This window comes from Chroococcidiopsis sp. TS-821 (genome assembly GCF_002939305.1).
Lineage (GTDB): Bacteria > Cyanobacteriota > Cyanobacteriia > Cyanobacteriales > Chroococcidiopsidaceae > Chroogloeocystis.
Map to the genome: position 1 here is coordinate 57,672 of NZ_MVDI01000008.1, position 57,671 is coordinate 115,342.

The following is a 57,671-nucleotide window of genomic DNA, read 5'->3' on the forward strand; positions in this document are numbered from 1 at the left end:
AAGAGAACTTCAGTATCAACTTTGAGTAATGGGACTTTTCCTAAAGGAGAAATTTGACGAAACCACTCTAGCTTGTTAGCTAAATCGATATAAGTTTTTTGATGGGGTATATTTTTTTCGAGCAATAGAATAGCTGCACGTTGTACATAAGGACACAGATAATAACTCACTAGTTCTAGATGTGCATAAGACATAATGTTTTACATAAAGTGCTATCTTTTGATTGACTTCACAACGTGTGTTATCGATTACGTAAAGCTCAAAAGTGAAACGTTGTTGATTGCTTTGCCTATTGATGCGCATTTAAATTGCAAGTTATTTATTAAAAAAACTTTCTAAAACAAGGCACTATAGTTTTTTAAAGTTGTAAGTTAACTATTTAATTCAATTTTAATTCTAAAAATATTTATTAATTTATATACAAAAATTAAGTATTGGCTTGTACCTTCAGCAGCTAAAATTGTCCAAGAAAAAATATTAGCTGACTCAAAAAAAATTTAAACGCTACTGTGTCTTGAGATTGTTGAGCAAGCGATCGCAAGTAACGCAGTCTTTTTACTTACTGATGTCGGAAACAACGATGGCAAACATACTAGGCACACAAGGCAACGATACTTTAAGAGGAACTGCGTTCAACGACTCGATCTACGGGTTAAATGGCAACGATCTTTTACTGGGCTTAGCAGGCAACGACACACTAGAAGGTGGGCTGGGAAACGATACCCTTAATAGTGGTTTTGGAAATGACTTCCTCAACGGTGGTGTAGGCAACGATACTTATATTATTGAAAATCCAAACGATACGATTGTTGAAGCTCCCAATGGCGGTATTGATAGTGTAAGGGCAAGTTTTGATTATACGTTAACAGCTAACTTAGAAAATTTAACCCTAACTGGAAATGCTACAAACGGGACAGGGAATTTCCGTAGTAATACAGTTATTGGCAATGCCGCAAATAATATTTTAAGAGGACTTGCGGGAAGCGATCGCCTCAACGGTCAAGCCGGAAATGATTTTTTGTATGGAAGTGCTGTAGGTATCGGTGAAATTGATACCCTAACAGGTGGTGCAGGCAGAGATACGTTTTATCTGGGTTTTGGCAGTACTGTATTTTACGATGACAGAAATCGAACATCAATCGGCACTCGCGACTATGCTTTAATTACAGATTTCAACCGTAACCAAGACTCGATTAAACTGAGTGGTAGTCGTAATAACTATTTGCTTGGAGGAGTTCCTACAGGCTTACCTCAAGGTGTAGCGCTATATCTTAATAAGCCAGCAGGCGAACCTGATGAACTTATTGCCATTATTCAAGGAGATACAGCAAGCTTGAGTCTCCAAGATGGATACTTCAAGTCGATAGAAAATGAGATTGAACTTTCTCGTCTTAATGGCGGTAACGGTTTTGTTCTTGATGGCAGTCGAGTCAATAATAACAGAGCCTTCACCAATGGTGGCTTTGGTTACTCAGTCAGTACCGCAGGAGATGTTAACGGTGATGGATTTGAAGATTTAATCGTCGGCGCACCTTTTGTTAATCCTGGAAATAGATATAACAATGGTGCGAGTTATGTTGTTTTTGGTACTGGGGGCTTTAATGCTAATGACGTTACTAATCTCAATGGTCGTAACGGCTTTGCAATTATCGGCATCGACGGGGGTGATTATGCGGGTACGTATGTAAGTAATGCGGGTGATGTTAATGGTGATGGATTTGCAGACATCATCATTGGTGCAGATGGTGCGACTCCCAACGGTCAATTTCGCGCCGGTTCAAGTTATGTTGTCTTCGGTAAGGCTAGCGGTTTTTCGAGCAAGATTAATGTATCACAACTCAATGGCACGAACGGTTTTGCAATTAATGGTAATGAGCTAGATTATTTAGGGAGATCTGTCAGCAGCGCGGGCGATATCAACGGTGATGGATTTGACGATCTAATTGTGGGTGCGCCAGCAAATAATTTTCTCAATTACAATACTGAGCGCACAGGTAAAAGCTACGTTGTTTTCGGTCGAGGAAATTTTAACCCGAATATCGATGTTGCAGCGCTTGATGGTACGAACGGGTTCGCGATTAATGGCATTAATGGCGGTGACTACGCAGGAAGATCCGTCAGCAGTGCAGGTGATATCAATGGAGATGGCTATGATGACTTATTCATTGGGGCAAGACGTGCCGACCCAAGTGGAAAATACAATGCAGGTGCCAGTTACATAGTTTATGGTAAAGCTACTGGATTTAGCAATTTAAACTTGGCGCAACTCAATGCTAGCCAAGGATTTACGATTAACGGTCTAAATTCTGCTGACTACTTGGGTTCAGTAAGTAACGCCGGAGATATTAACGGAGATGGTATCGATGACATCATCATTGGTGCCTTTGGCGCAGATCCTAATGGTAAAACCAATGCAGGTACAAGTTACATTGTGTTTGGAAAAACACAGGGATTTGGTGCAAACCTCAATTTAAGTCAACTCAGTGGTAGCAACGGTTTTGCAATTAATGGTTTAAACCAAAGTGATTACTTGGGTGCGGTAAGTAACGCTGGAGATGTCAACGGTGATGGCTATGATGACATTATTGTCCATGCCTTTGGTGCCGATCCTGATGCTAGAACAAATGCAGGTACTAGCTACGTAGTATTTGGGAAGGCGAGTTTTACTGCAAGTTTTGATTTAGGACAACTCAACGGCAAAAATGGCTTCGCGCTTAATGGTACAGGGAATTTTGAAGCGATTGATACGACTGACATCTACTTTAATTTTCCAGGTAAGGTCGCAAGCACTGCGGGAGACTTGAATGGCGATGGCTTCGATGACTTGATTATTGGGTCATTTCGGCAGACACAAAGCTATGTTGTATTTGGTCGCGATTTTAGCAATACGGTAAATAATGCGGGTACTCCAGGTAACGATCGCATCATTGGCACAATTTCTGCTGATACTTTAATTGGCGGACTCGGCAATGACACAATTAACGGCATTCAAGGCGGAGATGTTTTAATTGGGGGTGCAGGTGATGATGTTTTGAGTTTTCAACCTGCGGCGCGTCGCATTGATGGCGGTACTGGAATTGATACGCTACAAGTTACCTCGCAATACGATATAGACTTGACGGCAATTCCTCATAACCGGATCTCTGGCATTGAAGTTATCGATATTACAGGAACTGGTAATAACACGCTGAATTTCAATCGCTTGGATGTATTAGCTTTGTCGGATACATCTAATCAGCTAATTGTCAAGGGCAACACTGGCGATCGCGTTACCTCTACAAATCAAGGGTGGCTATTTGATGGTTCTGTAACTCAAGATAACAACTTGTACAATCGTTATATTATTGGCGAAGCGACTTTACTTGTAGATGCAGATATTCTACAAACGATTTCGTAAATTTTTGGCAGATCAACATACTGCTAGTTAATATTTTCTCGATTTCAGTCTCACTTTTAAATAATGAAGGTGAGACTTTTTACTCAATTAGGTGTAACTAATGTTCTAGTAAAGGTAAAACAAGCGTGACAAAGTAATAGACTAATGGGGCAGTAAATACATAACTATCTGCACGGTCTAAAATACCGCCATGACCTGGAATGAGTTGTCCTGAATCTTTCACGCCAGCATCGCGTTTCATCATTGACTCGGTTAAGTCGCCAAGTAAACTAGCAATACCAATGAGTAGCCCTAAACTCAATCCAGTCAATGCCCAAAAAGGCCAATTTAAGTACCACGCACCTGCCATGGCGACAGCAACACTCGCAACAACGCCAAAAATCGCACCTTCAACTGTTTTTTTTGGGCTAATATCTGAAAGGCGAGTTCGACCGAATAATCTGCCAACAGTGTAAGCGCCAATGTCAGCTGCCCAAATACAGAAAAAAGCAAGCAGCGTATAAATTAACCCTGGGGGAAAAGCTTGAAAATCTATCCAATTGTCGGGTAGATAACCAGAAAAAGGTAAGTTACTCACCGCGTCATTACCGATCGCGCGGATTCTTACCCAGTAGCTTGGTAAATAACCTCCATAAAATAAACCTAAAATTGATGTGGAAATATCAGCAATAGTCGCGAGTTTTGGTTGAAATAATAGATAAAAACAAATAAATGTTCCGGCTACAGGCATAACAGCATCTGCTAGTGTCGATGAAACTGTAGCAATAACGAGTAAAGCCTGACTAACGGCTAAAGTTGTTTTTGCAGCCGGTGCAATTCCCTTCGCGCGGACAAGTTGAAAGTATTCCAACTGACCTAGATAGACAATAACAGCAAACATCATCGTAAAATACCACCCTCCCAAAATACTGCCGGTGAGGGCGATCGCGATCGCAATGATTCCACTAAAAATCCGAGACCAGGGCATAGATTAGAAGGAGAGGTGAAGGGTGAGGAATTTTCTCACGTTTTATGCAATAACCTTGAAAGAATTGGCTTTAGTCTAACTTTTCACCACTCAGAATAAAAATAGGATCGACAGCGGCAAAAGTTTGGGAAAAACCCCGCGTCTCCAAACGGTTAACAGCGGACTGTACGACTTCGACATTGCGAGCGTGCAATTCGGCAAAGCTCTGAGATACAGCATACAGAGTTTCTAGATTACTTGCCGTGGCAACGACTCTACCTTGAGGTAGCAAGTAGCGCCAGACTTCTTGCAAAATTGTTTTAATCGGACGACCGCCTTCAATGCATACGCGATGAGGAGGTTTGGGCAAACTTGATAAACATTCTGGGGCACTACCTTCTACAACTTGGACATTCTTTACCTCAAAGCGATCGCAGTTACGACGAATTAAGTTGGCAACTTCTTCATCACGTTCCACAGCTACAATTTGTCCGTGAGGACACAACAACCCGACTTCGACAGGAATTGTGCCGGTTCCTGCACCAATATCCCACAAAACGGTATCAGGTTGAATCCGTAGCTGCGCTATAAGTAATAACCGAATATCGCGTTGGCTCAGGGGAATTCCTGGTAAGCGTTCAAATAACTCATCAGGAATTCCAGGAGTAAGATAAGGCCATAATTGAGAAGGCATAGGAAAAAGATACCATTGCAGTTGCCGATAGTCCAAAGCTATAAAAGCTGGTAGAAGCTCAAAACAGCATTCATGAATCAGATATTAGGAAATCGCTACGAAGTACACCAACAACTGGCAAAAAAATCTGGGCGCCGGACGTTATTGGCACGTGATTTGACAACTCAAGAGTTTGTTGTTGTAAAGTTACTGTCATTTAGTAGTGATTTTGAATGGGATGATTTGAAGCTGTTTCAGCGCGAAGCAGAAATTTTAAAGACTGTTACGCATCCGGCAATTCCTCGCTACTTAGATTATTTTGAGCTTGATGCATCGCATTTTAAAGGATTTGCGCTCGTACAAACGTATCTTCCGGCAAAATCTTTAGAAGAACACCTCAAAGCAGGGGCGGTATTTAGCGAATCTGATGTCAAGCAAATTGCCACAGAACTTTTAGAGATTCTGATTTACCTGCACGGACATCAACCACCCGTTATTCACCGCGATATTAAGCCAAGTAACATCTTGTTGACACGTTCAGAAAATCGTATCGATGTTTATCTCGTTGATTTTGGCTCTGTACAAACGCTTGCTGCTCGCGAAAGTGGCACGATGACAGTTGTTGGTACGTACGGTTATATGCCACCAGAGCAATTTGGCGATCGCGCGGTTCCAGCATCGGATCTCTACAGTCTAGGTGCTACTTTGATCGCATTAGCCACAGGGACACATCCAGCTGACTTACCGCAGCGCGACGGACGAATTCAATTTGAGCAAGCTACAACGCTGAGCGCTGGCTTGAAACGGTGGTTGAGACGCATGACTGAACCTAGCCTCGATCGTCGCTTTACGTCTGCCCAACAAGCTTTACAAGCACTTCGTCAACCAACGCTCGAGGATACAGCTTTAACTTTTAGGAAACCATTCAACAGTAAAGTATTGCTGCACAAGAATGCAGACGTTTTAGAAATTATCTTGCCTCCGAGAGGATTTAGCCCAGAAATAGTTAGCTTGACACTATTTGCCGTTGCATGGAATTCCTTTATCGTCATGTGGACGGGTTTCGCTGTTTTTGGCGCACCTTTCCCTATTAACATATTTTTTGCTTTGTTTTCCCTACCCTTTTGGGGTGCAGGCGCAGGAATGGCGTGGCAAATTGTCTCCAACTTATTTCGACGCGTTCGGTTGAGAATCGATCGAAAACACATTTCGCTGCGTGACGAAATCTTTGGCTGGCAGTATCGTCCTCCGCGTGTTGCTGCTGCAAAGCATATTACAAAGTTAGAACGTACCTCGAAGTTTGCCAGTATCTTTAAAAAAAGTGAGAGCGATCGCGTTGAGATTAAGCCACAAATCAATATCTGGGTAGGAACGCAAAAATACGAACTCGGCGCGCATGGTTTACTTACTGAACCTGAAATTGATTGGCTGGCACGCGAACTCAGCGAATGGTTAGAGTTACCAGTGACCAAAGAGTAGGTGTAAGATACAAACAAATGCGCGCTTCCTATCTATAGTTAGTTAGGAAGGTCTCCAGGAGGTAGGTATGTTCGGTTTAGGATGGGCAGAGGTAGGTGTGATTGCGCTAGCTGCGATCTTAATCTTTGGTCCAAAGAAGATTCCAGAGATGGGAAGTGCCTTGGGTAAAACCTTACGCGGTTTTAAAGATGAGTTGAAAGGCGTACGTGATGAGGATTTAGAGCAAGATCGGCAAGATTCTTGATGTAGTAGGAGTCAGAGGTCAGGGTTAAAAGCTAGAAGAGGTGATGATTCTGAACTTTTATCACGTCCTAATACCAGTTCACTGAATGAGAACTACAAATTATTTCTCCTGAAACCCCTCTGCTTTCCTGCTCTTGAAGCTGCCTATTGGCAGCCACTTCAAAGTCAAACGATACAAGTATCCCTTCAACTGCTATGTAGCTAATCGAAGGGAAAGTTAGGACAGTCTAAAAGCTCAGCAACCTCTTCCTGGTTAGCTTTTAGCTCTGACCCCTGCTATACCATTTTGAAACTGTAAGCGTTCCACAATCTACGGCAGTTTGACGCTACCCTCTGGTGCAGGATTTAGGGGTCTTTTTTCACAACTGATTAGCAACGGAAGACTGAACGCTAATTTGCGCGTCACTAGTTGCTGTAGATTCATTAACCTGCTGAACTTCATCGCCGATGGGACGACGCGCTTCAATTAAACTAATCGCACGGTTGACACTTTCAGGTAAAATCACAACTAAACTACCTTCAGAAGCGCTATCTAATCCTTTACTGATTGCCGTAGTCTCGTCCAAAATTAACTCATAAGGGCAATCAGACTTGACTTGTAGGATTCCTTTGAGGATGAGTTCAGCCGCCGAACCCCGCGCTCGCCCGCGATTATCATCGTCTTCTTTGATAATGATGCGATCGAAGATGCTTGCGGAAAGTTTACCAAGCATAATAAAGTCTTCGTCACGGCGATCGCCAGGTCCGCCAACAACCCCAATTCGCTCGCCAGGCCAATTACGGATAAAACCACCAAGCGCTTCATAGCTGTGCGGATTGTGCGCGTAGTCGATTAGCGCGTGATAGCGACCCAAATTAAATAAATTCATTCGCCCTGGCGTTTGATTGACCGAGGCTTTAAATGTATTCAACCCGGCGCGAATTTGCTCGATCGAGACTCCTTGCACAAATGCAGCTAGACTTGCGGCTAACGCATTCGCAATCATAAACGGTGCTTTACCTGCCATTGTCAGAGGAACATTCACCGCTTGTTCGATGCGTAGTGTCCAATCGCCTTTGAGGATTGACAAGTAGCCATTTTCATAAACTGCTGCCAAACCGCCTTTTTGCGTATGCTGCTTGACGATTTCGTTCTCAGGGTTCATTGTAAAGAATGCTACTTGAGATTTGACGCGATCGCGCATGGCAGCAACGCGCGGATCGTCCGCATTGAGTACTGCGTAACCATTCGGTAATACTGCTTCGGCGACGACACTTTTGAGGTGTGCCATTTGGTCGATTGTATCAATATCGCCTATACCTAGGTGATCCGCCGCTACATTCAACACGACACCGACATTACTCGCATCAAACGCTAACCCAGAGCGTAAAATTCCGCCGCGCGCCGACTCTAACACCGCAACTTCTACAGTCGGGTCTTGTAGTATCAGTTGAGCGCTTTGGGGACCTGTATTATCGCCAGGCTCGACTAGATAGTCGCCAATGTAGGTACCGTCAGTTGTTGTATAACCAATTGTTTGACCAGTCTGTTTAAAAATGTGCGCGAGTAATCGCGTGGTTGTTGTTTTGCCGTTCGTTCCTGTCACTGCTAAAATTGGAATGCGGCTGGGTTTTTCCGGGGGAAAGAGCATATCCAGCACTGCACCTGCAACATTACGCGGAATACCCCGACTGGGACTAACGTGCATTCTAAATCCAGGAGCCGCGTTTACTTCAACAACCACGCCATCGACTTCGCGTAAAGGACGCGTGATATCTGGAGTAACAATATCAATTCCAGCAATATCTAAACCAATAATTTGGGCAACACGCTGCGCTAGCCAAACGTTTTCGGGATGAATGTCATCTGTACGGTCTACGGCAATTCCACCTGTACTTAAGTTTGCTGTCGCGCGCAGATAGCAAATTTCATTTTGAGGTAGGACAGTATCGAGCGTATAGCCTTGTCTTTCTAGCAGCTGGTAACTCGTGCGATCGAGTTCGATGCGAGTCAAAACGTTATCGTGTCCTTCGCCGCGATTCGGGTCGCGATTTGTTTGGTCAATTAGTTCTTCTATCGTACTTACACCATCGCCAACAACATGTGCCGGGACGCGTTCGGCTACTGCGACAACTTTGCCATCCACAACTAACACGCGATGGTCGCGACCAGCGTAATACCGCTCAACAATCACCGAACGCGAAACGTCTCTAGCTGCATCGTAAGCGACTTCGGCTTCTTCCCAATTGCGAATATCAATCGTAATACCGCGCCCGTGATTGCCGTCGAGAGGTTTGATGACGATCGGATACCCGCCGACATCTTCAATAGCTGCTTCGAGTTCATCAAAATAGCTAATCACCGTGCCTCGCGGAACTGGTACGCCAGCATTAGCAAGAATGCGTTTTGTGCCTTCTTTGTCACAAGCAAGTTCTACGCCCAAAATTCCAGTGCGGGCTGTCATCGTTGCTTGGATGCGTTTTTGATGAACGCCATAGCCGAGTTGAATTAAAAAGCGCGTTCCCAAAGACATCCAAGGAATTCCTCGCGCTTGGGCTTCTTGGACGATTGCCTCGGTACTAGGTCCTAGGGCGGCATCGCGCTGCAATTCTTTAAGGTCTTCGAGGTCTTGCTCAAGCTCTTGGCGAAGATAGTATCCCTTGTCTACAATACTTTGGCACAGTCGTACTGCGGCTCTGGCTGCATAACGTCCCGCTTGTTCTTCTTGGTACTCAAAAACAACTTGATAAATACCAGGAGTTGACGTTTCCCGCGTTCTGCCAAAACCTACAGGCATTCCGGCAAGTTCTTGTAGTTCTAGGGCGACGTGTTCGACGATATGCCCCATCAGCGTGCCTTCACGCACGCGCATTAAAAAACCACCATGACAGCCAGGCGAACACATATGTGATTCCAGACTTGGTAGCGTTGCGACTAATCCTTCGTAGAAACCTGGTATTTCGTTTGAAGGCTTTTCTGCTAAATCTTCTAGATCTAGTCGCATGACGATGAGTTTGTGTCGTCGAATACTCCAGTAGTTAGGACCGCGTAAAGTCTGGATTTTGAGGATTCTCATGTGCGCTCTTGAATTCGCATCCAATAGTCTAGTTTCTACTTGGGCTTGAGCAGGAAACTGTTCTCAGTGAACAGTTTGTCAGCTATCTATCGTCAGAATTTCTGACTTCCTTAATGATAGTTCTGTCGGAACCCCAATTACTGTTGAACATGACTGGTCGATAAAACTTGGCGTTTGTGCAAGTGGTAGCGATCGCCGTAGCTGAGAATGTGTAGCCGGAGATTATGCAAACTCAAGGGTTCTGTCGCACTCACGTTGCTGTGATTCGTGTGTGTTAACTCCCCTGGGTCGATGACTGTTACCGTACCTTTACCCATCACTTGGAGCGTGCCATCGTTTTCCACTAAGGCACAGGTATCTTCATCAATACCAATTCCGAGACGATCCGGATAACACGCGATCGCGCTGATTAAGCGTGCCATGCGGTTGCGGTTTTGAAAGTGCTGATCGACAATCAACTCAGGAATAATTCCTAAGCCAGTTCCCAGGTCAACCAACGACCGATTCGGCGATTCGCCACTGCCCCCACCGGCAATCATATAATGTCCCATCACGGCGGCTCCAGCACTCGTTCCTGCAAGAGTTAGTTCTTTGCGTTGGACGCGCTGGCGAATTGTTTCCATCGCAGGAGTATCAGCTAACACGCCACACAATCGCAGTTGATCTCCACCCGTCCAAAAAACTCCAGTACAGGCTTCTAAGCACTTTTGAATGTCAGGATCTTCACATTGTTGGCGTTCGCGAATATCGAGTAACTCAACTTGCTTCGCCCCCATTTCTTCAAAGATACTCATGTATCTACTGCCAATGATGGCTGGTTCGCGCGAAGCCGAAGGGATAATCGCGATATGGGCATTTTGAGCACCAGCGCGTAAAAAAAATGTTTGTAAGATCTCTCGTCCGTGAACTTTGTCTTCAGCACCACCTATAATCAATACAGCGGTTGTTGTAGCTTGGGGCTTTCTCATTCCTAGCAATTGAGCTTCTAATTGCGCCATTCTGTGTCTTCCTCTCTTCAGCTTCAGGGATAAACCCGACCGCAGCCCAATAAATTCAGATCGCGTACGTGACCTGATTATCTTGCTTAGCAGATGCCAGCGATCGCTCATTACCGCACCACAAGTACGAAACAGTCTGATAAGCAACGTCTTTGCTGAGGATTGCTCCAAAGCCGAGCAATTTTTGACCCTGAACCTTCAATAATAATCCGCAGGATGTGAAAATATTTAAACATAATTTAAGCAATTAGAAAAACTTTTAGCTAGAACATATGACAGAAGTTACGGGTAGGATGCCTGTACCACTAGCCACTAGGTACCAACCAGTAACCGCTTCCTCAGATTACCTATCTCCTGATTAAATTACTGTGCGATTTGATATAGTTACTCTATTTCCAGACTTTTTTAGCTCTGCCCTACAATCAGGATTGTTAGGGAAGGCTTTGGCACGACAAATTGCTACAGTCCATTTAATTAACCCCCGCGATTTTACGACCGATAAGCATCGTAAAGTTGATGACGAACCATATGGCGGGGGTGTGGGAATGCTCATGAAGCCCGAACCCATCTTTGCAGCAATTGAATCTCTACCCGTTTTACCGCGACGGGAAATTATTCTCATGACTCCCCAAGGGCAAACACTCAAGCAGTCTTTATTGCAAGAATTAGCAACGAACTATGACCAATTAGTGGTGATCTGCGGTCACTACGAAGGCGTTGATGAGCGCGTGCTGCATTTGGTGACGCGGGAGATTTCTCTAGGTGATTTTGTGCTGACTGGAGGTGAAATTCCCGCGCTAGCGTTAATTAATGGGGTTACGCGGCTACTTCCTGGCACAGTCGGTAAAGTTGAATCGCTCAAAGCCGAAAGTTTTGCAGCAGGATTATTAGACTATCCCCAATATACACGTCCGGCAAAGTTTCGGGAATGGAAAGTTCCTGACGTACTGCTTTCCGGAAACCATGAAAAAATAGCGCAGTGGCGATACGAACAACAAATTCAACGCACGCGCGATCGCCGTCCTGATTTATACGCGCAATGGTTGGAAAAAATCAAATTGCAATCAGAATAGTCAGGCAATGGGTCGTTGGTAACTGGTAATCGGGTAAGAACTTAAATGCGATCGCTCAAGCTAACAGATAATTAATAACTGCTTTACTTTTTTACTTTTGTCAATTACCAACTACCTATTACCAATTACCAACTGAGGTATCGTTACTAAAAGAGGGTTTTTTGTAATTGTAATGAACATTCGGATTGGTAACGGCTACGACATACATCAACTCAGCTTCGATCGGCGTTTAATTTTGGGTGGTGTCGAAATTCCGCACGACCGCGGTTTACTCGGACATAGTGATGCGGATGTTCTTACACACGCGATTATAGATGCGATGCTGGGCGCTTTGAGCTTAGGTGATATTGGGTTATATTTTCCGCCGACAGATCCGCAGTGGAAAGGCGCAGATAGTTTAGTATTACTCGCGAAGGTGAATCAATTGATTCGCGATCGGGGCTGGCAAATTGGTAATATTGACTCGGTAGTCGTCGCAGAACGCCCGAAGTTAAAACCGCATATTCAACAAATGCGATCGCGGCTTGCAGAAGTTTTAGAAGTCCAACCTGAACAAATTGGCATTAAAGCGACAACAAACGAAAAATTAGGTCCCGTCGGTAGAGAAGAAGGAATTGCAGCGTATGCGGTAGTGTTACTGCAACAAGGTTAGGTAATAGGTAATGGGTAATTGTTTTTATTGAAATTACTGAACTATTACTAAAATGTAAGCTGGGTGTAAAATTTATTATGAGTTCTATTAATGAATCGCCAAAAAACATTCTCGCAGCTAGAGCCAGATTAGGCGAGGGTCCTTGTTGGCATTCACAAAAGCAGTTACTGTACTGGGTGGATATTTATAACCACCGCGTTCACGAATTTGACTCATCAACAGGCGAACACAAATTCTTTGATGTCGGTGAAGTAGTTGGCTGTGTTGCGCCCGCAGGAACAAACCGCTTGATTATGGCGCTACGCCATCGCTTGGCGTTTTTAGATACGAAGAATGGTGAAGTCACGCCAATTGTTGATGTTGAACCAGAAAAGCCTTCGGATATTCGTTTGAATGATGGAAAATGCGATCCGGCGGGGCGTTTTTGGTTTGGTTCTATGTCTACGAGTGGACCTCGAGCGCGGTTGTTTCGCTACGATCCGGATGGTTCGTTACAGGTTGTTTTAACAGGTTTAACAGTGTCAAATGGACTAGGGTGGAGTCCAGATCAAAAGACGTTTTATTTAACGGATTCACCCTTAAAGAAGATTTACGCCTTTGACTATGACGTGAAGAGGGGCGATATCAGTCATCAACGCGTATTTGCGGAGATTGATATTGATTCTGGCGTTCCTGATGGCTTAACAGTAGACCGCGATGGGTGCATTTGGTCGGCGATTTGGGATGGCTGGTGTATAGTTAAGTTCGATCCTACCGGAAAAGAGATGGCACGTATCTCTATGCCTGTGCAGCGTCCTACGTGTTGCGTTTTTGGCGATCGCGATTTAGCAACACTTTATATTACAACTGCGTCAGTTGGTTTAAGCGAAGAAGAAATTCAAAAAAGCTTCTATTCAGGAGACTTATTTAGCCTCGCTACGAATACTTCAGGTATGCCTACTTACGAATTTGCAGGGTAAAGGATGAACGCTATAGTCAAAGGTATTTTACGTCGCTGGATTGCTGTTGGGTTGAGTTTTGTTTCGGCGATCGCGCTTGGGGGTTGTAACCCTGCTAACTTTGAAACAGTAGCTGCACAAGTTCCGCAAATCGTTGTTAGTGTTCTTAGCGATCCAAAAACTTTTAACTACGCGCTCAATCAAGAATCGCCTAACATTTTTGGTTTGACGTACGATGGTTTAGTAACAGAAAACCCCCTAACGGGTGCAATTGAACCAGCATTAGCCGAATCGTGGGAAATTGCTGAAGATAACTTAAGAATTACTTTTACACTCCGCGAAGGATTAAGGTGGTCTGACGGAGAACCTCTCACTGCCGATGATGTAGAGTTTACCTATAACAGCATTTATCTTAACGAAGCAATTCCTACTGATACTAGAGATATCTTACGCATAGGCGAAAGTAGACAATTACCAACTGTTCGTCAACTTGATGCACGTCGAGTAGAATTTACCACTCCAGAACCTTTTGCGCCTTTTTTACGCATCACAGGCTTACCTATCTTACCCGCTCATGCTTTACGCGAAGCAGTCGAAACTAAAGATTCGCAAGGAAATCCTCGATTTCTCACCACCTGGGGCGTTGACACACCACCGCAACAAATTATTGTGAATGGTCCTTATCAACTAGAGGAATACGTGACGAGTCAGCGTGTCGTCTATCGACGCAATCCATACTACTGGCGGAGAGATGCTCAAGGCAATCCGCAACCGTATGTTGAACGGCTCATTTGGCAAATTGTAGAATCTACTGATACATCTTTGATTCAGTTTCGTTCGCAAGGATTAGACTCGGTTGGGGTAACACCCGAATATTTTTCACTCCTCAAACGCGAAGAAGACCGCGGCAACTTTACTATTTATGAAGACGGTCCAGCGTCCGGAACTAATTTCATCTCGTTCAATCTTAACAAAGGTCGCAGAAACGGTCGTCCCTTAGTCGATCCAGTCAAGTCGCGATGGTTTAATTCTCCAGACTTTAGACGGGCGATCGCCTACGCAATTGATCGCCAACGAATGATTAACAACATCTTTCGCGGTTTGGGCGAATTGCAAAATTCACCAATTTCTGTACAAAGCCCTTATTACCTGTCACCAGAGGAAGGACTAAAAGTATACGAATACGATCCCGATCGAGCAAGAGAACTTCTTCGTCAAGCTGGATTTCAGTATAATAGTGCCGGTCAGCTGCTTGATGCTGATGGTAATCGCGTCCGCTTCTCACTAATTACAAATGCAGGTAACCGCATTCGAGAAGCAATGGGCGCACAAATTAAACAAGATCTTAGCCAAATTGGCATTCAAGTTGACTTTAATCCGCTTGCTTTTAATGTGTTAGTAGATCGCTTATCTAATACTTTGGATTGGGAATGTCACTTATTAGGTTTTACTGGCGGTATTGAACCTAATGACGGTGCTAATATCTGGTCAGTTGACGGTGGTTTGCACAGTTTTAATCAAGCACCACCTCCAGGACAACCACCTCTTGAAGGGCGAGAAGTTGCTGATTGGGAACAGCAAATTTCCGATCTTTATATTGACGGGGCGCGAGAATTAGATGAGTCAAGGCGCAAAGCAATTTATGCCCAAACTCAACAGTTAACTCAAGAATATCTACCGTTTATCTACCTCGTAAATCCTTTAGCAATGACAGCAGTACGCAATCGCATTCAAGGCGTGCAATATTCCGCGTTGGGTGGCGCTTTTTGGAACATTTACGAACTTCAATTAAGCGACAGTTAGACAGTTAATTTAATTGCTGTTTTACCCAATGCACAAACTCCGCATGTTCAGGAGAATGCAATCCTTGCTGCGAAACTGCTAACACTTGAGGCATTTTTCCTTCCAGAAGTGCACTAACAGCTAACCACAGCCCAGGAAAAACACGCGACCGCGCGATACCTTCGCTATCCGGTTCGAGTTGTCGATATTCACCTTCAGATAACTCGAACCAATCAAGTTTATTTTCGTAGATTTGCCAGACAATATATGTCGTAGAGATCGTACGCTGCACTACTCGCGGCAATTTCTACAATTAATTCTGGTGCGCCTTCGATGTAGTCGTCACTCAACTGCACCTTTCCTCCCACAGTAGAATCGATGAACAACACGCCATCAGGCTGCGGTTCGTTGTCTAAATCCAAACGCACCGTCGGTTCTATACCCATTTTGACCTTTGGGGTAGAAGCTTGATAAATTCCCAACCAAGTAATAATGAAGCCATGAGGTTCAGCATGATTTGTGAAACGTAACGGTGACGCTACGTAGACAACTCCTTCGATCAGTTCTGCTTTCTTAATCTCTGGACTGGCGGTGTAGCGGCGTTCAAATTCGTGACGCGACAGGCGATCGCCACTTTCTAATGGTGGAATGGATTTATACTCATTTTGTTCGTCAGGTTGCTGTTTCCTTGGCGATTGATTGAGTACCATCGCAAAACCTGTGGTCTCTAGTCAAAGAAGTCATTGCTACTCTAATTTTCACATTCTTAGCAAGATACTGCTGCAACTCGGCTAATATCAACAGCATCTACTGCCAGAATTTGTCTTTACCTCATGTTGACTGCTACGTCTGGTATAGTTAAACTTCTGAACATTCCGCTTTTTTCTCGTACACACCTAGAATTTAATATTCTTTGCAGACTAACTCATCATTGTCAGCTTTCATCACTAATTCTGTAGATTTTTCCTTATACTAGGTCAATTTATAATTTATCGGTTGTCAGCCACAAAGTTTGAAGGCAAAAATAGGGCGATTGCTCGCAATGGTTGACCGCGATTATCACTACATTAACCAAACCAAAAACCTGCAACTATACGTTTAATCAAGATTTTCTTCAATAGTTTTTATTTACTGCTGAAGGATTAACTTTACTTAATACAATTCCCACTGATCTTGACCTAGCCTTAGCCGAATCTTGATTTTTTTACGATAACTAAAGATAGTGAAGAAGAACCTCAATTTTTATAAATATGGGGAACAAGTACAGAGCCTAAGCAAATTATTGTTAATAGTCCATACAAAACTGAAAGTCATACACCAAGTCAATGTTTATTGCAACGTAATCCTTCCCCACTTTGCTCAATGGCACGCTGTGGATAATGTAACGCATACATGTCAGTACAATATCAATATGCGTATAAAAATGAGAAAGCTGCTTGGCATTGACAAATATCTTACAGCATACAAGAAGTTCAGACATCGAGCAGTGCTCGTGCCCTAGTAGTTCATTTTACTAATTCAGTAATGCCCTCAGAGGTAAATAAAGAAAAGAGGGTCAAAACATTTGTTTTTCGTACATAAATATTCCTTCTATGTTGTGTTTTCCTATCTAAATTTGCTCCACCATACCTTTCAAACCGCGACTGTTGAGTAACTGTAAAACTTCGTTAGCATTCGCGCGATCGCCAAAGGCTCCCACCTGCATAAAGACTTTACCATTCGAAAACGTCCGAAAAGCTCCAGGAATCAGCGATCGCACTAGATCTTGCTTGCTTTTACTTTCGGCTTCAACGATCACTCGATAGCGCAAACCCAAAGCGGATTCGCGTGTTGGAGGAAGTGGTGGAGAACCAGGCGCAGGTGCAGTTGTCGGTAAAGTGATTTTCGGTAAATTGCGCGAGTTGCCTAGCGGAATATTACCACTAGGTACAGGCAGTAAATCTGCTTCAGTAATTTGTGCTGACTGCAACACAGGAACATCGATCGCACCGCGATTAGAGTTTGATAGTGGCGGTGGGATAGTTGCAGAGGTTGTCGGTGGTGGAACAGGAATGACAATCGCCGTATCCGAACCTGTTGCAGAAGGTAACGCAGGAGAAACGGCGCGAGAATTGTTTGTCGTCGCTGGTGGTGGAACAGGAATTGCGATCGCTGCAGGTGCTGTGCTGCGCGGACTCGCATTCGCAGAAGTTGGCGGTTTTGCAGTTTGCGATTGCGCTTGTGGTATTGCGGCTAAATCTACCTTACCGGATAAATCCAGATTGCCAACGGTACGCGCATCAGCAGCTAAAGTATTCCCAAACGCCGGAATTATTTGACGCGCCGCTTTGCTATTAATATCGTAACGTCCGTTTTGGCGAAAGATATTACCGCCTGGCTGCGCAGCCGTGCCTAAATCAGGTAGACTTGCAGCGATCGCTACGATACCATCTTCAATATTGCGCTCGATCGTATTACTTCTGAGGATGGGTTGTGCTTGTGCTTGTACGACAATACCTGCACGATTTTGCGTAATGCGATTGCCAATCAAAAGTGGTGCGGCTTTTTGCGAAATGTTGATACCAAATCCTGTTTTTTCAAAGATATTTTCGCGAACTTCGGGTCGAGAAATGCCGTAGATGGTTATCCCGTTTGCTCCATTTTGATGAAAGTAATTGTTGCGAATGAGGGGTTTGCTGTCACCCGTTATCGAAATGCCATCATGCGTACTACCAGTAAAGGTATTGTTGGTGATTCTGGGACTACTCGACTCAATCCACAAACCATAACCGCGTGGATTGGAATTGGTAATTGTGACACCCGTCAGCGTCGCTTCGTTGGCTCCTAAAATTGTCACGTTTTGCCGCGCAAAAGTCGGACTAAGGAAAACGCCACCACCTTGAATGATAATGTCACTTCCACGCGTTTGCGGATCGCCTTGAATCGTTACACCCGATTTGAGCTGGAGTGGAAAAGTTTCTCCCGTTTCAGCGCTATAAGTTCCTTTAGCCAGCACGATCGTGCTATTTGCAGAAGCGACTTTTAATGCTTGAGTAATCGTTTTGAACGGAGCGCGATCGCTACCGTTGGCTTGCGCAGCGTTCTCTACACTGGGGTTGACATATAGCACTTTCGCTGATGCTATCTGATTGGCACGCGCGTTTCCCAAAGATAGCGTTGGTACTTCTGACGCCAAACCAGTATCGCTCAAACCTAGCAAAGCAATACTTGATAGTCCAAGCGCGATCGCGCGCGAACTGGGATGCGAAATTTTAGTTATGCTCAAGATAAAAGGAGCAAGCTCAAAATAAGTATCAGGGCGGGCTAAATTCACGGCACTCCTCCGCATCACTTTGGAAATATCAAAGCCAAGGGTGATGACAACGGCAATCTCGACGTTGTTCTATGCTGCTTCTTATACAGCCAATGTCCCAAAAAAGCAATGGCATTAAACACTTCTTTTTGCAAATAAGTTAAATCACACTCAAGTTGCTGAAATATGAATGCTGGCTGGTACGATGAAAACAATAATGGGTTTGTTCCAATGGTCGAATCATATAACCAAAGAGGACAAGTACAACCAGCTGTTTGCCGGATCCTGGACGCCAATCTAGACCGCGCCCGTGAGGGATTGCGCATCATTGAGGAATGGTGTCGCTTTGGTTTAAATAACGCGCAGTTTAGTGGAGAATGCAAACAACTACGGCAAGAACTCGCAACTTGGCACAGCCCAGAATTACGCGCGGCGCGAGATACTCTTGGAGACCCTGGTACGCAACTGACACACCCACAAGAACAACAACGCGCAGATCTCAAATCCCTCCTGCAAGCAAACTTCTGTCGAGTCGAGGAAGCTTTACGTGTTTTAGAAGAATACGGTAAACTTTATCACCCACAGATGGGCAGCGTATTTAAGCAAATGCGATATCGCGTTTACACGCTCGAAAGTCGCTTACTCGGCTACGAACGCCATCAGCGATTGTTGCGATCGCAGTTATACCTTGTCACTTCTCCCGCAAAAGATTTATTGTCGGTGGTAGAAGCAGCGTTGGCTGGCGGATTGACTCTCGTACAATACCGAGATAAAAATGCTGACGATAGCGAACGGATGTCGTACGCGCAGCAATTGTGTCAGCTGTGTCACAAATACAATGCATTATTTCTCGTCAACGACCGCGTGGACATTGCTTTGGCAGTAGACGCGGATGGCGTGCATCTTGGACAGCATGACATGCCCATCAACGCTGCTCGACAGCTGTTAGGACCGCATAAAATTATCGGTTGCTCGACGACAAATCCAGAAGAAATGCAACGCGCGATTCAAGGTGGCGCGGATTACATTGGTGTGGGTCCAGTTTACGAAACACCCACTAAAGCCGGTAAGCCAGCTGCCGGCTTAGAATACGTACGCTACGCAGCTCAGCATAGCCCAATTCCGTGGTTTGCGATTGGCGGTATCGACGTGAATAATATCAATGATGTCATCTCGGCAGGTGCAGAGCGCGTCGCAGTCGTGAGGGCATTAATGGAAGCTGAACAGCCTACTTTAGTCACGCAATACTTCTTATCGCAATTTACTCGCGTCCGCATCCAAAGCCATACACTAGAATTGACTGAATCTTATGTCCGAGCAAATCACCCTGGAAGTTAACGGCGAAACGCGTCAGTGCGCAGCACATTCCCGAATTCCAGATGTCCTAAACCAACTCGGCTACAATCCGCGTTTAGTTGCAGTCGAATACAACGGCGAAATTCTCCACCGTCAGTATTGGTCAGAAACTTATGTCAAACAAGGCGATCGCTTAGAAGTCGTCACAATTGTTGGTGGTGGGTAAACGAGAGGAAGGAATGGGTGGCTAGTGAATAGCGATTAGTTGTGTTTGCGCACAAAGGTGCTGAAGGCAATTATTTTAAACTTTGAGTTAAAGAATTGCTTAACTCCTCTGCTCCCTTGCACCTCTGCTTCCTCTGCTTTCAAAAGGTACGGTATTCATATCCGGTAATCCACCCTCAGGTTACTGCCATAAGCAGAATAGAGAGGATAAATTAGGAATGTAGCTTGTATAGATAGTTATCGCGAAAGAGAACCCCTTGTTCGACTTTGCTGATGATGTCTCAGGCTATCGGCTGGTGTTATTGAATAAACATAAAATATCTTCATAGGATATAGCAAAGCCGATATTGTCTTTTAGGCACATACTATGCTCAAGAAACTGCTCTTAGCCATGAAACCGCTTGTGAAACCCCTATTTATCTTTGGGCTGGTTGCAGCCTTAGCATTGGGTCACTCTGATGCAGCCTTGGCAGCGCGTAGTGGAGGTCGCATCGGCGGCGGTTCTTTCAATCGTCCAGCGCCCAGCCGTCCTTATACTCCCCCTGGTGGCGGCGGAGGCTACTATGCTCCTTACCCTGGTGGTGGATTTGGTTTTCCCTTCGTCTTCCCCTTCTTTGGAATCGGCGGCTTTGGCAGTCTGTTTTCCATTTTGATCTTTTTTGCGATCGCAAACTTCGTTCTCCAATCTTTCCGGCGTGCTAGTAGCGGAGATTCAGCAGGCTACGATACTGGATATAGTAGCAATCCTAATGTCTCGATCGTTGAATTACAAGTTGGTTTGCTAGCGCAAGCGCGCGGACTACAAGAAGATCTAAACCGCATAGCGGAAACTGCTGATACAAATTCTCCTGAAGGTCGGGCAGCAGTTTTACAAGAAGCAAGCCTTGCATTACTACGTCATCCTGAATACTGGGCGTACGCAGGTAGTAAAAATAGTCAAGCGCGCTTAAACGCAGCCGAAGCTGAATTTAATCGTCTATCGCTTGCTGAACGCAGTAAGTTCTCAGAAGAAACGCTGACTAACGTCAATAATCAACTGAGAGGTGCGAATCCAAAAGGAGTTTTACCAAGTTCAGACCTTGATAATCCCACTCGTCTGATTACCGAAGGTCCTGGCGAATATATTGTTGTCACGCTGTTAGCAGCAACCTTAGGTAACTTCCAGATTCCACAAATCAACAGTGCTGAAGATCTACGTCAAGCACTACGCGTTATCGGTGCAATTCCGAGCGATCGCTTGCTAGCAATTGAAGTGCTATGGACTCCTCAAGCAGCAGGCGATACCCTAACCTCTGACGACCTATTAGCAAAATACGCTGATTTGAAGATGGTCTAGCTTGTTACGGCAATTAATTGACTAAAATACACAGGGGACTTTATTAGTCCCCATTTTTGATGAGATGCGCGTGCAAATCAATTCGCCGCTAAACAAACAAAGCCCACTTTTGTGGGCTGACTACAAGTCAGGTATTATGAAGGTTCCCCGCATGTGGGGAGCCACTGCGCCCTTGGAGTGTCCTCTTTGAGTGCAAGTGGCGTGGATTTAAGGAGCTATGGTATCAATAGTCAATTTTTAGAGACTCGCCATGACTTCTTCCGCTGCTGCTAATGTCTTGTCAATATCTTCTTCAGTATGTGCTACAGAAGTAAATCCCGCTTCAAATTGAGATGGTGCTAGGTAAATGCCACGTTCGAGCATTCCTCGATGGAAACGGCTGAATTTATCTAAATCAGAGTGTTTCGCATCCTCATAGTTATGGACAGGTCCAGCAGTGAAGAATAAGCCAAACATACCGCTAATTTGACCGCCACAAGCTGCGTGACCTGTTTTCTTAGCAATTTCCAATAAGCCATCGCTCAGTTTTTTGGTAATTTTGTCCAAATACTGATACGTGCCTGGTTTTTGCAAAAGTTCAAGCGTTTTGATTCCTGCTGTCATGGCAAGGGGATTACCTGATAACGTTCCAGCTTGATAAACAGGTCCTGCTGGCGCAATCATTGACATAATCTCTTGCCGACCGCCATAAGCTCCTACAGGTAAGCCACCACCGATAATCTTACCCAAAGTTGTTAAATCAGGCGTCACGCTAAACCTTTCTTGTGCGCCACCGTAAGCGATCCGAAATCCGGTCATCACTTCATCAAATACGAGTAACGCACCATACTCGTGCGTAAGTTCGCGCAAGCCTTCTAAAAACCCTGCATCTGGAGTAATAAAACCTGCATTACCAACGACAGGTTCTAAAATAACGCCAGCAATTTCGTTGGGGTTTTCGGCAAACAAAGCTTTAACAGCTTCTAAGTCGTTGTATGGTGCAGTCAAAGTATTGCTTGTAGTTGATTTGGGTACACCTGGGGAATCGGGTAAACCTAAAGTAGCCACTCCAGAGCCAGCCTTGACTAAAAACATATCAGCATGACCGTGGTAGCAGCCTTCAAACTTGATTACTTTGTCCCGTCCGGTAAAAGCCCGCATTAAGCGCAGTACCGCCATACAAGCTTCCGTACCAGAGTTCACAAATCTTACCATTTCGATGCTCGGAACCGCATCAATCACCATTTCTGCTAGGACGTTTTCTAGCACGCAGGGCGCACCAAAACTCGTGCCTTTTTCCAACGCCTCATGTAACGCTGCAATAACTTCTGGATGCGCGTGACCGCAAATCGCAGGTCCCCAAGTGCCCACATAATCAATATATTGATTGCCATCAACGTCCCAAATGTAAGCCCCTTTAACGCGGTCAAAAACAATTGGCTGTCCTCCAACTGATTTAAAGGCTCGTACTGGAGAGCTGACACCCCCAGGCATCAAGTGTTGTGCAGCCGCAAAAATTTCTTCTGATTTGGTTGTCTTAATCGCGATCCTAACCAAGATTCTCTCCTTAATGAGATGTCTAAACGTCTATCTTTGGACGGTGGTACGTATTATTTGAAAGTCCTATGGTATCAAGTATTCCCGTCCGGAACTCCGGAAAATAAAACTATGTTATATAAAACGAATCAAGATTTACCTTTAGAAATTCGTGCAAGTTTTTCTGAGACTGCTCAGGATGTGTACCGCGCTGCCTACAATTGTGCGATTCATTGGTATGGCGATACAACCCAAGCGCACAAAGTTGCATTAAGTGCTGTTAGAATGCACTCGGCAAGAACTATGAGCGTACTTGTTTAATCTTTGCTTAGCTATGCTACTGACTTTAGCTAACGCGATCGCCAACTACCATCTAACCTCATTACCCAACTGACCCACACATTAAATGATATCTTGAACGGGTAGGTGTTGCCTGGCAAAATGATTTTTATGTCTGTGGATCGAGAAGTGTTAAGTCAAGCTATCCCTGTCGAAAAAATTCGCTACGACGACCGAGGCTTAGTTCCTGCAATTGTTCAAGATTATCTAGATGGCACAATCTTGATGATGGCTTGGATGAATCGCGAGTCGTTGCAAAAAACGCTGGAAACCGGAGAAACTTGGTTCTGGAGTCGTTCTCGTGCCGAGTTATGGCATAAAGGCGCGACTTCAGGACATATTCAGAAAGTGCGATCGCTGCGTTACGACTGTGATAGCGATGCCTTACTCGTGAGCGTCGAACAAATTGGTGATGTTGCGTGTCACACCGGCGAGCGCAGTTGTTTTCACCGCGTTGACGGGCAGGTTGTCCCTCCTCCTGCGGATACTTTGTCACAGCTTTTTGCAGTGATTTGCGATCGCCGCGATTATCCTATCGAAGATTCTTACACCTGTAAGCTGTTAGCGAATGGCGATAACAAAATCTTAAAAAAGCTCGGTGAGGAAACCGCCGAAGTGGTTATGGCTTGTAAAGATAATGACGCTGAAGCAATTGCCTCTGAAGTTGCTGATTTGCTTTATCACGCGCTTGTTGCGTTGGCACATCACAACGTTGAACTTAAAGACGTTTTTCGCAAGCTACAAGAACGTCGTCGTTGATTCTGTACTGTGGAGTAAAATTTCTTGGGTATGTGGTATGATTTATTTATATCATAATAGGAATCTAATCAATTCCAAAATTTTAGAATAGATTTCCATTATGAGAAACATAATATCAGAAATCTTGAGAGCTGTCTAGCTAGACATTTAAAATAATTGTTTTTTCTTAGAGCTATACACAAGTTGGTTGAGGTAGTGCAGAATTGCGATTGTGAGAAAAACACTGGCAGCTAAACCAAGCCAATAGCTGTAGACAAAAACACGCGACTGATCTAAGGCCCAGCCGCCTAGTGGTGGACCGATGAAATAGCCAATAGCCCAGCAGAGGGAACTTATTGAAAAGTAAACTCCGCGTTGAGATTCGGGCGCGAGTTCTGTCACTAAAGCTGCGGCAGAGGGAGTATAAGAAACAATCGCTAAACCAAACATACTCATGGCAACAATTGCCCAGAATAGTTGGCTTACAGGAGTAATACCAGTAAACCAAACACAGCTAAAAGCTACTGCCCAGATCAAAGCAGAAACAATGAGTGCATGAGGATGCGTAAAGCGTTTTAAAACACGCGCGATGGGTAATTGAAACAAGATGGCAACTGCCATGTGGCAAGCGAATAAAGCACTGAGAGTCGATTCGGTGAATCCTTGAGTCGAGTTAAAAGATACGAAATTTCGCAAATACAGCGGTAACGTGCTGTGGAGTTGCGACGTATAAGTTGTGAAAATAATATTTACTAGAACGTAAACCAAAAGACGGCGATCGCTAAGTGCTATAGCCCAATTGCTTTTTGCGGATAAATTAGACGCATTCGCTAGAGGTTGATAAGTTTCTTTGATTGCCAAGTAAATGACGACAAAGAACACCATAAATGAAGTTGCATCAATCAAAAATAACGCGCGGTACGCTCCAGTCGTACTCACGAGCGCGCCGCCAAAGATAATTCCGGTACCTAAGCCAAGATTATCAGCAAGTCTTGTGAGTGCGTAGGCTTCGCGTCGGTTTGCAGGTGTCGTTAAATCGGCGACAACGGCTTCAGTTGCAGGCCAATACAATCCTTGTCCTAGTCCGGAAAGCAAGTTACCAAGAATTAAAATGGGAAAAGTGATTGTGCTGGCTAATACTAAAGACGCGATCGCTGCAACCGCTGCAGAAAGCAGTAGAGTACGACGGCGTCCCCAGTTTGAAGAATCGGACAAAGATCCGCCTAAAATTCGCCCAAAAATTCCTGAAATCGAAGCACTACCTAAGGCAAAACCCACCGCAGTTGCCGAAAAGCCTACCTGATTGACAAAAAAAATCGGAGCGTAGAATAGTGTAAATCCTGTACCAACTTCGGATAAAAAACGACCAAAACCGAGAATCCAGACTTGAGGATCGAGTTGTGGCAACCACGAAGATAACTTTTGCTGGAAAAACTTCATGCAATTAATAAAAGGAGCAATCAATAGCAATTCTCCTTTCATTTGCAGTTATGGAGCATCTCCAAAAGTAAAGATATGTGATGTACTCCCAACGCCGCGCTACGCGACGGCGTGGGCTTCTCTCGGTTTTACCCTAGAGCGTTTTATAGTGAGGGAGACACCCAGCCCCACTTTCTTGATAAGAATTGCCGAGTTTGTATCCCGATCTATTGACAGATTGCATCGGTTGCAATCATGCCAACGTTCTTTCAAAGTTTTCGGGACAATGTTGAGGCAATTTGAGCAAACTTGACTGGTATTTTTGGGATTAACTTTGACAACCTTGCCTCCAGCACTTTCAGCCTTGAAGCTTAGTATCTCAATAAATTGCGCCCAACCAGCATCAGCTATACTCTTGTTTAGTCCGGATTTTCTGCTTTGTCCGTTTGCTACATAATTACTTTGTTCATCTTGTTTCGGCTTACAACGTTTGGACATATTTTTAACTGCCAAATCTTCGACAAAAACCACAGGGGCTTTTTGTAATATCTGCTTGGCAGTCTCAAAATGAAACTGTTTTCTTGCCCTTGCGATTCGCTGATGGAGTCTACCAACTCTGCGGTTTAAAAGTTTTCTGGCTCTGCTGCCCTTCTTCCTGGCAGTAACTTTTCGTTGTAACTTGGCTAGTTTTTCTTCACTGTGTCGAAAGTGTTGAGGGATATCGACAAACTCTCCAGTGTCAAGGGCAGCAAATTTCTCTAGTCCGAGATCTAGGGCAATGCTGTTGTCATCAGTTGGAATAATCTCAACACTACTAGTTGGTACGCTCTCAGCAACCAGGGTAATAGTTACATACCAACCGTCGCTTTTCTTAGTAACAATAGCTGTTTTTGCTTTGAATCCATCGGGGATAGGGCGATGAAGAACTAGTTTTATCCAACCGATTTTAGACAGATGAATTCGATTATTCTTAATGTCGGAAATATCAATTTGAGGATAAGTAAGCGAGCGGTAACGATTCTTTCCTTTAAATCTTGGTCGTCCGCTTCTATTACCCTTGCTGTCTCCTTTAACAAATCGGTCAAAAGCTAGTTTTACCCTGGTTACGCAGTCCTGCAACACTTGCGAATAAATCTCTTTGTACCAGGGTCTATTAGATTTTAGCGGAACAACGCTGCGTTTTTGAGAATAGTAATCGGGGTTATCTCGAAGTTCAGGAAGATGACAAATTAGCGGACAAGCATTAATGTCGCACCGATTCTCTTCCCACCACCGGAAACGCTCAGCCAATAACCAGTTGTACTGTAAGCGCAACATATCGAGCCAGCGCTCCATCGTGGTTTTTTGTTCGGTTGTTGGTAGTAACTGGTATTGGTAAGCTTTTCTCATGAGCAGATAATTTCATGCAGTGCTTATAAAGTAAATGACCTATAAATCACACTCTAGAGCAAGTATAGGCGAAAAGTGATTACCGCTCCTATGTTGTTGCAGCGGTTGCAGGAGATTTGTTTTGACTTGTGCCAGAAATGGGGATGCGAGTTAATTGAAGTCAATGGCGAATCAGATCATTTGCACCTATTGTTTGGCTTTTATCCGCAGATGCAGTTATCCAAATTTGTCAATAACTTGAAGACGGTGAGCAGTATTTATATTCGCAAAGAGTTTCCCCAAGAGGTGAAGCGATTTTACAAGGATAAACCTATCTTTTGGCATTCTGCCTATTTCATTGCTACTTGTGGGGGTGTTACCGTAGAGCAGTTAAAGCAATACGTTCAGCAACAAGACTCTCCGACTGATGCTGAAGTTCTTGCCCGTGATTTATCCCGACCCCACCGCAGAAGCGGACGAGGCGGGGATTCTCACGGTTGAGGGCTAAAACTTTACTTTCCTGAATACCCAGAGGACAAATTCACGACTGCCTATTTTCGGTTGAGAATCGTCGTAACCACTGAACTCACTCTTCTAACTGAGGAGTCGGTAAGTTCTGTATTTATTACTTATTGCTGTGTTGCTGGGTTACGTAGACCAAACTTATACGCGAGTAAGCGGATCGTTAAAGCTGCTTCTCCTTGTTGTCAGCTTTGTTGCAAAATTTCTTGAGAAATCACTGACTCTTTCATAATGTCCTCATGAAACAAACTTTTAATCAAGTTGTGTCAAACTTCAATTGATTCAATGCTAGTTGCTGTGTTTATGAGGGTAGGAGGTAGAAGTTAGAAGGAGACTTATACTTAAAAAATTTGTATTTCTGGCTCGTGCTTGATACAAATTTTCTACTTCAATGAGCTTTTGATCCACAACCAAAATTTTTATTCTCAACCTTTTACCTTGAACCTTCTAGCTTCTGCCTTTCTTTGTAAAGTTTGAAATTCTAGATGTAGGATCTGGTTGGAGGTTTAGAGTAAGGACGTTATAGAAGCTCGTAGTAATATTCCTTGAGGAAAGTTCAACCCTGACCCCCGCTTATTGTCGTAAGCCAATCGCAATGTACCTTTATTTTTAAAGAAAGTAGAAGCTGTGTCACCATTCTTATTTGTAACCGACTTAGACAACACGCTTGTAGGCGATGACCAAGCGCTAGCAACACTCAATTATAAACTGAGTAAGCATCGCCAGGAATACGGCACCAAGCTTGTCTATGCTACGGGGCGATCGCCGGAACTATACCGCTTATTGGCAACCGAGAAATCGCTGCTCGAACCTGACGCTTTGATTTGTTCGGTAGGAACCGAAATCTACCTCAACGGTAGCGATACTGCTGATGCTGGATGGAGTGCAAAAATTGCCCAAGGCGGTTGGAATCGCGATTTAATTGTGGCAACAAGCGCGCATTTTGCTGATTTAGTTGCGCAACCTGATTCGGAACAACGTCCGTTTAAAGTCAGCTTTTTTTTAACAAAAGAAGCAGCTGGAGAAGTTATTCCGCAGTTAGAGTCTTTATTGCAAAACCGAGGGTTGGATGTCAAGCTCATCTACAGCACAGGTCAAGATTTAGATATTTTGCCGCGCCACAGTGACAAAGGGCTAGCCGTACAATTTCTGCGTCAGCAATGGGAAGTTGCACCCGAAAAAACTGTTGTCTGTGGCGACTCTGGCAATGATATTGCGTTGTTCTCTAGCGGGCAAGAACGTGGGGTAATTGTGGGAAATGCGAGTGCAGAACTTTTAGAATGGCATTATAGTAACCCTAGCGATCGCCGTTATCTCGCGCAAGCTGCGTGTGCAGGTGGTATTTTAGAAGGCTTAAATTACTTTGGGTTTTTGGGATGATTAGCTATCTCAAAGGTATCGTTGCTAGTGTTGATAAAAGTAATAGCAATCGCGTTATTCTAACTTTGGAGGTAAATCAGGTAGGGTACGATTTACAAATTCCCGCGCGTTTTGCGCAAGAATTACCAGCAATTGGGGAAACAGTACAAGTGTTTGCACATCTGCAAATCCGCGAAGAACAGCCGTTGCTTTATGGTTTTAGTTCAGCCGCGCAGCGTGACTTATTTCGCCAGTTGATTAGCGTAACTGGAATTGGCGCACAACTAGCGATCGCATTATTAGATACGCTCGATTTACCCGACTTAGTGCAAGCTATTGTCAGTGGAAACACGCAATTACTGATTCAAGCACCAGGCGTTGGCGGTAGAACCGCAGAACGCATCTCCTTAGAGTTGAAAAAGAAACTTGCAGATTGGCGAGCCACAGCTGGGGTTGTCGCTGCTACTTCTAGTGGTCCACCACCAGCAATTCTCGAAGACGTGCAAATGACACTACTCGCACTCGGATACACAGCAAGCGAAGTTTCGCAAGCAATTACTGCGGTCAGTGATAATGCGATTTTACAGCAAAATGCGAATGCGGAAGAGTGGATTCGTCAGGCGATCGCGCATTTAAGCTCGTAGATTTTTTAGTAATTAGGGTTCGTCTAGTTGCAAATTCATTTGCCAGGCTTGACGCAGTTGGTAATTGCAGTAATTAATATTGTTGGATCGATAGGTTTTGCTAGGTGCTGGACAAAACCTGCGGCGATCGCCTCCTGTCGATCGGACGCACGCGCGTAAGCAGTTAGGGCAATTGCGGCGAACTGCTTGTGAGGAAATAATACTTTCAGCTGACGCATCAACGTGTATCCATCAATCTTTGGCATACCAACATCGCATAGCAGTACGTCAAATTCTTGTCGAGCAATAATTTGCATCGCCTCGCTTGCTGATGCAGCAGTAACGACAGTTGCACCAGCTTGCTCTAACATGATGGCAATTAAGTCGCGGTTATCTATTTCATCATCGACGACTAATACCTTAGTACCAATCAGCGGCAAAGAAGCAACAGGACTTCTAGCAAGATTATACTGGTTGACATATTGAGTTTGACTACCGCGTAAAATTGGCAGCCGTACAGTAAAAGTCGCTCCTTGTCCAATACCGAGACTTGTTGCTTGCACTGTTCCACCGTGCAGTTCGACCAAGTGACGAACAATTGCTAAGCCTAAACCCAAACCGCCAACTTGGCGCGTTGTCGAACTATCTCCTTGACGGAAATAGTCAAAGACGTAAGGTAAAAACTCTGGTGCAATACCTCTACCTGTATCTGTGACTTGAATTTGGACTTGAGAATCGATTTGCTCCAATTTGATCCTGACTTGTCCGCCTTCAGGAGTAAATTTGATAGCATTGGAAAGCAAATTCCATACAACTTGTTGCAATCGAGTTGCATCACCAGAAATTTTGCTGACTTTTGGTGCTAAGTTTGTTTCAAGCTCGATCGATTTAGCAGCAGCCGCAAATCTTACTGTATCAATGGCAGCGGCGATCGTCGTTTTTAAATCAACCCAACCAATATTAAGACTGAGTTTTCCTTGGAGGATGCGTGAAATATCGAGCAAATCGTCGATGAGTTGTGCTTGTAATTTCACATTGCGCTCGATCGTTTCGAGTCCGCGAATCAGTGTCACTTCATCCTGCTTGCGCGTCAATAGTAATTTTGACCAACCGAGGATGGGATTCAAAGGCGATCGCAATTCGTGCGACAGTACTGCTAAAAACTGATCTTTAGCGCGATTTGCTGCTTGTGCTTGCGCGAAAAGTTGAGCGCGATCTACGGCTAGGGCGACGCGATGGGCTAATTCTTCTGCTAGGTGCAAATCTGCTTCGGTGTAATCGCGACTCGAATCAGTGCCTAAACAAAACGTGAGAGTGCCTAACCGCCGCTGCTGCACAACTATACCCACAGTCATCCAAGACCGAATCTCACAAGCGCGGAGAAATTGAAGATGTTGCGGACTTGTCGCGATCGCCTGTAACCACTCGTCAGAAACAACAGGGACAAAATAAGACTTACCACTCGACAAAACAGCGGCAACTGGGTGATATGTATTTAAAGACGGTACGTAATTCTGAATGCACTCAAACCACTGCCGTTTTGCAGGCTCTTTGTGCTGCCAAGCAACTCGTTGGATCTCCTCCTCTATAACCAGATCAAAGAAACAATAGTCTCCTAAAAATGGGACTGCGCATTCTGCAATCTTTGTCAAGATATTTTCTTCCTTCAAAGACGCGGCTAAGATTGTACTTATATCAGCTAAAAACCGTTGTGCAGCTTCGACTTGCTTGATATCGTGAATATCGGTTGCCGTGCCAAACCAAGATAAAAGTTGACCTTGGTCATCTTTGAATGGGACAACTCGCGTTATATGCCAGCGATAAGTTTGATCGAACCGTTTGATCCGATATTCAATTTCATAAGCTTCGCGCGCGCGAATACCTCGGTTGCGCGTTTCGACTAAGCGCGGTATGTCTTCAGGATGAACAAGTTCTAACCAGTCTAGCTCCATAGTTTGAGCTAAGGAGATACCTGTGTATTCTTGCCAGCGTTGATTGATATAAGTTACCAGCCCTTCAGCGGTACTCATCCACACTAACTGGGGAATCGCATTGGCAAGTGTCCGGTAGCGTTTTTCACTTTGCTCTAAGGCGGTGGAGACTTGTTGTCGCACTTGAGCTAATTCGAGTGTCGCCCGTACCCGTGCTAATAGTTCATGCGTAGAAAAGGGCTTCGTCAAATAATCATCAGCTTTGGCTTCGAGTCCTTCGAGTTTTGCTTCTCCAGTACGCGCAGAAAGTAGAATAATCGGTAATTTGGCAGTACGAGGATGGCTGCGCAATTGACGCAGTAACTCTAAACCATCCATCCTCGGCATCATGACATCGGAAAGTACCAAGTCAGGAAGCCGTTGCGCGATCGCTTCCATTGCTGCGACGCCATCATTAACCGCGACAACTTCATACGCTTGGCTCAACAACCGCTGAAGATAGTTCCGCATATCCGCGTTATCATCCACAAGCAGAATATACGCAGACGAGGGAGATGATAATTGAGAATCACTCTTTTGTGCTTCCTCCGGTAGCCATCCCAAAACTTCTTCTACATAGGCACTTCGCGCGATCGCTGTTGAAGACAGATTTTTGGTTCTAATTTGTTCTGGTGGTAGGTGCGCAAAACCTAAGGGAATCGACACAGTAAATGTAGTTCCAATACCGACTTGGCTTGTGACGTTAATTGTTCCGCCATGCAGCTTGACAAGTTCCTCAACTAATGATAAACCAATACCAGAACCTTCATAAGTACGCGATCGCATATTTGTCACGCGATGAAAGCGCTGAAAAATTCGCGGTAACTCCTCAGCAGGAATACCAACTCCGGTGTCTTGCACCGTTAATTTAACTTGTTCGCCTACTGCTTGTAACTTAACAACGATTTCCCCCTCAAACGTAAACTTGAAGGCATTCGAGAGGAGATTAAACACAATCTTCTCCCACATCTCGCGGTCGATGTATGCAGGTTCAGAAAGTGGCGGACAATCCACAATGAAATTCACTCCTGCGCGTTCGATTGCCGAGCGAAAAACACTCGCAAGTTCTGCCGTAAAACTTGCTAAATCAATTGGCTGATAAGCAGCTTGCATTCTCCCAGCTTCGATGCGAGAAAAATCAAGCAAATTGTTAACGAGTTTGAGTAAACGCAGACTGTTGCGGTGTACGACTTCAAGTTGCTCGCGCTGTTGCGAGGTAGTTTCAGCATCTGCTAGAAGATCTTCTAGCGGATTGAGCATCAATGTGAGTGGCGTACGCAACTCATGGGAAATATTACTGAAAAATAGGGTTTTGGCGCGGTCTAGCTCGGCTAAGGCTTCATTTGCCAGCCGTAATTGGTGATTGACTTGTTTTAATTCTGCGGCGCGTTGATAAATTTCGGCTTCCATTTGTTCGGTGCGATCGCGCAGCGCTTGATTTTGTTGATACTGCTCGTTACGCTGTTGTTTGAGTCGCACAAACTCCGTCACGTCTTCAACGCGATGGATGATATAAATAACTTCTTGATTCTTGCCAAAGACAGGAGAATTAACAGGACTCCAGTAGCGCTCTTCAAAGCCATTACCTTCAGATACAGGGCGGGGAATATCATACTTCTGAAATGCCATGACATCCGTTTGACGATTTTGCACTACAGTTGCTAAAGACCGCCGTAAATTTTGTACGCCAGTTGCAGTAGGATCGTTGGGATTATCTGGAAACACTTCAAACAAACCGCGTCCCAAAATTTGCTCGCGTTGTGTCTTTGTGACGCGCAGGTAAGCATTACTCACTGCAACGATTGTGAACTGCGCATCGGGAGCTAGTACTAAATAACAACTTGGTACTGACTCAAACAGCGTTTGGAAATCAAGTTCGCTAGCAGAGTGTGACACAGAATCTTTCACGGTTGTGGCGAGCAATAAAATACAAAAACTTGGAGTTAATTGTGTTAATCTACTAATTGTGCAATCGTCGCTATGAATTCTTCAATATCAATTGGTTTAAGTAAATATCGCTGAAATCCAGATGCCAGGGCTTGTTCGCGGTATTTTTCTGAAAGCGAACTAGATAGGGCGATCGCTGGGACTTGGCTTTGTAATGGTAAAGGCAGCGCTCTGACTTTCCTTATTAAAGCACAGCCATCTTCACCTGGCATGCAAATATCACTGACTAAAACATCAATACTAACCCTTTGACAGTAATCGAGGGCTTCGCTTGTGGATGCTGCTGCGATGACTTCTCCTCCTTCTTGCTCAATCATTACTGCCAATAGTTCGCGATCGTCTGGATTATCATCGACAACTAAGATGCGCACCTGAGCAAGCGATCGCGCCGGCACAGAAAAATCTGTTGCAATCAGTTTTCTCTGAATGTTGACGCGATCAAACCCATTCACTGAGTTGTGTTGCGTCATGAAGACTTGTACAGGCGAGAAGTTACGTTTGAGCAACCGCTTGCTGTCATTCACGCGCCCTGAAATGACTGAATTTGAGACGATACGTAATACGTGCAAAATTAAAAAGGCAAGATGCGCTAAACAGTCTTGTCTAGTGTCGCTAATATCAATCAGCTTGACTACTTGCTCGTGGATAATAAAACGCGGTATATATTATCCACTTGGCTATCCACTTAAGAGTAGTGTTTGTGCTGCGCTCCGTGCCACACTACTAAAAACCCATCTTCACTACTTCATCCTCACTACTTATGGTTGGCTTAGCTGTGAATAGCTGTGGAAGGCAGCGGATTATGGTTGTTGGCACAAATATTACAACTGTGCAAGAAGTCAGTAGTTATTGTTTGGAATCGCAAGCAGAAGTTTTACCCTATTACGGAACGCCTAGCAAAGAGGAGGTCGATCTGTTTAAACCTCAAATTTGGGTGATTTGTTTACCAATTCCGCAAAATTTACAGCTACCAACAAACGCACATTTAATTCTTTGGGAAGAACCACCCGCCGTGTTGCAAGCTGTTAGCAATCGAGCGGAATTATTAACTTGTTTAGAACAATTGTCACTCTAAATAATACTGTTTCACTTTGAAGTTGCGACAAATAGGGAGCAGGGGAGCAGAGGGGCAGAGGAAGCAGAGTAAGCAGAGGAGAAATTAATTATAGTTCTCACTTGAGTGGAATGGTATAAGTTGGTCGGGAGTAGATTGTTAAGTCATTAACTTCTCTATATTTAACTTATTAATACTACTTCTAGATAAGTTGGTCTCGCACTGCCTTGGCTGCTGCTTGGACGCGATCGTCAACACTCAGTTTGTTTAAAATCATCCGCACGTAGGATTTTACGGTTCCTACTGATAAATAAAGTTGCTGAGCAATTTCTTGATTAGAACATCCTTGCGCAATGAGTTTGAGAACTTCGCGTTCGCGCTGACTCAAAAGTTCAGATTGTACGACTGAGGGATTTGATTCGGATGTTGGTTTGAGTACTTGAAATACTTTACGGGCAACGGGAGCATCCAAATACGTTCCACCACTTTGAATTAACCGAATCACGGTAATTAATTGCTCCCACTCCATACTCTTAAGACAATAACCATCAGCACCAGCTGCGAGCATGCCAATAACTTGAGAATCTTGATCGAAAGCAGTCAAAGCTAACACGTGAGATGTCAGACAATGACTTTTAATTTGCTGCGTTGCTGTGATGCCATCCATGACAGGTAAGTCAATATCCATCAAAACCACACTAGGTTGGAGTTGCATTGCTAATTCCACAGCTTGCATTCCATCAGCCGCTTCACCTACAACAACAAAATCTGACTCTAAAGCAAACTGCGATCGCATTCCCCGACGCATCAGCGCATGATCTTCAACAAGTAGAATGCTAATGGGAGTGTGTTTTTGCACCTCAGACATCACTCTAAACAATGAATAAATTTCTACGCGCGGTTAGCAGTAGTAGGTAGGGTAAACCAAAAAGTACTGCCTTTTCCTAGGGTACTATCTACTCCAATTGTGCCGTGGTGTGCTTCCACAATTTGGCGACAAAGATAAAGCCCCAAACCAGCACCACCACGACGCCCGCGCCCTTGAATAAAGCGATGAAAAAGATATTCTTGCTCTTGTAAGGCAATTCCACAACCGCGATCGCTGACACTGACTTTTACACCGCTATTTTCTGCTGCCGTAACCTCTAACCAGACAAGATCATCTGGTTTGCTAACTCGCACTGCATTACTCAATAAATTCTGAATAACTCGCCTAATCTCTAACTCATCCCCATACACAGTGGGTAATTGCGGCGCAATTTTACATTCAAAGTGAACTTTGCTGTTGGAGGCAATGCGCTCTTGATGAATTGCTTTGGTGAAGATCTTATTCCAATCAAGAGGTTCGTAGATTAAATTTTTACTACCTGCTTCGTAACGCGATACTTCTAACAGTGCTTCGACAAGCTTGAGGAGGTCTTCGTTTGTTTGATAATACTCTTCAAGTACCTCACGCCAAGGATCGCTAACCTCACCAAATGCGCCATTCAACATTGAGCGTAAAGTACCGCGCATCGCAAGTAAAGGAGTGCGTAGATCGTGCGAAAGCGATGCAATGAGATCGTCAAGTTGACGATTGCGTTCGTCACTGCGCGTTTGGCGCAAGTCAATTTCGCTTGCCATCCGATCCAGAATTTGCGCTAATTGACCAATTTCATCTGCGGTTTGAAAATTCAAACGAGGTTCCATCTGCCCAGTTTCCCAAGTTTTTGCTACAGATGCCAGTTGGGATAAAGGAACTTCGACTCGACGATGGAGCAGCCAAAGGTTGCAGCCAAAACCTACTAATATTAGTACCGGCGCGAGGATGTTGAAAATGTGAAAGGTTTGATCGAGTCGATGCAGTTGCTGGTTGCGTCGGGCAAGAAGTTCCTCTTCGTGTTGCAGCATTGCCATCACTTGCGATCGCAATGGATCGAATAACAGTTTGCCTGCAAGTGTAGTATTTGATTCAGGTGCTGCACCAAGAACAACAAGCTGCGCGTATTCTCGTTGCCAGCGATTGTAGAGTACAACAATTTCATTCAGGCGATGCAGTTGCGCTGGATTATCTGCTACGAGGTTGTAAAGTAGAGCAAGGGCTTTATTAAAGTCAATTTGTCCTGATTTGTAGGGTTCTAGCGAAGATTCTGCGTTGGTGAGTAAGTAACCGCGTATCCCGGTTTCTTGATCTAAAGCAGCATTTAGCAACAGTTCTGCCTGACTTTGAACTTGTAAAGTATGTCTCACCCAACTTGAGGCATCTTGACGGCGAAAGTCTAACCAAAGTCCTAACCCTGCCCGCGCTAATACTAGTATTACCAGCACGAAAACACTGGTGTATAAAGGTGCTAATAGCCGAGTTTTAAATTTTAATATTCCAGGAAGACGCAGCAAAACGGCTCACAACTTGATTAACAACAATCCTACTCTAAGAAAAACTAACTTCAAAGTTTGCTAATGATTAATGGTCAAGACTCAAAATTCTCTATCAACCATCGATAACCGGGAATATATTTATTGTTAATCTAAAAGCTATATGTTATACCAAGCTTGTCGCCACTGTTGCATTTGCTTAATTTCTGCCGCTTGTGAATTAATAATTTCTTGAGCTAAATTTCTAATTTCAGAGCGCTGTGATTTCTCTAAGGCATCTTGTGCCATAGTCACTGCACCTTCGTGATGGGGAATCATTGCATTAATAAATCGTAGGTCAAATTCGTCATCGGCAGCTCCTAAATCGCCATGCATCATCATGCTGTGCATTTGCTGTTGTGTCATTGGGACAGTTTCACCTGTTTGAGAATCGTAGGCGACTGGGGTGTTACTGGCTTGTAGATACCAAGCTTGTCGCCATTGCTGCAATTGTGCAATTTCCTGTTGTTGTGCTGCAATAATGTCTGTTGCTAGCTCTTTTATTTCTGGACGTTGCGATTTTTCCAAAGCTTCCTGTGCCATTTCTACTGCGCCTTGATGGTGTAGAATCATCGCATCAATAAACCGCAAGTCGTAGTTCTCATCCGCAGCACCTAAATCCATTGTCATTGCATGATTCATTCCATGATGCGGCATTTGTTGCGTGCTTTGAGTATTGGATGCTTGCGTGTTCGATCTTGGTGTTGGAGTTGGTGGCACAGCTGCACAGGATGCGATTAACCCTCCCGTTGCGGCGATCGCTACAATATTTAATGCAAAACGCTTTTTGAAAAGCATCTTCATATTCTTTCCCCAGAACAAACACTTCCATCATCTTATAGTCTCTAGTTGACTAGAGAGTCAAGTTAAGTGGTAAGTGTGCTACATCCTACTCAGTTTGCTCTGTAAAAATGAAGTAAAGATAAAATCAAGAGGAGCAAGTGATGAGCAGTTAGTGGCTAATTACTAGTGGTAGTAAAAGAGAAGTTTATCTGTCGTATTATCTCCCTCTACCTTCTCCCTTCTGCTTATAACTAACTCACCGGAACTGTAAAATAAAATTGACTTCCTTGATTTTTACCCGTGGATTCAGCCCAAATTTGTCCTCCCAAACCTTGAATAATTTGACGACAAATTGCGAGTCCTAAACCTGTTCCGCTAGTGATGCGTCGGAGATATTCTTCTTCTTGCGAAAACCGCGTAAATATGGCTTCTAACTGACTTGGTTCAATACCTCTACCCGTATCCGCAATGCACACCTCAACCATTGACGTACGCTGGGATGCTAATCTTTTGATCGTGCGTGCCCTAACAGTGACTTTCCCGCCTGGTGCAAACTTTAAAGCGTTATCAATTAATTTAGTTAAAACTTGAACTAGTCCTTCGCCATCGGCTAAAACAAGTGGTAGTTCTGGCGGTAGGGTCACTTCTATTTGCGCTAACTGTTGCGGCGACCACCAAGCCTTGAGACTATTGAGTGCTAAACTAAGACATTCCTGGAGTGAAATCGGTTCTAGTTGCCAGTGGACTTGACCGCTTTCTAAGCGCGAGAGTGTCAGAAAATCTTGAGTGAGTTTCCGCAGACGCTCAGCATCAGTCAAAGCCGTTTGCAGCATGACTTGCTGCATTTCTAGTGTTAGTTCTGGCTCTGAAGCTAAAGTTTCCAAACAAATTTGGATTGTTGATAAAGGAGTACGCAATTCATGACCGACGATCGCAATTAAATTACTGCGAGTGCGTTCTAGTGCGGCTAATTGATGATTAAGTTCTTCGAGGCGAATATACGCTTGTGCTTGAATTAAAGCAACACCAACTTGAGTTGCGATCGCTTCAACTAAAGCAATATCGTGTTCTTGCCAAATATATGGTTCTGCACCAGTGTGATGAATTTCCAACATCCCCAGCAGCGTTTCTTGATAAATCACTGGAACAAGTAACCAAGAACGAATTCCCGAACGCGATAGTAAAGTTGTGAATGTTGGATTTGCCTGCAGACTCGGAAGTTTAGTGACATCCGTAACTGCGATCGCTTTTTCGGTAGCTACCGCCGCTTGAAATAAGGGATTTTCGACTAAAAGCCACGTTTCTCCTTGCAATGATGTCATTCCAGGCGCGATCGCTTCGTACTCAATTGTCACATCTTGATAAATGCGATCGCAGCGGTAGAGTAAACAGCGACAATGCTTGAAAGTGCGTCCTAATTCTTGTACAGCTGTCGTCAGAATTTCGTGTAAATTCAGCGATCGACGAATTGCAGCAGTAATCGAATTGACGAGACGTTCTTGACGTTCTTGCGTGGCGATCGTGCGATAAGCTTTCAACAAACGATACTGACTTGCTTGTAAATGCATCACCAAGCGTTCCGTAAATGTTACCGCATCAATATTTCCGCGTCCGACTGACGCCATCATCGGAATCGCATTTAACCCAAACCTGATTCGCGCTTGTTGTACTTTGCGAGCTAACTCTGGTCGATAAACTAAAATCCTTGCGAGTAAAAGATGCGCAACTTGACAACTAATCTGGCGGTCAAACGTCCAAATTCCGTCAAATTGTCGCGCCTGATCGATGACTGGCGGTGCGTCTGGGGTAAAATGTTCTTGACAAATTATACAAGCTGTGTAATCTTGCCCAACAACAACTAAGTGCCACTCATTAACCAGCTGATCGCGATGGTCAAACGGAATTGTTTCATACGGTTCAGTCGCAGCAGCAAAATTCGATTCTGGCGTCGCCAAAACATAAACTTGGTCTGTGCGTTGTGCAATTTGCTGATAGCGTCGCGTTTCAGTACGATAAAAGCGCTCGCGTTGAAAGCTGGCGATGACTAACGGTTGATCTTTCCCATTGAGGACTAAATCTTCGATCGCGTGCGATAGCGCTGTTAAAGAAGACTTAAAATATCTTTGGGTGTGTAAATCAGGTCGGGCTTGAAGTAACTCCTGGAGTGGAGAATGCGAAATTCTCATCACCAATTGTGCGGTAAAACCATTACTTGAATAACTCTCAGCCCAAAGATGAGGGCTAAGTTAAATTATCTCTCCAGATCCTTCATGAACCTGCAAGTGCGAGCAAAGAATCTTATCGAACAAAGTCGCATTAACGAGTTGACTCGTATGGATTTCTAACTCAGCTTCGGGTGGGGCGGTAAACAAAAGTGTTTGTCCAGGAAACACAGTGCGTTCAAAGTACCAGTTCGGGATGTTAGCAATACGGGTAATCTGCAATAGGCTAGTACGATTGACGTAGCAACACAAGATTTGGCGATCGCATTCGGTTTTTGAGGCACTTTGATTCATTGTATTGTTCCTTACTCAGTATTAATGCTAGTTTGCAAGTAGGTTCTCTTCACTTAAGTTTGCCCCATTTAAAATCGTTTGGCTCAAATCCGCGCCACTGATATCGACTAACCTTACTTCTGCGTATCGCAGATCTGCACCTTTTAACTTTGCTTTGGTTAATTTTGTGCGCGTTAGATATGCTAATCGCAAATCTGCTTTCACTAGAAGTGCTTCGCTCAAATCTACTTCACTCAAGTTCGCTTTAATTAAAATTGACCTACTCAAGTTTGCTTTGTGCAAAGTTGCTTGCGTTAAGTCAGCTCTCCACAACATCGCGCCTGCTAAGTTTGCAGAACTCAGATGCGCTTGCTTGAAGTTTGCAGCAGTCAAGTTAGCTCGTGATAAATCTGCACCCCAAAAAATAGCACCTTGTAGATTGACTTCACTTAAGTTAACTCCCCGCAGATTCACAAAGCTAAAATCTCTCTCTCCTGCTGCATACCGCCGATTTAATTCATCAGCATTCATTTTACTTGTGTTTCACGCTGTTTGCTATTGCGTGCTTGAGTATTTGTTGGCAAGGTTGAGACTTTACTCTATGACAAATTAGTAAAAAATCCAATTAAACCGCGTCCTGTCGCAACTTCTAGCAACAGTAAAGAGACGAATCCAATCATAGCTAAACGACCATTGAGCAGTTCAGCATGAGGTGTAAACCCTGTTTGACTTTCTTGCACATACATCTTGGGTTCAATGGCAAATGTATTTGCTAAGCCTCGCTCGTCGACTACGTATTGACGTCCACTCATAAGATTCTCCTAATGTACGTTTGTGCATGTAAATAAATGTAACAAAAAATTTTAAATTTTGTAAAGACATTTAGAAAAAAAGCGATGTGACAAATTGCGCTTGACTCTCTAGTCAAGTAGAGAGTTTACGATGCAGTTAAGCCAATTTTTCCTTTTTTATTCTGCTTATGATGACACTCAAAGTTCCTAAGATGGCATGCAAAGCCTGTGTAAACGCTATTACGCAAGCAATTCATTCGGTAGATGTAACGGCAAAAGTTCAAGCTGAACCCAAGACAAAACTCGTCAATATCGAGACTCAAGTATCCGCAACCGCAATTAAAGAAGCTTTAGCATCTGTCGGCTATCCCGCGGCTTAATTACAAGGATTCATTCTATGGAGACAATAACCTTAAGATTGCAAGGCATGAGTTGTGCCTCGTGTGCAAGTAGTATTGAAGAAGCAATTCGCTCAGTTCCTGGGGTGGCGGAATGCAATGTCAACTTCGGTGCAGAACAAGCCGCAATCAAATATAACCCCAACAAAACCAGTATTGAAAAAATCCAAGCGGCGATTGAAGAAGCAGGATATGCGTCTTACTCTCTCCAAGAGCAAGAAATGGTAACTGGAGAAAACGATGCGGAAAAAGCCGCACGTCTTGCTGAATCAAAAAAGCTGAAGCGCAAACTTTGGGTTGGAGGTGTCATTAGCATCATCCTCGTGGTTGGCGGATTACCAATGATGACAGGATTACATATACCTTTAATTCCTGCTTGGCTACACAATCCTTGGTTACAACTTGTGCTGACGACTCCGATTCAATTTTGGAGCGGAGAATCGTTTTATCAAGGTGCTTGGAAAGCTTTTAAACGCCATACAGCTACGATGGATACGCTAGTTGCACTAGGGACAAGTGCAGCGTATTTCTACTCGCTATTTCCGACATTTTTTCCAGGCTTTTTTCTCGCGCAAGGGCTCGAACCAGCGGTTTACTACGAAATTTCTGCGGTTGTGATTACGCTGATTTTGTTAGGGCGGTTGCTGGAAAATCGCGCTAAGGGACAAACTTCAGAAGCCATTCGCAAATTAATTGGCTTGCAAGCACGCGATGCAAGAGTAATTCGGAACGGACAAGAAATGGATATTCCAATTCAGGAAGTCCGAATCGATGATGTCATCTTAGTACGTCCTGGGGAAAAAATTCCGGTAGATGGCGAAGTGATTGAAGGTGCTTCAACAGTTGATGAAGCGATGGTGACGGGTGAAAGTGTTCCCGTGAAGAAGCAGCCAGGGGATGAAGTAATTGGCGCGACGATTAATAAAACTGGGAGTTTTAAGTTTCGCGCAACGCGTGTTGGTAAAGATACGTTTCTCGCACAGATTGTGAAACTCGTTCAACAAGCGCAAGGTTCTAAAGCTCCAATTCAGCAACTCGCCGATCGCGTCACTGGATGGTTCGTACCCGCAGTAATTGCGATCGCGATCGCAACTTTTATCGTTTGGTTTAACTTCTTCGGTAACTTAACTCTCGCAATGATTACCACGATTGGCGTACTAATTATTGCGTGTCCGTGTGCCTTGGGGTTAGCTACTCCCACATCAATTATGGTGGGAACAGGTAAAGGTGCAGAAAATGGCATTTTAGTCAAGGGTGCAGAAAGTTTAGAACTCGCGCACAAAATTCAAACGATTGTTTTAGACAAAACAGGAACGATTACTGAAGGTAAACCCACAGTGACAGATTTTGTGACTGTCAACGGTACAGCTAATCGTAACGAATTAAAATTGATCGAACTTGCTGCGTCAGTCGAACGTAATTCGGAACATCCGCTAGCTGAAGCCGTTGTTAGGTACGCGCAAACGCAAGAAGTTGCGCTTAGCGACGTGCAAAACTTTGAGGCGATCGCAGGTAGTGGCGTGCAAGGAATTGTGGGCGATCGCTTAGTACAAATCGGTACGCAGCGCTGGATGGCAGAATTAGGCATTGATACTCGGGCGCTGAGAGAACGCAAAACAACCTTAGAACGCGCAGGGAAAACTGCGGTTTGGATCGCAGTTGATGGCAAAATGCAAGGACTGATGGGGATTGCGGATGCGCTTAAACCTTCTTCAGCACAGGCTGTGAGTGCATTAAAACGCTTGGGTTTAGAAGTTGTCATGCTTACGGGCGATAACCGTGCTACAGCTGATGCGATCGCGCAACAAGTCGGGATCGATCGCGTCTTTGCGGAAGTACGCCCAGACCAAAAAGCGGCAATTGTCAAGTCACTGCAACAAGAACGTGGTAGACATGCAAAATCTAAGACGGTTGCCATGGTAGGGGATGGTATCAACGATGCACCAGCTTTAGCCCAAGCCGATGTGGGAATTGCAATCGGTACAGGAACTGATGTGGCGATCGCAGCAAGTGATATTACTTTAATTTCTGGCGAACTCCAAGGAATCATTACCGCAATTCAACTCAGTCGTGCCACAATCCGCAACATTCGTCAAAATCTCTTCTTTGCCTTTATCTACAACGTTGCAGGTATTCCCATTGCAGCGGGAATTCTTTTTCCAATTTTTGGCTGGCTACTCAATCCAATTATTGCTGGAGCAGCAATGGCGTTTAGTTCTGTATCTGTTGTTACTAATGCTTTGCGTTTACGTAACTTTCAGCCTGAAGTTTAATTGAGCAGAGGACGCAGAGGGGTAAATTATGTTGAGTCGAAGTCAAATTTGGGGAAGTCTTGTTGGATTGGGTTTACTGTTAGGAACTGCGTCGGCGCAAATACCGCATGAAATGTCAGGTGAAATTGCCCCAACAAATCAATTTCGTCGTATTGAACAACCTTTAGCGTTACGAGTGGGTGTGACAGCAGGCGGTATCGCCTTAATCGGATTAGAGTTATGGTGGTTTTTGCTAAGTAAAACGAAAGCTCAACAAGCACAAGCGCATCAAGGAATTCAAGAGTTGACCATTACAGTTGATGGCGGTTATCAACCCGATCGCATTGTCGTCAATGCAAATCAACCTGTACGACTTAACTTTTTGCGTCGCGATCCGAGTAGCTGTCTAGAAAAAGTGCTATTCCCTGACTTTCATATTGCCCAAGATTTAGAATTAGACCGCGTCACTTCTGTCGAATTTACCCCCGCTAACCCAGGGCAATATCAATTTACTTGTGGGATGAATATGTTTCGCGGTGTGGTGGAAGTGAAATGAGTTAGTGGACTTGATTTGTTGTTAAACTTGGTAATGGGTAATGGGTAACTGTTGATGAAGCTTTCCTAATACCAACGACCAATTACCAGTCTTTATGAAGTGCACTGTTTTCTTTTTGAATATTAGGACAAATTGTATCTTCGTGTTGTGCAGGAAAATCTTCCCAACCGGAAAGCAAGCCATTTAGTTCAGCGCGTAGAGTTAATAATTGCTTGACTTGGCGGTCAATTTGTATAACTTTTTCCTCTAATTTTTCCTTGACTTCACCGCAAGGAAGTTCGCCGCGATCGTGAACATTGAGAATCTCGCCAATCTCTTCAAGGCTAAGACCAAGACTTTGGGCGCGTTTAATGAAAGACAGGCGCGTTAGTACGTCATGCGAAAATTGCCGAAACCCTCCTTCGGTGCGCCCTACGGATTGTAATAAGCCTAGACTTTCGTAATAGCGAATTGTTCTAATTGGGATGCCACTCAGCGCTGTCACCTGTCCAATTAATAAAGGCTTGCTGTCTTGAATTAACATTGAATGCCTCCAAATTGATTAAGCTGATGACTAGCACCTAAAAAATTGTTGTCTTATCTTAATTCTCTAGTCAGCTAGAGATCCATTATAACTTTCCTTCAAGGTAGCTCAAATGCAACGTACTCCAGGTTGGTATCAGCGCTTTTTCGCATGGGCAATGGCGCATGGACATGCAGATTATGAAGCGGCGGTACGCGATCGCAAAGAAAAGTTATTTGCCGATGTTCGCGGTAATGTTTTAGAAATTGGACCAGGAACCGGACCTAACTTGGTTTACTATCCTCGCGATACGCACTGGATAGGAATTGAGCCAAATCCTTATATGCATTTTTATTTGAAACAAGAAGCCGAACGTGTTGGGTTAGATATTGAAATTCGCAATGGTACTGCGGAAAAACTTAATGTCGAGGATAATAGTGTCGATGCCGTTGTCAGCACGCTGGTTCTTTGCTCAGTAAACGATTTAGAAGCAACACTCAAAGAAATTTTACGCGTCCTCAAACCTGGCGGGCGTTTCTATTTTCTCGAACACGTTGCGGCTCCTCAAAACACGCGACTGCGTAAAATTCAAAATTGGATCGCCCCGCTTTGGCAAGTTTTGGGCGACGGGTGTCATCCCAATCGAGAAACATGGAGTGTATTAGAAAAAGTTGGTTTTGAAAAACTAGATTACGAACATTTTCAAGCAGATGCAGTACCAGCGATTGTGAAGCCACAAATTATTGGTGTAGCAACAAAGAAGACTTAATTTTTCTCAAGACTAGAAAGCAGTAGACTGCGCAGGAATAGTTTCTGAATTGGTAGAGAATACTAATAATTTATGGTTCCTGTTTACTTAAAAATGGGAAAAAGAAAGCACCTTGGCTTTCTGCTTGAAGTCAACAAAAAGCTAGTAGGTGCTTCAGCTTAATAGAAATGCCAAATTTACGATTTGTTTGCGCAAAACTCGCAATTCAGAGTTAAACAGCAACAAACGTATTGGCTGTGAAATCGTTTGCGTTTACGCCATTAACCACGGCTAGAATTTCTTCTCCCAGAGTAATGAGTGACGACGAACCACTTTGCCCAATTGCCAAATCGCGGAAGGTTAACCCATTGGTTAAGCCAATTTTATCGCGTTCAATATGAAAATCAACAATCGTATCTATTCCTTCTCCTGCTGCTAGGACAAAAGTGTTATTGCCACTACCACCGGAGAAGTTATTACCAATTAGGGTATCATTGCCCAGTCCACCCCACAGCAAGTCATCGCCAGCATCGCCCCAAATGATGTCGTCACCCGCTTCGCCATAAAGCGTGTCATTACCTGATTTACCACTAATCCGGTCATTGCCAGTGCCACCGTAGATGAGGTCGTCGCCCCCACGTCGATTGTTCTGAGGAGCGCGAAGATTTAGGTCACCTCGGAGAAGATCGTTTCCCTCGCCACCATAGAGGATATCATCGCCAAGTCCACCGGCGACAGTATCATCGCCACCAAAGGCAACAATTACGTCTCTACCATCACCACCAATGAGTTCATCGCCTTCGTTAGTGCCATCCTGGTAATCTGGCAGAGAGTTTAAGCCAAATAGAGTTTGATACATGATCTGATAAATCTCGGTATTGTCTACCGTTGAGTTCAGCAGATCTGCGTTCATACCGTAGGTTTTAGCAACAATGCTGCCAGAAAAATCATTTGTTCCAGCCCAGGCGGTAACAAAGTTACCCATTTCACCATCAAGGCTAGGCTGTGCTTGAAAGGTAGTCAATGGGGGAATGCGACCTTCACTACCATCGACAGGGTTTTGGAAGGTTTCGGTATCGGTAGGATTGGTGGGCAACGTCAACGCCAAGTCAACGGTTTCAGGAAGCGCAGGTAAAAAAGGAGTGGGTTGCCATACTTGAATACCACCGGCTTCGCTATCCGCAGCAGTAATCAGCAGGGTATTAGGGTCTTGTTCGCGGATAAAGTCCATCGCGACGCCAAAAGCAGCATCTGCTCGTAGCGTTGCTTCTAAAACACCGCGAGAATTGTTATTGTTTGCGAGATTGTCAGTTCCTTCTTCTTCGGCGACAACCATAAATCCATCAGGGTCTGCCGAGAGAATAGGCAAGGCGGCTGCTAACATTTCTGAGATAGTAGGCGGATTAGTAGGAGTGCCGTCGGGTAGAAACTGACCGTAGCTATCCAAGCCGAGGGACTGATTCAACTCTTCGGGGTTATCGTTGTAGGTATCTTCCGCTGCGAAGATTCCTAAAAGCTTAGTAGTGCCTTCAGGAAGATTTTGCAGTTCCTCTTTGCTGAAGACCACTGTGTAACCAGCAGCTTCTGCTTCTTCAATTAGGTTACGTCCGTCTGTACGGATTCCTTCTTGACCGAAGCGACCCACTGTACCTACAGGGAGATAGTGGATTTCGCCACCACCCAGAATAATGTCTACACCAGACTCCAAAATTTGTTTTGTAATCTCAGTAACATCGCTACGGTTCTCTACTTCTGCCAAGAATGCACCTGTGCCAGGTTCGGCGATGAAACCAGAGTTAATGACTGCTGTCGCTTTACCTGCGGCGATCGCCTCTTCCAGAATCGTGACACCGCGCTTGCCAGAGCGAGATACAACAGGGTCTCCAAATTCGTCGAGTCCAAAGGAGCCTGCTTGAGCTTTAACTCCTGTAGCATGAGTAACTGCACCCGCATTAGACGTACCGACAATTTGATCCCTCATGTGACCTAGATAAACTCCAGAATTCGAGAACTGGTCGTAATTGAGGCGACCGTCAGGTCCTTGGGAAGCAAAGCGAGCAAAGCCATACATCGAAGGGCTAGTGCCGTCGGGGTGAATGAATATAACGTTTCCCGTGTCTTTTGTAGCTTCTGGTGCAGGAACAAATTCAGGCACTTCGCGATCGGGCAAATCGACACCGAATAGAGTTTCGTACATTGCCCGATAAATGTCAGTATTGTCGAGGGTAACTGGTAACTTGTCTGCGTTGAGTCCGTGAGCTTTGCTCACAATTGCCCCAGCAAAGTCAGGCGTAGCAGCCCAAGCGGCACCAAAGTTATAAGTATTACCACTAGCAGATGGCTGCGTGACGAACGCTTCAGTACCAACTCCATTTTGACCATCGCCTGGATTTTCAAAGTCAGGGAACTCTGGCAAATCCAGTCCTGTTGGATTCGTGCGAAAAGTGCCGACGATCGCATCTGTATCATCAATCTGCAAACCGCCTGCATCGCTATCAGCAGCTGTAATAATCAGCGTGTTCGGGTGTCTTTCATAAAATTCTTTCGCTACCCCGATCGCTTCATCCGTACGCAATAGTGCTTCTAGCGTACCAGAGGCGTTATTAATATTGCCAAAATTATCCGTTCCTTCTTCCTCTAATACTGTGAACGAACCGTTCTCAAACTTAGGATTGCGCTCTAAAATGGTCTGGGCTGCCTTGAGCATTTCACCAACCGTCGGAGCAGTCGGTACGTAGGGTTCAGTGTCCGTTGCTAAAAGGTTTTCTTCTACACCGCGCAGGTTTCCCTCTGGGGTAGGAATATTATCATTAAACGTATCTTCATTAGCAAAAATCCCCAACACTTTGAGAATTTTGGGGTTAGCGGCTGCTGCTTTGAGTTGCTCTTCTGTATAAACAACTGTATAGCCCAAGCTCTCGGCTAACTCAATGAGGTTAATATCAGGACGAATGTTAGCGTCGGTGGAAATTGCATCCAGCTGCTGAGCAGACTCAGCATAGACCGCTTCTGCTGGTGGCTTTGTCCCCACAGGTAGATAGTTTATCAAACCGCCACCCAGAATCACATCAATGCCTGACTCAACCACTTGACGCGTAATTTCAGCAAACTGACCTCGCGGAAATGCACCAAACCCTACAGCTCCTGCAGGTACATCAGCTTGCCCCACTTTCGCAGCAAAGGCACCCGAACCAGGCTCTGCGATCGCGCCAGAGTTGATTAATGCCGTCGCTTTATTGGCAGCAACTGCTTCTTGCATAATGGTCTGGTTAGTGCCAGAGAGCGCTGTCAGTTCTTCTTCGACCACTCGCCCAGTTGCTTCATCAACAACAGGATTGCCGTTCTCGTCACGAACAACCTCAAACCCAAACGATTCGGCATACACCTTCACACCTGTTGCGTGGGTGACCGCACCACCATTAGAAGTCCCAGTCAACTGGTCTTCCATATGACCGAGATAAACGCGGGCTTCATCTAACGTATCCCAATTAAGGCGACCATCTGGTCCTTCTTTGACTAAGCGAGCCATCGTGAAGTGAGCGGGACTAGCACCATCTGGATGAATGAAGATAACGTGATTATTAGCCATGTTCAGCAAGGTAAAGACATTAAAAAATCCAAAAAGCTTTATCCTAATAAACATGCCGAGTTCTCAAGCGATAAAGAACCCTCATGTATTTTGACCTCAAGGCATTTCAGCAAAAGCTGCATCTAAAAGTCTTTCACCTTGATGTGAAGCTTTTGCAGCTAGTACAGGTGTAATGCAGTACAACTACACACTAAGCTTTCATTAATAATGAAATTCTGTTGGAAGCTAATACCATTGAAGAGTCAACTTACATCATGGTGGTTCTTCAAAGACCAAGTAAGGAGGGTACATAATCTTTGAAAGACTTTCGGTCAAGCTTATTAGTAGCTGCTTTCAAGTAGAGCATCCCATTAGTAGTTAAAGATTTAACTCTCGAAGAGGTTAAGCTTGCGTTAAACCGATAGTAGGTTTACCTTATATGACTGATAATGATTTAGAACAAGGGCGATCGCCTCTTATACCGCGACAAAATCTCCCTGCTAAAGTTTTTCATTGGCTCAACATCATTAGTTTGTTGTTAATGATTACCAGTGGATTACAAATTTACAACGCAAATCCTGTCTTTGGCGGACGTAACGGTATTCCTTTCCCACCAATATTTTTGTTAGGAGGTTGGCTAGCAGGTGGGAGACACTGGCATTTTGCGGCAATGTGGCTATTTGCACTCAATTTGTTGTGGTACGGTGTTTATATTTTAGTGACGCGCCGCTGGCGACATCGATTTGTGAGCAGTAAGGATATCAAAGCGCTACAGCGTACTCAAAATCAAAAGCGACGCAACTATGCTTGGCATCGCATTACTTATACGGCAATTATTCCAATATTGCTATTAGCGATATTTACTGGATTAGGAATGTATAAACCTGCTCAATTTCACTGGATTGTTGATTGTTTTGGCAGTTGGCAAGCTTTAAGAATCGTTCACTTTGCAACAGTACCATTAGTCGTTATCTACGCAGCAATTCACTCGTGGTTAAGCTTAAAAGTTGGCGGTTCGCGTCTAGTTGAATCAATGTTTTGGTAAGGAAACATCAGTTCTACTAAATAGATGAAGAAGCAGAGGTTTCTGCAAAGATAGATTATGACCATTAGTCCCCACGCAGGTGGACTTTGTCTATCAGCCGCGACTTCAGTCGCCAGGCATCCCATCTCACGTAAAAAAATGCATCAATTTCCATCACGTCGCCGTTTTTTAGAATTATCCGGATTTTCAAGTCTGAGTTTACTCCTTGGTGGGTGCGCGCTTAGTTTAGTAGAAGGTGTTGTCGGTAAAACTTTTGAACCGCTCAATCAAAGCGTTGAAACTCTATTATTTAATCCTCAAAAGCTGATACCAGAATTTCCAGAAAGTGCAATTGAACCAAAAGCACTCATTGTTAATACCTACAGATTTACACCTGTAATCGATCCATCAAAGTTTCAATTAGTTATCGACGGTGAGGTCGATAATCCTTTGAGCTTGAGTATGGCAGAAATTCAGCAGCTACCACATCACACAATGACAATTCGTCACGTTTGCGTTGAAGGATGGGCGGCGATCGTGCAATGGGGTGGCGTTCGTCTGCGCGATTTGGTAGCGCTAGCGCAACCTAAATCAGATGTCCGCTATGTTTACTTTGAATCGGCGGATGGCTATTACGAAAGTTGGGATTTAGCTTCTGCGGTTCATCCGCAAACACTGCTTGCGGATCAAAAGAATGGAGAACCGTTACCAATTGAAAACGGTGCGCCTTTACGTCTTGCTTCACCAATTAAACTAGGGTACAAGCAAAGTAAGTGGGTAACGCGAATCACATTAGTTAATCAACTGCGGCGTTCTAAAGGGTATTGGGAAGATCGAGGTTATGAGTGGTATGCAGGGCTATAATGTAGCACCTGAAGGCGTAAAATCAGGGAATGAAAAATCAGCAACATCAATTCCCAATTCCTCCGCATACTTGGAATCGTCCCATCGGTCTTGGTTGGGATAAACCCTACACAGTCCGCATGGCGAGTAACCTAGATGATGGTCCTTGGCATGGAATGCCTTTAGGCGGCTTCGGTGCAGGGTGTATTGGTCGCGCTTCCCGTGGCGATTTTAATTTGTGGCATATTGATGGTGGCGAACATACTTTCAAAAGTATTCCAGCGTGTCAGTTTAGTGTCTTTGAACAGCAAGCATCGACGTCACAAGCTTTTGCATTATGTACTGAACCTCCGGCAGATAATACTTTAGCAGCTTGGCAGTGGTATCCAGGGCGTGGGAATGGTGTTTATCACGCGCTGTATCCTCGCAGTTGGTTTGTTTATGAAAATGTCTTGCAAGCGCATCTATCTTGCGAGCAGTTTTCGCCAATTTTGCCGGAGAATTATCAGGAGACAAGTTATCCTGTTGCTGCGTTCGTGTGGAGAGCGTACAACCCTACAAATGCGCCACTCACGTTGAGTATTATGCTGACTTGGCAAAATACTGTAGGTTGGTTTCAAAATGCCATCAAAAATCCGGAAATCCGAATGCGCGATGATGGTAGTCCGGTTTATGAGTATGAGCCTTGTTTAGGAAATAGTGTTGGTAACTTTAATCGATGGATTGCTGAAGAAAATCTTTGTGGTTGCGTGTTAGAAAGCACTGCGCGTGATTTACAAGATGGCATTGGACAGTGGGCGATCGCAACTCCACAACAACCCAATATAGAAGTTTTCTATCACACGCGCTGGAACTCTAGCGGGGATGGTGCAGAAATCTGGCACAGTTTCGCCCGTGATGGATCTTTACCAAATACTGAAGATACAACTCCTGCAAAAGCACAAGAACAACTAGCAGCGGCGATCGCAGTACGCTTTACACTGCAACCAGGCGAAACTCGCGAAATTCCTTTTGCGATCGCGTGGGATTTTCCTGTAACTGAGTTTGCACCAGGAGTGAGATATTTCCGCCGTTACACCGATTTTTTTGGGCGAGGTGGCAATAATGCAATAGCGATCGCGCAAACCGCACTTCAAAACTATCGCTCTTGGCAGCAACAAATTCAAGCTTGGCAACAACCCATTCTCGACCGCGACGATCTCCCCAGTAGTTTTAAAATGGCACTATTTAACGAACTGTACGACCTCACGAGTGGTGGTACTTTGTGGAGTGCAGCAGATGAACGCGATCCCGTTGGTCAATTTGCTGTTTTAGAATGCTTTGATTATCGCTGGTACGAAAGTTTAGATGTCAGACTGTATGGTTCTTTTGCCTTACTAATGCTCTGGTCTAAACTGGAAAAATCAGTCATTCGCGCCTTTGCCAGAGCCATTGAACAGCGCGACGATCGCACTCGCGTTATCGGTTACTATTACACTCAAGGGCTAGAAAGTCCGACAGCTTTACGCAAAGTTGCAGGTGCAACACCGCATGACTTAGGCGCGCCGAATGAGCATCCCTGGGAAGCGACTAACTATACAAGTTATCAAGATTGCAACTTATGGAAAGATTTATCCTGTGATTTTGTCTTACAAGTTTACCGCGATTTTGTGCTGACTGGTGGAACAGATTGGGAGTTATTGTGGGATTGTTGGTCTGCGGTTGTGCAAACGCTGACGTATTTAAAGACGTTTGATTTAGATGAAGATGGAATTCCTGAAAATTCAGGCGCGCCAGATCAAACCTTTGACGATTGGCGTTTGCAAGGTGTCAGTGCTTATTGTGGGGGATTGTGGTTAGCTGCACTTGAAGCGGCGATCGCGATTGGTAAAACTTTACTCAGTTATCCTGAAAACCATCCTGCGAGTAAAATTCTGGCTGCTGCGCCAGATTACCCACCCATTCCTGAAACACTTGATGTATTCCAATCTTGGTTAACGCGATCGCGCCCAATCTATCAAGAAAAGCTGTGGAATGGGCAATACTATCGCCTCGATAGCAAAAGTGGTTCGGATGTCGTCATGGCAGATCAACTGTGCGGACAATTTTATGCACGGCTACTCGGATTACCAGATATCGTACCGCAAGAATGCGCCTATCAAGCCTTAAACACAATTTATAATGCTTGCTTTTTAAAATTTCACAACGGTCAATTTGGGGCGGCTAACGGCTTAAAACCTGATGGTTCGCCAGAAAACCCCAACGCGACGCATCCCCTTGAAGTTTGGACAGGAATTAATTTTGGACTTGCGGCGTTTTTGATGCAAATGGGTATGCAATCAGAAGCATGGCGCCTCACACAAGCTATCGTACAACAAGTTTACGACAACGGATTACAGTTTCGCACTCCTGAAGCCATTACCCCCAAAGGAACATTTCGCGCGTGTCACTACCTCCGTCCGATGGCAATTTGGGCTATTTACGGCGTATTGACTTTTTAAGACTAGCTAAGCTTTACGCGTTACGCGCAAAATTTGCAGCCACAGAAAAATAACGCGCGATCGCGTTTCCTCGCTACTCGATGTCCCCTAAGAGATCATCTATCAACCAAATTCGATCTTTTTCATCAAAAAATTACATAAATGACTCCTAAATTAAAGTTTCTGTAAAGGTTACTCAAAATCTGCGTAATCCTTAAGTGAACTGCTGACAAATCAACGTAGGTTCATAATTTCACTTGTTGCAATCTGAACTTATGCTGTAGCTGCTCGCGCAGCCAACTTGCACAAACGCAACAAACAGCAAGTTTTATAGCCATGCCAGTCAAGAATTTTCTTAAGCCTCAACAAAAAGAACAATTGCAGCAAGCGCTGCGAGAAAGCCAATGTCCATATTTTAGAGAACGGGTGCTAATGCTACTTTTAATGAACGATGGAAAAACCTACCAAGAAATCGCTGATTTTATTGGTTGCTCTTATCGTACAGTTGCTTATTGGTGTACGCACAGCGAACCAGACAACCTAGATAGTATGAAAGACCAGCGACAAAATGGTAACTATCGCAAAGCAACAGCCGAATATATCGATCGATTGATGGAAGTTGTGCAAAAAAAACCAAGTGAGTTAGGACTACCTTTTGAAAATTGGAGTGGCGAACGCCTCGCCACTTATCTCGCTCAAGAAACAGGAATTGACCTAACAGGCGCACACGTGAGAAAGCTACTCAAAAAACAGCGCGAAGCCACACCCCGAAAGTGCTGCACTAGATGACTTTTTACATTCTTATTCTTATTTAGTTATTACCAGCATGCAAGCACCGAGGGCAGTCAACAAACTGCCCTTTTAATTTGTTTATACTTTTCTAAAATTAAAGCAATGTTCAAGATCTTTAAAATATTGATTTTAAAACTTTTAAATTTGAAATGTATTTTCTGTTATACGCTTTGTTTTTAAAATATCTATTTTAAATAGAACCAATTTATATATCTCTTTAATCAATCAATTTTATACTAACTCTGTTGGAGAAGTAGGTTAAGATAGATTATTGCAGATTACATGCGCATTTTTTGTATGCGAGCTTTAGAATTAATTTTTTTTAAACACTCAAGTTAAAATAAATTGAGTTTAAAAAATGTTTGCATATTGCAGGAAACAATTAATCTTTTGTTCACTAATATTCATATTTTGACAAAATATCTGATTTTTGACCGATGATAGAGAGTGGAATAGTTAGATTTTGAGAATGGTTATCATTACTTATAAAGCTTAAGGAATGACCCCATGATGACTGCAAAAACTCATAACGTCGTACCTGTAACAGTTCTCACAGGCTACTTGGGAGCAGGGAAAACAACTTTACTCAATCGCATCCTCACGCACGACCACGGGAAAAAAGTCGCTGTGATTGTTAACGAGTTCGGGGAAGTGGGTATTGACAATCAGTTGGTGATTGATGCGGATGAAGAAATCTTTGAGATGAATAACGGCTGTATCTGCTGTACTGTGCGTGGCGATTTGATTCGGATTATCGGAAATTTAATGCGGCGGCGCGATAAGTTCGATCGCTTAGTGATTGAAACAACAGGGCTTGCTGACCCTGCGCCTGTGATTCAGACCTTTTTTGTTGATGAAGATATGCAGACGCAGTTGAGTTTAGACGCAGTTGTGACTGTCGTAGATGCTAAGCATATTTGGCAACACTGGGAGGCGGATGAGGCGCAAGAGCAAATTGCGTTTGCCGATATTATTTTACTCAATAAGGTTGATTTAGTTACAGAAGATGTTTTAGAAGAGCTAGAACGGCGAATTCGGGGGATGAATGCGATCGCTAAAATCTACCGCACTCGCAATGCTGAGTTAGAAATGGACGCGCTACTCGGTGTTAATGCGTTTGACTTAAGTCGCGCCTTAGAAGTTGACCCCAATTTTTTAAAGGAAGATGCGCACGAACACGACGAAACGGTTGGTTCAGTTGCTTTAGTAGAAAGTGGAGCGTTAAACCTGGAAAAGTTGAACGAATGGATAAGCTATCTTCTACAGACGCGCGGACCTGATATTTTCCGCATGAAGGGAATTTTAAATATTGCTGGAGAAGAGCGCCGCTTTGTGTTTCAAGGTGTTCACATGCTGTTTGAAGGTAAGCGCGATCGCCACTGGAAACCGAACGAAACGCGTAAAAATGAACTTGTGTTTATCGGTCGCAATCTTAATGAAGCCGAGTTGCGCGAAAACTTATTAGCGTGTATGGCGTAGATTGTAGACAAAGCAGAGGAGCAGAAGAATAGTGTTTTCGATATAACTCATCACTCAAGACTCCTCACTAACAACTAACCACTCATCACTAGCCACTCTTTTTCTAAGTTGCAACCATGAACTCTAAAACGGTCGATTCTCAGCAGTTTGATTTGTCGTTTTCACAAATGCTTGAGGATTATGTCACAGCGATCGCGTGGTCGCCGCAGGGTAAATTTTTAGCTACGAGTTCTGCGGCGGGCGAGGTTGTTTTGTGGGAGCATACACTTGATCGTCAAGAATGGCAAAGAATACCATTGCAAAGTCACGATCAATCAGTAGACTGTTTGGCGTTTTCTAGCGATGGTTGTTTTCTTGCAGCGGGCGGTCAAGCAGGAGTCAAAATTTGGCAACTCGATCGAGCTAAGGTTAATCAGTGGCAGCCCCTTAGTATAACGCATTCTTCAGCTTGGGTCGATCGCCTCGCGTGGAATCCACTCAGCAATCAGCTTGCTTTTAGTTTAGGGCGTCACGTTCAGATTTGGGATGCAACAACACCGGACACTTCCACGATACTCAACTTTGCGGCATCTTCGGTACTTGGCTTAGATTGGAGTTCTGACGGTCAGTATCTTGCGATCGCAGGATATCACGGTGTCAAGATTTGGGAAAGTCGCAACTGGAGAGAAGAGCCTTATGTTTTCGACCTTCCGACTGCAAGTGTTGCGATCGCGTGGGCTGGCGATAGTAAGTACTTTGCGATCGGCAATATGGATCGGACAATTGCTGTGTTTGAATGGAATAATCCCGATCCTTGGGTGATGCGAGGTTTTCCTGGTAAAATTCGTCAAATAGCTTGGTCAACAGCAAGTCAGCGTCCACCTTTGTTTGCTGCGGCTAGCGTTGACGGTATTGTTGTGTGGTCTAAGCATCCTGACGATCTTGTTGGTTGGGAAAGCCGCGTGCTACAGCATCACGACGGAGTCGTACAAGCGATCGCATTTCAACCCAATAGCTTACTTTTAGCTTCTGCTGCTGAAGATGGCTTAATTTGCTTGTGGCATAAAGCACAACATCTTGCCCAAATTTTAGAAGGCGCACCCCAAGGTTTTTCTTATCTTGCTTGGCATCCTCGAGGTCAGCAACTCGCTGCTGGCGGTAAAAATGGTGAACTACAGGTTTGGACGCGATCGCGTCGCGGTCAAGGGTTTAATCTTTGTTAAAAGAAGCAAGGATACTGATAGCGCAGCAAAGATATGATATTTGTTGATTCTATAAGTTCGCGCAGGTAGAATTTAATAAAATTTTACCATAATAGCAGTAAATTTATGCCTGTTTTCTATAATAAATGCTGCGTTCAATTTATATCTGCTGATTAGCAAGTAAAATTCTATTCTCATATCATAAGTTTTTTCAGCTATTTACCTTTCTTTTATTTTAAGTTTATTAGCTAATTGTTCCTAAAAACTTAATCAAAGATAATTTGCGAAATTAGCTAAGATTTCCATTGAAAAACCTTACTTTTTATTGTGTAGGATCTACAACGATAGATAGATAAAAAATTAATAAATCGTAGTAAGATAGAAAAAATAATATGCGTTCTCCTGCTGAATATTGAATGTATGCGAGATACTTCTCCTACGGCTTTAGCGCAGGTCGCTGAATACTTTAAAGTTCTATCAGAAGTGAGTAGACTTCAAGTATTAAGCTGTTTGCGTTCAGGACCCAAGAATGTTATGGAAATTGTCGAGGCAACAGGGTTAGGTCAGGCAAATGTTTCTAAACATCTTAAAATGTTGATGCATTGTGGTATGGTTTCGCGTCATCCGCAGGGAGTGAGTGTCTTTTATGAAGTCTCCGATCCTCTCATTTTTAATTTGTGCGAGGTTGTTTGCGATCGCATTTCGACGCGCTTACTTGCACAAGCAAATCAAATTGAAACCTTAAGAACGCCAGAGTAAAAGCAAATCTGGTAATTCTCAAACTTCTGCTATTTAATGAAGCAAGCGAGCGTAAATCAAAAGCAATTTACTTTTGTAATATCAGCGGGCGTTGTCCTGGTTCAAAGCGATTACTTTGTTCTTGCATCACAGATTTTGCTTGCTGAGGATCGAAGTAGCGATTAAAGTCGGCGCGGAGGCGTTCAATGCGTTCTTCAGCTGACTGAACCTCGGCTTGAATTTCGTGCAGTTTTTGTTGTTGTGACAAGTAGTATGGTAAAAGTTTAGCGATCGCCGATCCAGCTGTGACCAACAGCAGTAAATTGACGACCAGTTTTACCGTAGTGTGAATTGCTGTCGCGCGATACGGATGACGACGGCGCTTGCTTCGCTTGCGAGCAACTCGGCGGGGATCTTGCGGTTTGAGT

Annotated in this window: 48 protein-coding genes and 2 pseudogenes (2 of these 50 cut by a window edge); 27 read left to right on the forward strand and 23 right to left on the reverse strand. The window is 44.2% G+C overall.

Going from position 1 to position 57,671, the window contains the following annotated elements; translation table 11 throughout:
• Positions 1-194, reverse strand: partial view of a glutathione S-transferase family protein gene (locus tag B1A85_RS18015; RefSeq protein WP_104548125.1) — the start only. It extends 484 nt beyond the left edge of the window; only the first 194 of its 678 coding nucleotides appear in the window; the start codon lies at positions 192-194; its stop codon lies off the left edge, out of view.
• A gap of 386 nt (positions 195-580) precedes the next feature.
• On the opposite strand from B1A85_RS18015, the gene B1A85_RS18020 reads away from it, so the two are divergent.
• A complete protein-coding gene (locus tag B1A85_RS18020) occupies positions 581-3,397 on the forward strand; it encodes an S-layer family protein (RefSeq protein WP_104548222.1) in 2,817 nt (938 codons plus the stop codon).
• Between the two features lie 97 nt (positions 3,398-3,494).
• Here B1A85_RS18020 and B1A85_RS18025 read toward each other — a convergent pair whose 3' ends face one another.
• Together B1A85_RS18025 and cbiT are read right to left on the reverse strand one after the other, a co-directional pair.
• Complete coding sequence (locus tag B1A85_RS18025) at positions 3,495-4,364, reverse strand: phosphatidate cytidylyltransferase (RefSeq protein WP_104548126.1); 870 nt, start codon at positions 4,362-4,364, stop codon at positions 3,495-3,497.
• 70 nt (positions 4,365-4,434) lie between these two features.
• On the reverse strand, positions 4,435-5,037 hold the full coding sequence (gene cbiT, locus B1A85_RS18030) for a precorrin-6Y C5,15-methyltransferase subunit CbiT (protein WP_104548127.1): 603 nt from the start codon (positions 5,035-5,037) through the stop codon (positions 4,435-4,437).
• Positions 5,038-5,109: 72 nt separating this feature from the next.
• Here cbiT and B1A85_RS18035 point away from each other — a divergent pair, with 72 nt between their 5' ends.
• Together B1A85_RS18035 and tatA are read left to right on the forward strand one after the other, a co-directional pair.
• Positions 5,110-6,495: a serine/threonine-protein kinase gene (locus B1A85_RS18035; protein WP_104548128.1), complete on the forward strand. Its 1,386-nt coding sequence runs from the start codon at positions 5,110-5,112 to the stop codon at positions 6,493-6,495.
• A 67-nt stretch (positions 6,496-6,562) separates the two neighbouring features.
• Positions 6,563-6,739: a twin-arginine translocase TatA/TatE family subunit gene (gene tatA / locus B1A85_RS18040; protein WP_104548129.1), complete on the forward strand. Its 177-nt coding sequence runs from the start codon at positions 6,563-6,565 to the stop codon at positions 6,737-6,739.
• Between the two features lie 358 nt (positions 6,740-7,097).
• Here the strand turns inward: tatA and cphA are convergent, their stop codons facing one another.
• From cphA to B1A85_RS25695, 3 genes are all read right to left on the reverse strand, one after another.
• Complete coding sequence (gene cphA / locus B1A85_RS18045) at positions 7,098-9,794, reverse strand: cyanophycin synthetase (RefSeq protein WP_104548130.1); 2,697 nt, start codon at positions 9,792-9,794, stop codon at positions 7,098-7,100.
• Between the two features lie 137 nt (positions 9,795-9,931).
• Positions 9,932-10,792: a cyanophycinase gene (locus B1A85_RS18050; RefSeq protein ID WP_104548131.1), complete on the reverse strand. Its 861-nt coding sequence runs from the start codon at positions 10,790-10,792 to the stop codon at positions 9,932-9,934.
• A 55-nt stretch (positions 10,793-10,847) separates the two neighbouring features.
• On the reverse strand, positions 10,848-10,973 hold the full coding sequence (locus B1A85_RS25695; RefSeq protein ID WP_256387477.1) for a hypothetical protein: 126 nt from the start codon (positions 10,971-10,973) through the stop codon (positions 10,848-10,850).
• Between the two features lie 187 nt (positions 10,974-11,160).
• On the opposite strand from B1A85_RS25695, the gene trmD reads away from it, so the two are divergent.
• From trmD to B1A85_RS18070, 4 genes are all read left to right on the forward strand, one after another.
• Entirely contained in the window at positions 11,161-11,865 is a 705-nt protein-coding gene (gene trmD, locus B1A85_RS18055) for a tRNA (guanosine(37)-N1)-methyltransferase TrmD (RefSeq protein WP_104548132.1), read from the forward strand.
• Positions 11,866-12,037: 172 nt separating this feature from the next.
• Entirely contained in the window at positions 12,038-12,517 is a 480-nt protein-coding gene (gene ispF, locus B1A85_RS18060) for a 2-C-methyl-D-erythritol 2,4-cyclodiphosphate synthase (RefSeq protein WP_104548133.1), read from the forward strand.
• A 77-nt stretch (positions 12,518-12,594) separates the two neighbouring features.
• A complete protein-coding gene (locus B1A85_RS18065) occupies positions 12,595-13,476 on the forward strand; it encodes an SMP-30/gluconolactonase/LRE family protein (RefSeq protein WP_104548134.1) in 882 nt (293 codons plus the stop codon).
• A 3-nt stretch (positions 13,477-13,479) separates the two neighbouring features.
• Positions 13,480-15,258, forward strand: a complete 1,779-nt coding sequence (locus B1A85_RS18070) for an ABC transporter substrate-binding protein (protein WP_104548135.1) — start codon at positions 13,480-13,482, stop codon at positions 15,256-15,258.
• A 4-nt stretch (positions 15,259-15,262) separates the two neighbouring features.
• Here B1A85_RS18070 and B1A85_RS18075 read toward each other — a convergent pair.
• Positions 15,263-15,947, reverse strand: a pseudogene (locus B1A85_RS18075) (Uma2 family endonuclease).
• 899 nt (positions 15,948-16,846) lie between these two features.
• A complete protein-coding gene (locus B1A85_RS18085; RefSeq protein WP_210404560.1) occupies positions 16,847-18,550 on the reverse strand; it encodes a DUF1565 domain-containing protein in 1,704 nt (567 codons plus the stop codon).
• A 165-nt stretch (positions 18,551-18,715) separates the two neighbouring features.
• Here B1A85_RS18085 and B1A85_RS18090 point away from each other — a divergent pair, with 165 nt between their 5' ends.
• The 3 genes from B1A85_RS18090 (at position 18,716) to B1A85_RS18100 (ending at position 21,386) form a co-directional block, all read left to right on the forward strand.
• Positions 18,716-19,867: a thiamine phosphate synthase gene (locus B1A85_RS18090; RefSeq protein ID WP_104548138.1), complete on the forward strand. Its 1,152-nt coding sequence runs from the start codon at positions 18,716-18,718 to the stop codon at positions 19,865-19,867.
• Entirely contained in the window at positions 19,839-20,051 is a 213-nt protein-coding gene (thiS, locus tag B1A85_RS18095; protein ID WP_104548139.1) for a sulfur carrier protein ThiS, read from the forward strand. Before B1A85_RS18090 ends, thiS begins: the two co-directional genes overlap by 29 nt.
• Positions 20,052-20,417: 366 nt before the next feature.
• Complete coding sequence (locus B1A85_RS18100; protein WP_104548140.1) at positions 20,418-21,386, forward strand: DUF1517 domain-containing protein; 969 nt, start codon at positions 20,418-20,420, stop codon at positions 21,384-21,386.
• A gap of 237 nt (positions 21,387-21,623) precedes the next feature.
• On the opposite strand, the gene hemL is transcribed toward B1A85_RS18100, so the two are convergent.
• The gene (gene hemL, locus B1A85_RS18105; protein ID WP_104548141.1) at positions 21,624-22,922 is read right to left on the reverse strand and encodes a glutamate-1-semialdehyde 2,1-aminomutase; all 1,299 of its coding nucleotides are present in this window, start codon (positions 22,920-22,922) and stop codon (positions 21,624-21,626) included.
• 111 nt (positions 22,923-23,033) lie between these two features.
• Here hemL and B1A85_RS18110 point away from each other — a divergent pair, with 111 nt between their 5' ends.
• Together B1A85_RS18110 and hisIE are read left to right on the forward strand one after the other, a co-directional pair.
• Positions 23,034-23,222: a ChaB family protein gene (locus tag B1A85_RS18110; protein ID WP_104548142.1), complete on the forward strand. Its 189-nt coding sequence runs from the start codon at positions 23,034-23,036 to the stop codon at positions 23,220-23,222.
• A gap of 129 nt (positions 23,223-23,351) precedes the next feature.
• Positions 23,352-23,999 carry a bifunctional phosphoribosyl-AMP cyclohydrolase/phosphoribosyl-ATP diphosphatase HisIE gene (hisIE, locus tag B1A85_RS18115; protein ID WP_104548143.1) on the forward strand — a complete coding sequence of 216 codons (648 nt, stop codon included), beginning with the start codon at positions 23,352-23,354 and terminating at the stop codon, positions 23,997-23,999.
• A 147-nt stretch (positions 24,000-24,146) separates the two neighbouring features.
• On the opposite strand, the gene B1A85_RS18120 is transcribed toward hisIE, so the two are convergent.
• Entirely contained in the window at positions 24,147-25,460 is a 1,314-nt protein-coding gene (locus tag B1A85_RS18120; protein WP_246841464.1) for an MFS transporter, read from the reverse strand.
• A gap of 57 nt (positions 25,461-25,517) precedes the next feature.
• Positions 25,518-26,786, reverse strand: a complete 1,269-nt coding sequence (locus tag B1A85_RS18125) for an RNA-guided endonuclease TnpB family protein (protein ID WP_104548144.1) — start codon at positions 26,784-26,786, stop codon at positions 25,518-25,520.
• 57 nt (positions 26,787-26,843) lie between these two features.
• Between B1A85_RS18125 and tnpA the strand changes: the two are divergent.
• The 3 genes and pseudogenes from tnpA to ruvA form a co-directional block, all read left to right on the forward strand.
• A pseudogene (gene tnpA, locus B1A85_RS18130) lies at positions 26,844-27,266 on the forward strand (IS200/IS605 family transposase); the annotation flags it as partial.
• A 648-nt stretch (positions 27,267-27,914) separates the two neighbouring features.
• Positions 27,915-28,667 carry a sucrose-phosphate phosphatase gene (locus tag B1A85_RS18135; RefSeq protein ID WP_104548145.1) on the forward strand — a complete coding sequence of 251 codons (753 nt, stop codon included), beginning with the start codon at positions 27,915-27,917 and terminating at the stop codon, positions 28,665-28,667.
• On the forward strand, positions 28,664-29,290 hold the full coding sequence (ruvA, locus tag B1A85_RS18140; RefSeq protein ID WP_104548146.1) for a Holliday junction branch migration protein RuvA: 627 nt from the start codon (positions 28,664-28,666) through the stop codon (positions 29,288-29,290). Before B1A85_RS18135 ends, ruvA begins: the two co-directional genes overlap by 4 nt.
• A 35-nt stretch (positions 29,291-29,325) precedes the next feature.
• On the opposite strand, the gene B1A85_RS25315 is transcribed toward ruvA, so the two are convergent.
• Positions 29,326-33,147, reverse strand: coding sequence for an ATP-binding protein (locus tag B1A85_RS25315; RefSeq protein WP_168192431.1), 3,822 nt, complete (start codon positions 33,145-33,147; stop codon positions 29,326-29,328).
• A gap of 44 nt (positions 33,148-33,191) precedes the next feature.
• The gene (locus tag B1A85_RS18160) at positions 33,192-33,755 is read right to left on the reverse strand and encodes a response regulator (protein WP_146087198.1); all 564 of its coding nucleotides are present in this window, start codon (positions 33,753-33,755) and stop codon (positions 33,192-33,194) included.
• 191 nt (positions 33,756-33,946) lie between these two features.
• On the opposite strand from B1A85_RS18160, the gene B1A85_RS18165 reads away from it, so the two are divergent.
• Positions 33,947-34,261: a hypothetical protein gene (locus B1A85_RS18165; protein WP_146087199.1), complete on the forward strand. Its 315-nt coding sequence runs from the start codon at positions 33,947-33,949 to the stop codon at positions 34,259-34,261.
• A gap of 181 nt (positions 34,262-34,442) precedes the next feature.
• Here the strand turns inward: B1A85_RS18165 and B1A85_RS18170 are convergent, their stop codons facing one another.
• The 7 genes from B1A85_RS18170 to B1A85_RS18200 all read right to left on the reverse strand — a co-directional run bounded on the left by B1A85_RS18170 (position 34,443) and on the right by B1A85_RS18200 (position 40,724).
• Entirely contained in the window at positions 34,443-35,108 is a 666-nt protein-coding gene (locus B1A85_RS18170) for a response regulator transcription factor (protein WP_104548149.1), read from the reverse strand.
• Between the two features lie 23 nt (positions 35,109-35,131).
• The gene (locus B1A85_RS18175; RefSeq protein WP_210404561.1) at positions 35,132-36,547 is read right to left on the reverse strand and encodes a CHASE3 domain-containing protein; all 1,416 of its coding nucleotides are present in this window, start codon (positions 36,545-36,547) and stop codon (positions 35,132-35,134) included.
• Positions 36,548-36,754: 207 nt separating this feature from the next.
• Complete coding sequence (locus B1A85_RS18180; protein ID WP_371681690.1) at positions 36,755-37,432, reverse strand: DUF305 domain-containing protein; 678 nt, start codon at positions 37,430-37,432, stop codon at positions 36,755-36,757.
• Positions 37,433-37,668: 236 nt separating this feature from the next.
• Positions 37,669-39,603, reverse strand: a complete 1,935-nt coding sequence (locus B1A85_RS18185) for a DICT sensory domain-containing protein (RefSeq protein WP_104548152.1) — start codon at positions 39,601-39,603, stop codon at positions 37,669-37,671.
• 60 nt (positions 39,604-39,663) lie between these two features.
• A complete protein-coding gene (locus B1A85_RS18190) occupies positions 39,664-39,933 on the reverse strand; it encodes a DUF1830 domain-containing protein (RefSeq protein WP_104548153.1) in 270 nt (89 codons plus the stop codon).
• Between the two features lie 27 nt (positions 39,934-39,960).
• Entirely contained in the window at positions 39,961-40,443 is a 483-nt protein-coding gene (locus tag B1A85_RS18195) for a pentapeptide repeat-containing protein (protein ID WP_104548154.1), read from the reverse strand.
• A gap of 68 nt (positions 40,444-40,511) precedes the next feature.
• Positions 40,512-40,724: a chlorophyll a/b-binding protein gene (locus B1A85_RS18200; RefSeq protein WP_104548155.1), complete on the reverse strand. Its 213-nt coding sequence runs from the start codon at positions 40,722-40,724 to the stop codon at positions 40,512-40,514.
• 167 nt (positions 40,725-40,891) lie between these two features.
• Here B1A85_RS18200 and B1A85_RS18205 point away from each other — a divergent pair, with 167 nt between their 5' ends.
• The 3 genes from B1A85_RS18205 to B1A85_RS18215 are packed head-to-tail and all read left to right on the forward strand — an operon-like array spanning position 40,892 to position 43,909.
• Complete coding sequence (locus B1A85_RS18205) at positions 40,892-41,083, forward strand: heavy-metal-associated domain-containing protein (RefSeq protein WP_104548156.1); 192 nt, start codon at positions 40,892-40,894, stop codon at positions 41,081-41,083.
• 17 nt (positions 41,084-41,100) lie between these two features.
• On the forward strand, positions 41,101-43,374 hold the full coding sequence (locus B1A85_RS18210) for a heavy metal translocating P-type ATPase (RefSeq protein WP_104548157.1): 2,274 nt from the start codon (positions 41,101-41,103) through the stop codon (positions 43,372-43,374).
• A gap of 28 nt (positions 43,375-43,402) precedes the next feature.
• The gene (locus tag B1A85_RS18215; RefSeq protein WP_104548158.1) at positions 43,403-43,909 is read left to right on the forward strand and encodes a cupredoxin domain-containing protein; all 507 of its coding nucleotides are present in this window, start codon (positions 43,403-43,405) and stop codon (positions 43,907-43,909) included.
• Positions 43,910-43,991: 82 nt separating this feature from the next.
• Here the strand turns inward: B1A85_RS18215 and B1A85_RS18220 are convergent, their stop codons facing one another.
• Complete coding sequence (locus B1A85_RS18220; protein ID WP_104548159.1) at positions 43,992-44,432, reverse strand: heavy metal-responsive transcriptional regulator; 441 nt, start codon at positions 44,430-44,432, stop codon at positions 43,992-43,994.
• 112 nt (positions 44,433-44,544) lie between these two features.
• Here B1A85_RS18220 and B1A85_RS18225 point away from each other — a divergent pair, with 112 nt between their 5' ends.
• The gene (locus B1A85_RS18225; RefSeq protein ID WP_104548160.1) at positions 44,545-45,180 is read left to right on the forward strand and encodes a class I SAM-dependent methyltransferase; all 636 of its coding nucleotides are present in this window, start codon (positions 44,545-44,547) and stop codon (positions 45,178-45,180) included.
• A 211-nt stretch (positions 45,181-45,391) separates the two neighbouring features.
• On the opposite strand, the gene B1A85_RS18230 is transcribed toward B1A85_RS18225, so the two are convergent.
• Entirely contained in the window at positions 45,392-48,748 is a 3,357-nt protein-coding gene (locus tag B1A85_RS18230) for an alkaline phosphatase (protein ID WP_104548161.1), read from the reverse strand.
• A 418-nt stretch (positions 48,749-49,166) separates the two neighbouring features.
• On the opposite strand from B1A85_RS18230, the gene B1A85_RS18235 reads away from it, so the two are divergent.
• The 7 genes from B1A85_RS18235 (at position 49,167) to B1A85_RS18265 (ending at position 57,264) form a co-directional block, all read left to right on the forward strand.
• Positions 49,167-49,772 carry a cytochrome b/b6 domain-containing protein gene (locus B1A85_RS18235; RefSeq protein ID WP_104548162.1) on the forward strand — a complete coding sequence of 202 codons (606 nt, stop codon included), beginning with the start codon at positions 49,167-49,169 and terminating at the stop codon, positions 49,770-49,772.
• A 138-nt stretch (positions 49,773-49,910) separates the two neighbouring features.
• Complete coding sequence (locus B1A85_RS18240) at positions 49,911-50,615, forward strand: molybdopterin-dependent oxidoreductase (RefSeq protein ID WP_104548163.1); 705 nt, start codon at positions 49,911-49,913, stop codon at positions 50,613-50,615.
• A 29-nt stretch (positions 50,616-50,644) separates the two neighbouring features.
• Positions 50,645-53,074: a GH116 family glycosyl hydrolase gene (locus B1A85_RS18245; RefSeq protein ID WP_104548164.1), complete on the forward strand. Its 2,430-nt coding sequence runs from the start codon at positions 50,645-50,647 to the stop codon at positions 53,072-53,074.
• A 315-nt stretch (positions 53,075-53,389) separates the two neighbouring features.
• On the forward strand, positions 53,390-53,842 hold the full coding sequence (locus B1A85_RS18250) for a helix-turn-helix domain-containing protein (RefSeq protein ID WP_104548165.1): 453 nt from the start codon (positions 53,390-53,392) through the stop codon (positions 53,840-53,842).
• 510 nt (positions 53,843-54,352) lie between these two features.
• Positions 54,353-55,324 (forward strand): GTP-binding protein, encoded by a 972-nt coding sequence (locus B1A85_RS18255; protein ID WP_104548166.1) that lies wholly within the window; start codon positions 54,353-54,355, stop codon positions 55,322-55,324.
• A 116-nt stretch (positions 55,325-55,440) separates the two neighbouring features.
• On the forward strand, positions 55,441-56,526 hold the full coding sequence (locus B1A85_RS18260; protein ID WP_104548167.1) for a WD40 repeat domain-containing protein: 1,086 nt from the start codon (positions 55,441-55,443) through the stop codon (positions 56,524-56,526).
• Positions 56,527-56,925: 399 nt separating this feature from the next.
• Positions 56,926-57,264: a helix-turn-helix transcriptional regulator gene (locus tag B1A85_RS18265; RefSeq protein ID WP_104548168.1), complete on the forward strand. Its 339-nt coding sequence runs from the start codon at positions 56,926-56,928 to the stop codon at positions 57,262-57,264.
• Between the two features lie 67 nt (positions 57,265-57,331).
• Here the strand turns inward: B1A85_RS18265 and B1A85_RS18270 are convergent, their stop codons facing one another.
• Positions 57,332-57,671: the 3' portion of a hypothetical protein gene (locus B1A85_RS18270; RefSeq protein ID WP_104548169.1), read on the reverse strand. It continues 29 nt past the right edge of the window; the window shows 340 of its 369 coding nt (coding positions 30-369); its start codon lies off the right edge, out of view — the gene reads right to left on this strand; it ends in the stop codon at positions 57,332-57,334.

Bases quoted from the DNA above. Each gene is read 5' to 3' on its own strand.
- B1A85_RS18220 (WP_104548159.1), bottom strand. From the start codon at position 44,432: ATGTTAATTCAAGACAGCAAGCCTTTATTAATTGGACAGGTGACAGCG.
- B1A85_RS18205 (WP_104548156.1), top strand. From the start codon at position 40,892: ATGATGACACTCAAAGTTCCTAAGATGGCATGCAAAGCCTGTGTAAAC.
- B1A85_RS18070 (WP_104548135.1), top strand. From the start codon at position 13,480: ATGAACGCTATAGTCAAAGGTATTTTACGTCGCTGGATTGCTGTTGGG.
- thiS (WP_104548139.1), top strand. From the start codon at position 19,839: ATGTCCGAGCAAATCACCCTGGAAGTTAACGGCGAAACGCGTCAGTGC.
- cphA (WP_104548130.1), bottom strand. From the start codon at position 9,794: ATGAGAATCCTCAAAATCCAGACTTTACGCGGTCCTAACTACTGGAGT.
- B1A85_RS18210 (WP_104548157.1), top strand. From the start codon at position 41,101: ATGGAGACAATAACCTTAAGATTGCAAGGCATGAGTTGTGCCTCGTGT.
- B1A85_RS18170 (WP_104548149.1), bottom strand. From the start codon at position 35,108: ATGTCTGAGGTGCAAAAACACACTCCCATTAGCATTCTACTTGTTGAA.
- B1A85_RS18215 (WP_104548158.1), top strand. From the start codon at position 43,403: ATGTTGAGTCGAAGTCAAATTTGGGGAAGTCTTGTTGGATTGGGTTTA.
- B1A85_RS18180 (WP_371681690.1), bottom strand. From the start codon at position 37,432: ATGCTTTTCAAAAAGCGTTTTGCATTAAATATTGTAGCGATCGCCGCA.
- hisIE (WP_104548143.1), top strand. From the start codon at position 23,352: ATGTCTGTGGATCGAGAAGTGTTAAGTCAAGCTATCCCTGTCGAAAAA.
- cbiT (WP_104548127.1), bottom strand. From the start codon at position 5,037: ATGCCTTCTCAATTATGGCCTTATCTTACTCCTGGAATTCCTGATGAG.
- B1A85_RS18235 (WP_104548162.1), top strand. From the start codon at position 49,167: ATGACTGATAATGATTTAGAACAAGGGCGATCGCCTCTTATACCGCGA.
- B1A85_RS18185 (WP_104548152.1), bottom strand. From the start codon at position 39,603: ATGAGAATTTCGCATTCTCCACTCCAGGAGTTACTTCAAGCCCGACCT.
- B1A85_RS18035 (WP_104548128.1), top strand. From the start codon at position 5,110: ATGAATCAGATATTAGGAAATCGCTACGAAGTACACCAACAACTGGCA.
- B1A85_RS18195 (WP_104548154.1), bottom strand. From the start codon at position 40,443: ATGAATGCTGATGAATTAAATCGGCGGTATGCAGCAGGAGAGAGAGAT.
- B1A85_RS18090 (WP_104548138.1), top strand. From the start codon at position 18,716: ATGAATGCTGGCTGGTACGATGAAAACAATAATGGGTTTGTTCCAATG.
- B1A85_RS18065 (WP_104548134.1), top strand. From the start codon at position 12,595: ATGAGTTCTATTAATGAATCGCCAAAAAACATTCTCGCAGCTAGAGCC.
- ispF (WP_104548133.1), top strand. From the start codon at position 12,038: ATGAACATTCGGATTGGTAACGGCTACGACATACATCAACTCAGCTTC.
- B1A85_RS18120 (WP_246841464.1), bottom strand. From the start codon at position 25,460: ATGAAAGGAGAATTGCTATTGATTGCTCCTTTTATTAATTGCATGAAG.
- B1A85_RS18265 (WP_104548168.1), top strand. From the start codon at position 56,926: ATGCGAGATACTTCTCCTACGGCTTTAGCGCAGGTCGCTGAATACTTT.
- B1A85_RS18100 (WP_104548140.1), top strand. From the start codon at position 20,418: ATGCTCAAGAAACTGCTCTTAGCCATGAAACCGCTTGTGAAACCCCTA.
- B1A85_RS18190 (WP_104548153.1), bottom strand. From the start codon at position 39,933: ATGAATCAAAGTGCCTCAAAAACCGAATGCGATCGCCAAATCTTGTGT.
- B1A85_RS18125 (WP_104548144.1), bottom strand. From the start codon at position 26,786: ATGAGAAAAGCTTACCAATACCAGTTACTACCAACAACCGAACAAAAA.
- ruvA (WP_104548146.1), top strand. From the start codon at position 28,664: ATGATTAGCTATCTCAAAGGTATCGTTGCTAGTGTTGATAAAAGTAAT.
- B1A85_RS18200 (WP_104548155.1), bottom strand. From the start codon at position 40,724: ATGAGTGGACGTCAATACGTAGTCGACGAGCGAGGCTTAGCAAATACA.
- B1A85_RS18255 (WP_104548166.1), top strand. From the start codon at position 54,353: ATGATGACTGCAAAAACTCATAACGTCGTACCTGTAACAGTTCTCACA.
- tatA (WP_104548129.1), top strand. From the start codon at position 6,563: ATGTTCGGTTTAGGATGGGCAGAGGTAGGTGTGATTGCGCTAGCTGCG.
- B1A85_RS18240 (WP_104548163.1), top strand. From the start codon at position 49,911: ATGCATCAATTTCCATCACGTCGCCGTTTTTTAGAATTATCCGGATTT.
- B1A85_RS18165 (WP_146087199.1), top strand. From the start codon at position 33,947: ATGGTTGGCTTAGCTGTGAATAGCTGTGGAAGGCAGCGGATTATGGTT.
- B1A85_RS18225 (WP_104548160.1), top strand. From the start codon at position 44,545: ATGCAACGTACTCCAGGTTGGTATCAGCGCTTTTTCGCATGGGCAATG.
- B1A85_RS18260 (WP_104548167.1), top strand. From the start codon at position 55,441: ATGAACTCTAAAACGGTCGATTCTCAGCAGTTTGATTTGTCGTTTTCA.
- B1A85_RS18025 (WP_104548126.1), bottom strand. From the start codon at position 4,364: ATGCCCTGGTCTCGGATTTTTAGTGGAATCATTGCGATCGCGATCGCC.
- B1A85_RS18110 (WP_104548142.1), top strand. From the start codon at position 23,034: ATGTTATATAAAACGAATCAAGATTTACCTTTAGAAATTCGTGCAAGT.
- B1A85_RS18245 (WP_104548164.1), top strand. From the start codon at position 50,645: ATGAAAAATCAGCAACATCAATTCCCAATTCCTCCGCATACTTGGAAT.
- B1A85_RS18050 (WP_104548131.1), bottom strand. From the start codon at position 10,792: ATGGCGCAATTAGAAGCTCAATTGCTAGGAATGAGAAAGCCCCAAGCT.
- B1A85_RS18250 (WP_104548165.1), top strand. From the start codon at position 53,390: ATGCCAGTCAAGAATTTTCTTAAGCCTCAACAAAAAGAACAATTGCAG.
- B1A85_RS18230 (WP_104548161.1), bottom strand. From the start codon at position 48,748: ATGGCTAATAATCACGTTATCTTCATTCATCCAGATGGTGCTAGTCCC.
- B1A85_RS18020 (WP_104548222.1), top strand. From the start codon at position 581: ATGGCAAACATACTAGGCACACAAGGCAACGATACTTTAAGAGGAACT.